General features: G+C 67.5%; 53 protein-coding genes, 1 rRNA gene and 3 pseudogenes (1 of these 57 only partly in view). 30 read left to right on the top strand and 27 right to left on the bottom strand.

Annotated features, from left to right (window positions below; genetic code table 11):
• The 6 genes from AC1D1S_RS03585 to AC1D1S_RS03560 form a co-directional block, all read right to left on the bottom strand.
• Positions 1 to 757 carry the 5' portion of an amino acid permease gene (locus AC1D1S_RS03585; protein ID WP_476993732.1) on the bottom strand. Its footprint begins 827 nt before the window's first position, so only the first 757 of its 1,584 coding nucleotides appear in the window; its start codon is at positions 755 to 757; the stop codon falls past the left edge of the window.
• A 27-nt stretch (positions 758 to 784) separates the two neighbouring features.
• Positions 785 to 2,200 carry an aspartate ammonia-lyase gene (locus AC1D1S_RS03580; protein ID WP_476993731.1) on the bottom strand — a complete coding sequence of 472 codons (1,416 nt, stop codon included), beginning with the start codon at positions 2,198 to 2,200 and terminating at the stop codon, positions 785 to 787.
• A 9-nt stretch (positions 2,201 to 2,209) separates the two neighbouring features.
• On the bottom strand, positions 2,210 to 3,277 hold the full coding sequence (locus AC1D1S_RS03575; RefSeq protein ID WP_476993730.1) for an asparaginase: 1,068 nt from the start codon (positions 3,275 to 3,277) through the stop codon (positions 2,210 to 2,212).
• Positions 3,278 to 3,408: 131 nt separating this feature from the next.
• Positions 3,409 to 4,104 (bottom strand): FadR/GntR family transcriptional regulator, encoded by a 696-nt coding sequence (locus AC1D1S_RS03570; RefSeq protein ID WP_476942978.1) that lies wholly within the window; start codon positions 4,102 to 4,104, stop codon positions 3,409 to 3,411.
• Positions 4,105 to 4,241: 137 nt separating this feature from the next.
• Entirely contained in the window at positions 4,242 to 4,985 is a 744-nt protein-coding gene (locus AC1D1S_RS03565) for a YcnI family copper-binding membrane protein (protein ID WP_476942977.1), read from the bottom strand.
• A gap of 119 nt (positions 4,986 to 5,104) precedes the next feature.
• Positions 5,105 to 5,725: a hypothetical protein gene (locus tag AC1D1S_RS03560; RefSeq protein ID WP_476954543.1), complete on the bottom strand. Its 621-nt coding sequence runs from the start codon at positions 5,723 to 5,725 to the stop codon at positions 5,105 to 5,107.
• Between the two features lie 397 nt (positions 5,726 to 6,122).
• Here AC1D1S_RS03560 and AC1D1S_RS03555 point away from each other — a divergent pair, with 397 nt between their 5' ends.
• Positions 6,123 to 6,431: a type II toxin-antitoxin system Y4mF family antitoxin gene (locus AC1D1S_RS03555; RefSeq protein ID WP_243178039.1), complete on the top strand. Its 309-nt coding sequence runs from the start codon at positions 6,123 to 6,125 to the stop codon at positions 6,429 to 6,431.
• The gene (locus AC1D1S_RS03550; protein ID WP_476993729.1) at positions 6,428 to 7,726 is read left to right on the top strand and encodes a type II toxin-antitoxin system HipA family toxin; all 1,299 of its coding nucleotides are present in this window, start codon (positions 6,428 to 6,430) and stop codon (positions 7,724 to 7,726) included. The genes AC1D1S_RS03555 and AC1D1S_RS03550 overlap by 4 nt, the downstream gene beginning before the upstream one ends.
• Positions 7,727 to 7,787: 61 nt before the next feature.
• Here the strand turns inward: AC1D1S_RS03550 and AC1D1S_RS03545 are convergent, their stop codons facing one another.
• The 3 genes from AC1D1S_RS03545 to AC1D1S_RS03535 form a co-directional block, all read right to left on the bottom strand.
• Entirely contained in the window at positions 7,788 to 8,405 is a 618-nt protein-coding gene (locus tag AC1D1S_RS03545; RefSeq protein WP_028276890.1) for a uracil-DNA glycosylase family protein, read from the bottom strand.
• 453 nt (positions 8,406 to 8,858) lie between these two features.
• A complete protein-coding gene (locus tag AC1D1S_RS03540; protein WP_476993728.1) occupies positions 8,859 to 10,460 on the bottom strand; it encodes an HNH endonuclease in 1,602 nt (533 codons plus the stop codon).
• A 3-nt stretch (positions 10,461 to 10,463) separates the two neighbouring features.
• Complete coding sequence (locus AC1D1S_RS03535; RefSeq protein ID WP_476993727.1) at positions 10,464 to 10,808, bottom strand: hypothetical protein; 345 nt, start codon at positions 10,806 to 10,808, stop codon at positions 10,464 to 10,466.
• Between the two features lie 229 nt (positions 10,809 to 11,037).
• Here AC1D1S_RS03535 and AC1D1S_RS03530 point away from each other — a divergent pair, with 229 nt between their 5' ends.
• Together AC1D1S_RS03530 and AC1D1S_RS03525 are read left to right on the top strand one after the other, a co-directional pair.
• Positions 11,038 to 12,744: a serine hydrolase gene (locus AC1D1S_RS03530; protein WP_476993726.1), complete on the top strand. Its 1,707-nt coding sequence runs from the start codon at positions 11,038 to 11,040 to the stop codon at positions 12,742 to 12,744.
• Positions 12,745 to 12,816: 72 nt separating this feature from the next.
• The gene (locus AC1D1S_RS03525) at positions 12,817 to 13,326 is read left to right on the top strand and encodes a hypothetical protein (protein WP_476952098.1); all 510 of its coding nucleotides are present in this window, start codon (positions 12,817 to 12,819) and stop codon (positions 13,324 to 13,326) included.
• On the opposite strand, the gene AC1D1S_RS03520 is transcribed toward AC1D1S_RS03525, so the two are convergent.
• Positions 13,323 to 14,867 (bottom strand): amidohydrolase, encoded by a 1,545-nt coding sequence (locus AC1D1S_RS03520; RefSeq protein ID WP_476993725.1) that lies wholly within the window; start codon positions 14,865 to 14,867, stop codon positions 13,323 to 13,325. The genes AC1D1S_RS03525 and AC1D1S_RS03520 overlap by 4 nt on opposite strands.
• A gap of 245 nt (positions 14,868 to 15,112) precedes the next feature.
• Between AC1D1S_RS03520 and AC1D1S_RS03515 the strand changes: the two genes are divergently transcribed.
• The 4 genes from AC1D1S_RS03515 (at position 15,113) to AC1D1S_RS03500 (ending at position 19,263) form a co-directional block, all read left to right on the top strand.
• Positions 15,113 to 15,448 carry a hypothetical protein gene (locus AC1D1S_RS03515; protein ID WP_028276886.1) on the top strand — a complete coding sequence of 112 codons (336 nt, stop codon included), beginning with the start codon at positions 15,113 to 15,115 and terminating at the stop codon, positions 15,446 to 15,448.
• Entirely contained in the window at positions 15,445 to 16,500 is a 1,056-nt protein-coding gene (locus tag AC1D1S_RS03510) for a zinc-dependent alcohol dehydrogenase family protein (RefSeq protein ID WP_018776072.1), read from the top strand. The genes AC1D1S_RS03515 and AC1D1S_RS03510 overlap by 4 nt, the downstream gene beginning before the upstream one ends.
• Positions 16,501 to 16,655: 155 nt before the next feature.
• Positions 16,656 to 18,392 (top strand): DUF4389 domain-containing protein, encoded by a 1,737-nt coding sequence (locus tag AC1D1S_RS03505; protein WP_476993724.1) that lies wholly within the window; start codon positions 16,656 to 16,658, stop codon positions 18,390 to 18,392.
• 91 nt (positions 18,393 to 18,483) lie between these two features.
• Positions 18,484 to 19,263, top strand: coding sequence for an SDR family NAD(P)-dependent oxidoreductase (locus tag AC1D1S_RS03500; RefSeq protein WP_476993723.1), 780 nt, complete (start codon positions 18,484 to 18,486; stop codon positions 19,261 to 19,263).
• Between the two features lie 6 nt (positions 19,264 to 19,269).
• Here the strand turns inward: AC1D1S_RS03500 and AC1D1S_RS03495 are convergent, their stop codons facing one another.
• From AC1D1S_RS03495 to AC1D1S_RS03480, 4 genes are all read right to left on the bottom strand, one after another.
• On the bottom strand, positions 19,270 to 19,929 hold the full coding sequence (locus AC1D1S_RS03495) for a GntR family transcriptional regulator (protein ID WP_243178030.1): 660 nt from the start codon (positions 19,927 to 19,929) through the stop codon (positions 19,270 to 19,272).
• A gap of 134 nt (positions 19,930 to 20,063) precedes the next feature.
• On the bottom strand, positions 20,064 to 21,056 hold the full coding sequence (locus AC1D1S_RS03490) for a transketolase family protein (RefSeq protein WP_243178029.1): 993 nt from the start codon (positions 21,054 to 21,056) through the stop codon (positions 20,064 to 20,066).
• Positions 21,053 to 21,934, bottom strand: coding sequence for a transketolase (locus tag AC1D1S_RS03485; RefSeq protein ID WP_439954096.1), 882 nt, complete (start codon positions 21,932 to 21,934; stop codon positions 21,053 to 21,055). The genes AC1D1S_RS03490 and AC1D1S_RS03485 overlap by 4 nt, the downstream gene beginning before the upstream one ends.
• An 89-nt stretch (positions 21,935 to 22,023) precedes the next feature.
• Positions 22,024 to 23,361 carry an MFS transporter gene (locus tag AC1D1S_RS03480; protein WP_476993722.1) on the bottom strand — a complete coding sequence of 446 codons (1,338 nt, stop codon included), beginning with the start codon at positions 23,359 to 23,361 and terminating at the stop codon, positions 22,024 to 22,026.
• Between the two features lie 194 nt (positions 23,362 to 23,555).
• On the opposite strand from AC1D1S_RS03480, the gene AC1D1S_RS03475 reads away from it, so the two are divergent.
• From AC1D1S_RS03475 to AC1D1S_RS03450, 6 genes and pseudogenes are all read left to right on the top strand, one after another.
• Positions 23,556 to 24,380, top strand: a complete 825-nt coding sequence (locus tag AC1D1S_RS03475; RefSeq protein ID WP_476946567.1) for a sugar phosphate isomerase/epimerase family protein — start codon at positions 23,556 to 23,558, stop codon at positions 24,378 to 24,380.
• Positions 24,381 to 24,413: 33 nt separating this feature from the next.
• Positions 24,414 to 25,187, top strand: coding sequence for an SDR family NAD(P)-dependent oxidoreductase (locus tag AC1D1S_RS03470; RefSeq protein WP_243178025.1), 774 nt, complete (start codon positions 24,414 to 24,416; stop codon positions 25,185 to 25,187).
• Positions 25,188 to 25,299: 112 nt separating this feature from the next.
• On the top strand, positions 25,300 to 25,464 hold the full coding sequence (locus AC1D1S_RS03465) for a dihydroxyacetone kinase subunit DhaK (protein WP_476993721.1): 165 nt from the start codon (positions 25,300 to 25,302) through the stop codon (positions 25,462 to 25,464).
• A 25-nt stretch (positions 25,465 to 25,489) separates the two neighbouring features.
• Positions 25,490 to 25,630: pseudogene (locus AC1D1S_RS03460) on the top strand (hypothetical protein); the annotation flags it as partial.
• A 147-nt stretch (positions 25,631 to 25,777) separates the two neighbouring features.
• Positions 25,778 to 26,233, top strand: a pseudogene (locus AC1D1S_RS03455) (RpiB/LacA/LacB family sugar-phosphate isomerase); the annotation flags it as partial.
• The gene (locus tag AC1D1S_RS03450) at positions 26,216 to 27,193 is read left to right on the top strand and encodes a cytochrome c oxidase assembly protein (protein WP_476993739.1); all 978 of its coding nucleotides are present in this window, start codon (positions 26,216 to 26,218) and stop codon (positions 27,191 to 27,193) included. The pseudogene AC1D1S_RS03455 and the gene AC1D1S_RS03450, both read left to right, overlap by 18 nt.
• Positions 27,194 to 27,216: 23 nt before the next feature.
• Here AC1D1S_RS03450 and AC1D1S_RS03445 read toward each other — a convergent pair whose 3' ends face one another.
• The 4 genes from AC1D1S_RS03445 to AC1D1S_RS03430 form a co-directional block, all read right to left on the bottom strand.
• The gene (locus tag AC1D1S_RS03445; RefSeq protein ID WP_243178023.1) at positions 27,217 to 28,338 is read right to left on the bottom strand and encodes a sulfite oxidase; all 1,122 of its coding nucleotides are present in this window, start codon (positions 28,336 to 28,338) and stop codon (positions 27,217 to 27,219) included.
• Between the two features lie 162 nt (positions 28,339 to 28,500).
• On the bottom strand, positions 28,501 to 29,355 hold the full coding sequence (locus AC1D1S_RS03440; protein ID WP_476943570.1) for an SDR family oxidoreductase: 855 nt from the start codon (positions 29,353 to 29,355) through the stop codon (positions 28,501 to 28,503).
• A gap of 3 nt (positions 29,356 to 29,358) precedes the next feature.
• Entirely contained in the window at positions 29,359 to 30,363 is a 1,005-nt protein-coding gene (locus AC1D1S_RS03435) for an aldo/keto reductase family protein (protein WP_243178021.1), read from the bottom strand.
• A 40-nt stretch (positions 30,364 to 30,403) separates the two neighbouring features.
• Positions 30,404 to 31,012, bottom strand: coding sequence for a hypothetical protein (locus AC1D1S_RS03430; RefSeq protein WP_476993720.1), 609 nt, complete (start codon positions 31,010 to 31,012; stop codon positions 30,404 to 30,406).
• Positions 31,013 to 31,303: 291 nt separating this feature from the next.
• Between AC1D1S_RS03430 and AC1D1S_RS03425 the strand changes: the two genes are divergently transcribed.
• On the top strand, positions 31,304 to 31,720 hold the full coding sequence (locus AC1D1S_RS03425) for a YchJ family protein (RefSeq protein ID WP_243178380.1): 417 nt from the start codon (positions 31,304 to 31,306) through the stop codon (positions 31,718 to 31,720).
• A gap of 26 nt (positions 31,721 to 31,746) precedes the next feature.
• Here AC1D1S_RS03425 and AC1D1S_RS03420 read toward each other — a convergent pair whose 3' ends face one another.
• The 4 genes from AC1D1S_RS03420 to AC1D1S_RS03405 form a co-directional block, all read right to left on the bottom strand.
• Entirely contained in the window at positions 31,747 to 32,544 is a 798-nt protein-coding gene (locus AC1D1S_RS03420; protein WP_243178019.1) for a hypothetical protein, read from the bottom strand.
• A gap of 116 nt (positions 32,545 to 32,660) precedes the next feature.
• The gene (locus AC1D1S_RS03415) at positions 32,661 to 34,697 is read right to left on the bottom strand and encodes an acyl-CoA dehydrogenase family protein (protein WP_476993719.1); all 2,037 of its coding nucleotides are present in this window, start codon (positions 34,695 to 34,697) and stop codon (positions 32,661 to 32,663) included.
• Between the two features lie 63 nt (positions 34,698 to 34,760).
• On the bottom strand, positions 34,761 to 35,099 hold the full coding sequence (locus AC1D1S_RS03410; protein WP_243178018.1) for a hypothetical protein: 339 nt from the start codon (positions 35,097 to 35,099) through the stop codon (positions 34,761 to 34,763).
• Positions 35,100 to 35,303: 204 nt separating this feature from the next.
• Entirely contained in the window at positions 35,304 to 35,684 is a 381-nt protein-coding gene (locus tag AC1D1S_RS03405) for a PepSY domain-containing protein (protein ID WP_243178017.1), read from the bottom strand.
• A 163-nt stretch (positions 35,685 to 35,847) separates the two neighbouring features.
• Here AC1D1S_RS03405 and AC1D1S_RS03400 point away from each other — a divergent pair, with 163 nt between their 5' ends.
• The 3 genes from AC1D1S_RS03400 to AC1D1S_RS03390 are packed head-to-tail and all read left to right on the top strand — an operon-like array spanning position 35,848 to position 41,875.
• Positions 35,848 to 37,320, top strand: a complete 1,473-nt coding sequence (locus AC1D1S_RS03400; RefSeq protein ID WP_243178016.1) for a DUF3375 family protein — start codon at positions 35,848 to 35,850, stop codon at positions 37,318 to 37,320.
• Between the two features lie 2 nt (positions 37,321 to 37,322).
• The gene (locus AC1D1S_RS03395; RefSeq protein WP_476993718.1) at positions 37,323 to 38,339 is read left to right on the top strand and encodes a DUF4194 domain-containing protein; all 1,017 of its coding nucleotides are present in this window, start codon (positions 37,323 to 37,325) and stop codon (positions 38,337 to 38,339) included.
• Positions 38,336 to 41,875, top strand: a complete 3,540-nt coding sequence (locus tag AC1D1S_RS03390; RefSeq protein ID WP_476993717.1) for an ATP-binding protein — start codon at positions 38,336 to 38,338, stop codon at positions 41,873 to 41,875. Before AC1D1S_RS03395 ends, AC1D1S_RS03390 begins: the two co-directional genes overlap by 4 nt.
• A gap of 27 nt (positions 41,876 to 41,902) precedes the next feature.
• On the opposite strand, the gene AC1D1S_RS03385 is transcribed toward AC1D1S_RS03390, so the two are convergent.
• Positions 41,903 to 42,397, bottom strand: a complete 495-nt coding sequence (locus tag AC1D1S_RS03385) for an FBP domain-containing protein (RefSeq protein ID WP_476993716.1) — start codon at positions 42,395 to 42,397, stop codon at positions 41,903 to 41,905.
• A 535-nt stretch (positions 42,398 to 42,932) separates the two neighbouring features.
• Here AC1D1S_RS03385 and AC1D1S_RS03380 point away from each other — a divergent pair.
• The 6 genes and pseudogenes from AC1D1S_RS03380 to AC1D1S_RS03355 all read left to right on the top strand — a co-directional run bounded on the left by AC1D1S_RS03380 (position 42,933) and on the right by AC1D1S_RS03355 (position 49,430).
• Positions 42,933 to 44,039: an iron-siderophore ABC transporter substrate-binding protein gene (locus AC1D1S_RS03380; RefSeq protein WP_476993715.1), complete on the top strand. Its 1,107-nt coding sequence runs from the start codon at positions 42,933 to 42,935 to the stop codon at positions 44,037 to 44,039.
• 9 nt (positions 44,040 to 44,048) lie between these two features.
• Entirely contained in the window at positions 44,049 to 45,125 is a 1,077-nt protein-coding gene (locus AC1D1S_RS03375) for a FecCD family ABC transporter permease (RefSeq protein WP_243178012.1), read from the top strand.
• Positions 45,126 to 45,259: 134 nt separating this feature from the next.
• Positions 45,260 to 46,282 (top strand): FecCD family ABC transporter permease, encoded by a 1,023-nt coding sequence (locus AC1D1S_RS03370; RefSeq protein WP_476993738.1) that lies wholly within the window; start codon positions 45,260 to 45,262, stop codon positions 46,280 to 46,282.
• Position 46,283: 1 nt separating this feature from the next.
• Positions 46,284 to 47,113, top strand: a pseudogene (locus AC1D1S_RS03365) (ABC transporter ATP-binding protein).
• 119 nt (positions 47,114 to 47,232) lie between these two features.
• Complete coding sequence (locus AC1D1S_RS03360; protein WP_476993737.1) at positions 47,233 to 48,240, top strand: siderophore-interacting protein; 1,008 nt, start codon at positions 47,233 to 47,235, stop codon at positions 48,238 to 48,240.
• A 335-nt stretch (positions 48,241 to 48,575) separates the two neighbouring features.
• Positions 48,576 to 49,430, top strand: coding sequence for an SGNH/GDSL hydrolase family protein (locus AC1D1S_RS03355; protein ID WP_476993714.1), 855 nt, complete (start codon positions 48,576 to 48,578; stop codon positions 49,428 to 49,430).
• A gap of 10 nt (positions 49,431 to 49,440) precedes the next feature.
• Here the strand turns inward: AC1D1S_RS03355 and AC1D1S_RS03350 are convergent, their stop codons facing one another.
• Positions 49,441 to 49,728 carry a YciI family protein gene (locus AC1D1S_RS03350; protein ID WP_018776102.1) on the bottom strand — a complete coding sequence of 96 codons (288 nt, stop codon included), beginning with the start codon at positions 49,726 to 49,728 and terminating at the stop codon, positions 49,441 to 49,443.
• Positions 49,729 to 49,830: 102 nt separating this feature from the next.
• Between AC1D1S_RS03350 and AC1D1S_RS03345 the strand changes: the two genes are divergently transcribed.
• Together AC1D1S_RS03345 and AC1D1S_RS03340 are read left to right on the top strand one after the other, a co-directional pair.
• Complete coding sequence (locus tag AC1D1S_RS03345; RefSeq protein WP_243178008.1) at positions 49,831 to 50,310, top strand: MarR family winged helix-turn-helix transcriptional regulator; 480 nt, start codon at positions 49,831 to 49,833, stop codon at positions 50,308 to 50,310.
• A gap of 82 nt (positions 50,311 to 50,392) precedes the next feature.
• Positions 50,393 to 51,154, top strand: a complete 762-nt coding sequence (locus AC1D1S_RS03340) for an SGNH/GDSL hydrolase family protein (RefSeq protein WP_476851695.1) — start codon at positions 50,393 to 50,395, stop codon at positions 51,152 to 51,154.
• A 9-nt stretch (positions 51,155 to 51,163) separates the two neighbouring features.
• Here AC1D1S_RS03340 and AC1D1S_RS03335 read toward each other — a convergent pair whose 3' ends face one another.
• From AC1D1S_RS03335 to AC1D1S_RS03325, 3 genes are read right to left on the bottom strand one after another with little or no spacing between them, the layout of a single operon-like run.
• Positions 51,164 to 51,934 carry an FAD:protein FMN transferase gene (locus tag AC1D1S_RS03335; protein WP_476993736.1) on the bottom strand — a complete coding sequence of 257 codons (771 nt, stop codon included), beginning with the start codon at positions 51,932 to 51,934 and terminating at the stop codon, positions 51,164 to 51,166.
• Between the two features lie 40 nt (positions 51,935 to 51,974).
• On the bottom strand, positions 51,975 to 52,490 hold the full coding sequence (locus AC1D1S_RS03330; RefSeq protein WP_243178007.1) for an FMN-binding protein: 516 nt from the start codon (positions 52,488 to 52,490) through the stop codon (positions 51,975 to 51,977).
• Positions 52,487 to 53,929: a ferredoxin reductase family protein gene (locus AC1D1S_RS03325; RefSeq protein ID WP_243178006.1), complete on the bottom strand. Its 1,443-nt coding sequence runs from the start codon at positions 53,927 to 53,929 to the stop codon at positions 52,487 to 52,489. The genes AC1D1S_RS03330 and AC1D1S_RS03325 overlap by 4 nt, the downstream gene beginning before the upstream one ends.
• 504 nt (positions 53,930 to 54,433) lie before the next feature.
• Here AC1D1S_RS03325 and rpmB point away from each other — a divergent pair.
• From rpmB to AC1D1S_RS03305, 4 genes are all read left to right on the top strand, one after another.
• Complete coding sequence (gene rpmB / locus AC1D1S_RS03320) at positions 54,434 to 54,670, top strand: 50S ribosomal protein L28 (RefSeq protein WP_011693744.1); 237 nt, start codon at positions 54,434 to 54,436, stop codon at positions 54,668 to 54,670.
• Positions 54,670 to 54,837, top strand: coding sequence for a 50S ribosomal protein L33 (gene rpmG / locus AC1D1S_RS03315; RefSeq protein WP_003798558.1), 168 nt, complete (start codon positions 54,670 to 54,672; stop codon positions 54,835 to 54,837). The genes rpmB and rpmG overlap by 1 nt, the downstream gene beginning before the upstream one ends.
• A gap of 4 nt (positions 54,838 to 54,841) precedes the next feature.
• Complete coding sequence (rpsN, locus tag AC1D1S_RS03310) at positions 54,842 to 55,147, top strand: 30S ribosomal protein S14 (RefSeq protein WP_026266887.1); 306 nt, start codon at positions 54,842 to 54,844, stop codon at positions 55,145 to 55,147.
• 669 nt (positions 55,148 to 55,816) lie between these two features.
• Positions 55,817 to 55,977: ribosomal RNA gene (locus AC1D1S_RS03305) — 16S ribosomal RNA — on the top strand; the annotation flags it as partial.

Below are 55,977 nucleotides of genomic sequence, written 5' to 3'. Positions count from 1 at the left end.
CCTGCATCACCACGATGGCCGGCAGCAGGCCGTTGGGGAACATGCCCCCGTTGTCCGCGATGAGGCTGAAGCCGACCTCCTGGCCGGCCACGGGCGTGCCGAAGATGACGAAGTAGATGCCGACGAGCAGGAAGGACACGAGCGCCACGACCTTGATGAGCGCGAACCAGAATTCCAGCTCGCCGAACACCTTGACGCTGATCAGGTTCAGACCCAGGACCAGGATCAGGGCGGCCAGCGCCCAGGCCCACTGCGGCACGTCCGCGATGGGCGCCCAGTACTTCTTGAAGAAGTTCATGTACAGCGCAACGGCGGTGATGTCCACGATCGCGGTCATGGCCCAGTTCAGCCAGTACAGCCAGCCGGTGACGAACGCGGCCTTCTCGCCGAAGAATTCGCGGGCGTAGGACACGAACGAGCCGGACGAGGGCCGGTGCATCACGAGTTCGCCGAGCGCGCGCAGGATCATGAAGGCGAAGAACCCGCAGACGGCGTAGCTGATGATCAGGGCCGGCCCGGCGCTGGCGAGCCGGCCGCCGGCGCCCATGAACAGGCCGGTGCCGATGGCGCCGCCGATCGCGATCATCTGGACCTGCCGGGGTTTCAGGCCCTTGTGGTAGCCCTGGTCCTCGGCGTGGAGCGCGGCCCCCGAGGCGTGGGCATGAGCCGGAATGGTGTGGTCGGTGACGGCGGATTGTTGCTGGGTCTGCTGTTGAGCGGGCAGTTTTTGGGCGCGGGCAGTGTCAGGAGAAGTCATGGGGGTCCTTCGGGGTTCGGAGGTGCGCTACTTGCTCAGGTTGGCCAGGCGGTGCGGGCTGAGGAGCTCGGTGAGCTGCTCGTCGGTGAGCAGGCCGTGTTCGAGTACTAGTTCCGCGACGCCCTTGCCGGTGGCGAGGGCTTCCTGGGCGATGGCCGTGGCCGTGGCGTAGCCCAGTTGCGGGTTCAGGGCGGTGACGAGGCCGATGGATTGTTCGACGGTGAGGCGGAGGTGTTCGGTGTTGGCGGTGATGCCCCGGACGCAGCGGGCCGTGAGGGTGCGGCAGGCGGCTTCSAGGTGGGAGATGCTCTTGTGGAGGCTGTGGACGATGATGGGTTCGAAGGCGTTGAGCTGGAGCTGGCCGGCCTCGGCGGCCATGGTGATGGTGAYGTCGTTGCCGATYACCTCGTAGGCGACCTGGCTGACCACTTCCGGGATGACCGGGTTGATCTTGCCGGGCATGATCGAGGAGCCGGACTGCACCGCGGGGAGGTTGATCTCGCCGAAGCCGGCGCGCGGGCCGGAGGAGAGCAGCCGGAGGTCGTTGCAGATTTTGGARAGTTTCACGGCGACCCGCTTSAGCACGCCGGAGAGGTGGACGAAGGCGCCGACGTCCTGGGTGGCCTCGATCAGGTCCACGGCCGTGATCAGCGGCAGGCCGGTGATTTCGGCCAGGTGCCGGCAGGCGGCYTCGGCGTACCCGGCGGGGGCGTTCAGRCCGGTGCCGATCGCGGTGGCGCCGAGRTTGATTTCGTGGATCAGCAGGTCGGCYTCGGCCAGGCGGAGCCGGTCCTCGCCGATCGTGACGGCGTAGGTGCCGAAYTCCTGGCCGAGGGTCATGGGGACGGCGTCCTGGAGCTGGGTGCGGCCCATCTTSACCACGGTGCGGAACTCGAGGGCCTTYGCGGCGAAGGCGTCTTCGAGCTCGGTGAGGGCCTGGAGCAGTTCCCGGGCYGCGAAGATCGTGCCGAGCTTGACCGCGGTGGGGTAGACGTCGTTGGTGGACTGGCTGAGGTTGACGTGGTCGTTGGGGTGCAGCCGGGCGTAGTCGCCCTTCGGGTGCCCGAGGATTTCCAGGGCCCGGTTGGCGATGACCTCGTTGGCGTTCATGTTCGAGGAGGTCCCGGCGCCGCCCTGGATGACGTCGACGAYGAATTGCTCGCTGAGYTTGCCGTTCATGACCTCGGTGCAGGCTTCCCCGATGGCGGCGGCACGCCCGGCGTCGAGCAGCCCGAGCTCGTGGTTGGTGCGGGCCGCGGCGAGCTTCACGGCGGCCAGCCCGCGGACCAGGTGCATGTTCGAGGACAGCGGCTGGCCCGTGATGGGGAAGTTCTCCACGGCCCGGAGGGTGTGGACGCCCCAGTAGGCGCCGGCGGGAACGTCCCGGTCACCCAGGAGATCGTGTTCGGAGCGGAATTCTGCGCGTTCGTCGTGCGAGGTCATGGCGGTCCCTTACAGGTCTTTGGGGGCGTGGGAGAACTTGGGGTCAGCGAGGAAATCGGTGGCCTGCAGCAGCCCGACGGGCCGGCCGCCGCCCAGCACAGGGGTAGCGGCGAGGCGCGCCAGGGGGGAGGTGTCGACGTCGAGCGCGGCCAGGACCCGGACGGTGACGGGCATCCGGGCGCGGTCTCCGCCGTCGGAAACCTTCACGGCGAGGGCGCGGCCGTCCGGGAGGCCCACCAGCTGGACGCCCTCGAAGCCGTCCTTGGCGAGCAGGCCGGGGACCAGCCGCATCAGCGCGGTGACGTCCCGGTCCTCGCCCGCAACCATCTCGGGGTGGCGGCGCATGGCGCGGCCGACGGCGGCTTCCGCTGCGCCGGCTTCTGTTTCGCCGGATCTGGATCCGGACGCGGCGGCCGCGGCCAAACGGCCGAAGGCGCGGGCCATGCCGCGGAGCGTGAGCGCGAAGAGCGGGGTGCCGCAGCCGTCAGTGGTGGTGCGCTGGGGGTCTTCACCGGTCAGGTCCGCCACGGTCCGGGCCACCAGCTGCTGCAGCGGGTGCGCCGGGTCCAGGTAGCCCTGGACCGGCCAGCCGTTGATAACGCAGGTGGCCGCCATGGCGGCATGCTTTCCGGAACAGTTCTGCGTCAGTTGGGTGGCCTGGCCGCCGCCGCCGAGCCAGTCTTCGCGCTCGCGGGCGCCGTAGGGGAGATCGGTGCTGTTCTCGAGGTCCGCGGGCGTCAGGCCGTGCAGCTCCAGGATGCGCCCGGCGCCGTCACGGTGGCTGGCTGCGCCGGAATGGCTGGCGGCGGCGAGGGCGAGGAGGTCGTCCGGGAGGTCCAGCCCGGCGCGGACCATGGCGACGGCCTGCAGGGGCTTCAGGGCGGACCGCGGGTAGAACGGGGCGAGGGGCTCCCCGGCAGTGAGGAGGATCTGGCCGTCCGCTGCGGTGGCGATGACCGAGCCGTAGTGGACACTCTCGACCAGCCCGTCCCGGGTCTGGACCGCAAGCGGGACGTGCTGCGGCAGCCACTCCGGGGCGAGCGGGGTCGGGGTGTTGGCGAGAGCAGGGGAAGTCATTGCGTCCTTTGGCGGTGGCGGTGGCGGTGGCGGTCGATGCGGTTGTGGTGGCTGGTCACTGTGTTGGTGCTGGTTTTGCCGGGGCTCCCCGGATTGCTTCCGGCATTGTTGACGGCACCAGGCGCCTGACGTCAGGCGTTGAGGATCGAGTCGAGGGCAATGCCAACGGCGTGCAGATGCTGGCTCATGGCGATGCGCGCCGTCGCCGCGTCGCCGGCTTCGATCGCGGCGAGGATGCGCCGGTGCTCCTCGTCGGACGCGTGCTGGCGGTCCGCCACCATGTTCAGGGTCTCGGACTGGTGCGCGAGGGCGTCCCGGATGTCCGCGACGACGTTCTCGAAGACCTTGTTTCGGCTGGCCCGCGCGATCAACGCGTGGAAGCTGGAGTCCAGGCCCACCCACACTTCGGGGTCGTCCTCGCCGCTCATCGCGGCAACGATGTCGCGCAGCATTGACAGCTCCTCGGCCGAACGGCGTTCTGCAGCCAGTCCGGCGGCAGGAACCTCGATATGGGGACGCGCCTCCGTGAGGTCGCGGGCCGAGTATTGGCCCAGGACCAGGTCCTTTGCCACGCGGTTGGCGACGACGAACGTGCCCCGCCCGGTCTTGGTGACCGTCAAACCCAGGGCGGTGCAGGAGCGCAAGGCCTCGCGGACCACGGAGCGGCTCACGCCGTACTGCTGGGCAAGAGTGGCCTCGGAGCTCAGCTTGGCGCCGACGCCGAGCTTGCCGGATTCGATCTCGGTGCGGAGGACGTTGAAAACGGCTTCGGCGGCACTGAGGCGAGCCAAGGGCTGTCCTGCTGTCCGGCTGTCTGACAGGTTCACGCTTTAAAACATGGCAGAGATCACATCGGCGTGTCAAGTATGACGGCGGCCCCGGGGGTCCGGGGCCGCCGTCGCCGCTCGGGCCGGAGTTCCGGCGGCGGCCTACCTGCCTGGGTTTGTGTGGCTGCTGGCCGGGACTACTGGACCTTGGACGGGCGGGTGCGGACCAGCGCGGTGACGCCCGCGGCCAGTCCGATCAGCCCTGCAGCCAGCCCGATCCAGCCGGCGGCGGATCCGCCGTCACTGGACGTGCCCGCTGCCGCTGCCGGGGCCGCCGAGGGTGCGGTCGTCGTGGCTGCGGCGGGGACGGCTGCGCCGTGGGCGTCGGCGTCCTTGGCCGTGGTCACGAAGGAGGGTGCCGGGTGCCCGGGTTCAGCCTGGCCCTCGACCGTCTTCTCGTCCCACTTCACGACGGTTCCATCGGTGTAGGTCTGGGCCGTCGGCAGCGTCACCGTGGTTCCCGCGTCCGGCAGGACGCCGACGGACAGTGAGAAGGCCTGGTACTCGTCCGGTCCGATCTGGTGGGCCTCGTCAGCGGTCCAGACCACGGAACTCGGGGCCTTGGTGACCGTGGCGCCGGCGACCGTGATCGGCTTCGGCAGCTCGCTCGTGGTGATGACGGCCTTCCAGCCCTCGACAGGCTTCACCGACACCGAAGTGAACGGGGTGTCCGTGGGCAGCGTGACTTCGAGTTTGCTGGTCTTGGCCGATTCCGACTCGCTGGGGACGTTGAACGTCAGGTGGCTGTAGCCGCCCGCGGCGGGATCATCGGTGTCGACGTGGACGTGGGCGGAGGCGGCTGCTGCGCCGGCGGCGAGCAGGCCCGCGGTCAACGTGGCGGCAGCGGCGGTTTTGAGGGTACGGCGAAGGGGGGACTTCATGGCAAAGGTGCCTTTCACTAACGGATATCAGGTGGGGAGCCGTCCGGTGCGTTGTCCGTCCGGCGGTAGCAGTGGGGTGGCCGCCTGTTGTCCCCGTCCGTATGTGAAAGGGATTGATGTCAGGCGGCGGGCGACAGCTCCGGAGGTCCGCGTCTGGTCGGCAGGCGGAGGCCAGCCCGGGCCTTGGGGAGGACCAGGTTGACCGCGCAGGGGCCGGGGACGCGCAGGGGCGTGGCGGCGGAGGGCTGGGGCAGCTGCACGAGCGGGCGCAGCCAGGAAACAAGTGCGGACAGGGCCCGCTCGCTGCGTGCGAGCAAAAGTGCCGTGCCGAGCGTCGCCATCGCGTGTGCGGCGAACATGGCTCCGCCCATGTCGGCCGCCGAAACCGCCATGGAAGGGTCGGGCATCGCCGGGGCAATGGCAGCCGCTGAATGGCCCGGATGGCCCGGATGACCCGCAGCCATCCGGGCCTGGAGGGCCGCGGGCGCCCCTGAGGACAAGGCGCCGAAGGACCAGTGCAGCCACAGTTGCCCTACGCCGAGCAGGCCGGCCAGGGCCGGGAAGGACAGTCGGACGCGGGTCAGTACGGCCACGGGGACCATCGCCACGGCACACAACGCCGTCACGATCGCCGGCTCGGGCAGCCGTCCGCCGCCGGCCAGGTGGCCGCCGGCTGCCAGCGCCACGATGATGGATCCGATCAGGCCTGTGCGGAACAGCCGGAAGGAAGCGCGCGTCATCGTGTGCAGTCCTTTCCGGATTCCGTGGGGTCTGGTTGTCGCTTAAGTCCCTTAAATCCTACGGGCCATTGTGAACCGCCACGCCCGCGCGCGGCTGAACCGCCCAATCTGTGGAGGCAGCGCTGCGCCAGCCGGCTATGACGGCGGGTGCCTTCGATCGCCGGCGGTTGCCCCTGCCTGCCCAGTGGGCCGGTACGTACGTGCCGTTATAGCTCTGTGCAGGCATCCTGGCCCGTCCTATACTGGAAATGCCTGCAAAGCGGCACGTTCGTACCGCCAGGGTTCGAACCCACAGAGTTCGATCCCACGGGTTGGTACGCACACAGGGTTCGAACCCACAGGGTTCGTACGCACGAACGCCGGACCTCGGACGTGTGTTGATTAACGGGAGGCTGCCATGGGGAACGCATTTCCGGGCGAACTCGCTGCCGAGGCCCGGGCCCGGCGCGGGTCGCTCCGCCTGAGCCAGCGTGAGCTGGCCGAACTGGCCGGAGTCTCAGAGCGCTTCGTCCGGTTCGTCGAACAGGGAAAACGCACGGTGCAGCTGGACTCCCTGCTGGCGCTCCTGGACACACTGGGGCTGGAACTCCGGGTCCAGACCCGGACCAGCGCCGCAGCCCGTGCCCTCACCGGCCCGGTGGCCAGTCCGGTGGCCGGCCTGCGGGCCGACGGTGAACTGCGGGACGGGCCGGAAGCCCGGCCATGAGGCACCGCATCGCGGATATCTATAAGGCCGGCGTGCTGGCGGCCCGGCTGGAACGGCACGACGGCGGCACCAGGTTCAGCTACCTGCCGGCCTATCTGGCGTCCGGGRGCCCCGCCGTCGCGAGCTCCCTGCCGCTGACTCCGGAACCCGTGCTGTCCGCGGCGGGAGCGGCCCCGCCGTATTTCACGGGGCTTCTGCCGGAGGGCCGGCGGCTGAATGCGTTGCGCCGTTCCATCAAGACCAGTGTGGATGATGAGCTGTCCTTGCTCATCGCGGCCGGTGCCAACCCGGTGGGTGATGTGCAGATCGTTGGCCATGGCGAGAAGCTGGACCCGGACGAGCACGCCGTCGAGCTTGACCCCGCAACGCCCGTGGATTTCGAGGCCCTGCTGGGCGACTCCGGGCTGATCGACCCGGTGGCCCTGGCGGGGGTGCAGGACAAGCTGTCCGCTGGAATGATCTCCATGCCGGTGGCCAGCGCCGGCCGGCGCTACATCCTTAAACTCAACGCGCCCGAGTTCCCGCACGTCGTCGAAAACGAGTACGCGATGTTCCGGTACGCGGCGCGGCTGCGGATCCCTTTGAGCCGGGTCCAGCTGATCCGCGACGTCGCCGGGCGGCCCGGGTTGCTCGTGGAACGCTTCGACCGGGTGCCTGTAGCCAGTGGCACTGTATCCGGTGGGCCTGTATCCGGTGGGCCTGTCGCCGGCGTGTCGGGGCCCAAGGCGGCGGCCAGGTCGCCGCGGGCCGTGCAGCGGCTCGCCGTCGAGGACGGCGCGCAGGTGCTGGGCCTCTACCCTGCGGACAAGTACAACGTGGGATACGGGCAGGTGTGCCATGCGCTTGCGGCTTATTGCGCGGCTCCGCTGCCCGCAGTGCGGAATTTGGCCCTCCAGGCGGCATTTGCATGGCTGACGGGCAACGGCGACCTGCACGCGAAGAACGTTTCCATGGTGCAGCAGCCTGCCGGGGAGTGGTCCATCGCGCCGGTATACGACATCCCGTCCACGGTCGTGTACGGAGACAAGACACTCGCCCTGACCCTGGACGGCAAGCGCACAGGGATTTCCCGGAAGCACTTCCTGGGCTGGGCCGCGGGGATGGGGCTGACTGAACGTGCCGCTGTCCAGGTGCTGGAACTGGCGCTGAAGGCCTCGGAGCCGCTGCTGGCCGACCTTCAGGCGGGCACGGCGTTCCGCTCCATGACCGAAGACGGCGCCTCGCCGTTTTCAGCGATGGTCACCCGCGACTGGGTCAAGGAACTCAAACACCGGCGCAGGCTGCTGGCCGGGTGATGTCGCCGGCGCCGGCTCGGCTTGCGCCGGATGCCGCTGACGGATGCCGTTTCGTGGAGCCTCAGAGGTGCTGGATGCCCGCCCGCTGCATGGCATCTTTGTAGACCTCAACGTTCTTGGCGAGGAGCTCTTCCTGCTTGGCCGGAGATACCGCGAAGGCGCGGCCGCCAAGTGCGGTGGCCTTGTAGATCTTGACACCATGATTCTTCAGCGAGGAATGGTAGGTCTTCTCGAAAAGCGTCAGGAAGGAGTGGGCGTCGGCGCCGTGCGCAATAACGGCCGAGACGCGCTTGTTGATCTTGAGGAACTGGCGGAAGGGCCGGAGGCCGTCCGTCTTCTCCTGGACGTTCAGGGCCGAGGATGCCTCCGGATCGCGGATCCACGGGTAGGCGTTCCACGGCATCACATAGCGGGGGTCCAGCTCTGCGGCCTCGTAGATGGAGGTGGCGCGGCGGGCGGCTTCATCGTCGTTGAAGTGCGAGACAAAGCCCGATTCGGTGCCCTTGCCCGGGCTGATATGCAGGCTGACGATCCGGCATTCGTCCTCGTCATGGATGGGGTCGATGTACGGGACCACGGATCCAGGCTTCTTTTCCATGAGTTCGTCGCACAGCTGCGTCACCGCGGCGATGTTCGGCTCCTGCAGCAGGGTCTTCTTTTCGTCCCAGTCAATCGTCACGATTTCTCCCTCAGCACTTGGCGTCCAGAATCAGGCGGCTTCCTCCACTCTACGCTTTCGCGGCAGGGGGTGTTTCGGCCGGGACCTATTCGGCCGGGGCTGCGCGGGGTTTGCCCCGAGTCAACGGCCCTCTGGTGACGGCAGTGAGGCGGGCGTAGGCTTAAAGCGCCTGCAGGTAACCATCTGATGACTCCGGGTTGTTCGGGACATTGAAGTGTCCGAGCCGTCTCTTAGCGAGATCGCGAAGGTACCTGCAGGCCTGACGTCCGCCGCCGCCCAGGTGGTCGGGCGCTTTTCTTTGCCGCCGGCCTGCCGGATGCGATGAAGCGGGGCGGAGCCGAGGGCAAGAGCCGCGAATCGAGTGCTTCGAATAGCGGCCCGTCGCCCGGCAACTGTGCCCCGAGGCCGAGCCAATGTTAGTTTGGGCCCGCACGGCAGCCAACGAACTGGTCCCTATGCCGCAGCCCCAACTTTGGGCTTTCCACGCCTGAGCGTTTTGGCTTGGTGCCGGAGCTGGCGCCGGTGGCGGGAGCCTGGCTGGGACCCCGGCTGGTCTGTGGCCGATGGGCGAAGCGGAGTTCCCGGCAGGGGTGGCGCCGTGGAGTAGTAGCTGTGGCCTGTCGGTGTCGTCAGCTTGAGCGTGTGGCGGGGACCGGGTGCGGGGCGGGCTTTCCAACCGGGGGTTTCTTTGGTGTGGTTGCAGGCTTCGCAGAGGCCGGCGGCGTTGGTGCTGGTTGTTTCTCCGCCGGTGTGCCAGGGAATGATGTGGTCCAGGTGGCGGATGGGCGCGTCGCAGTAAGGAGTTCGGCAGGTGTCGTCTCTGGTTTGGATGAAGCGGCGGTGCCCGGGCGGGAAGAGCCGGGCCCGGGAGTCCATCCCCACGAGCTCGCCGGTGCCGGGGTGGGTGTAGAGCCGCCGGAGCCAGAGGGTGAACGCGGGGTCATCGCCGCTCCCGGCGGTGCCGCCCGGTCCAGGGCGACCACCGGACTGGCCGTCACCGTTTCTGTCCGTGATCGTGGCCACGGCGCCCGGCCCCGGGGGACCACTGTGTCCCCGGGAACTGCCGCCCTCGCCGCTCTGTGGACCCTTTGTGCCGTTGATGAGGGTGCGGGCCCAGCCGGCGGGGACGGTGCCGTAGCCGGGGAGCCGGGCGGGTTCGGCGCCGGCATGGAAGAGGGTGCGGTCGGTGATGACGAGCTGGATCTCGACCCCGCTGATCCCGCCCGGGGTCCCGGTGGTGCGTTCGACCAGGGCATCGGCCATGAGCTGCCCGCGGCCCCTCGGGTCCCCGGCGGCGCGGAGGGTGTCGGCGTGCCCGTTCAGCGCCTTGTAGACGGCGACGCCGGCGGTCACGGGCAGYAGGGCGGTGAGGTGGCACATGGTGTGGGGGGCCGGGCGCAGGCTGACGTGCCGCTCGGATGCGGCGTGCGCGGCGCGTTCGGTCACCGAGCGGGGGTCACACCGGTACGCGGCGGCCCGGGCCGCGGCCACCAGGGACCGGTCACCGGCCCCGGCGAACATCCCGGCGTCGGGTGCGAGTTCGGCGTCGACGGCGGCCCGGTCCGCGGCGCTCAGGCACGCGGTTTCGCGCACGAGCAGGGTGGCGCGCCATTCGTTCAGCTGTCCGGTCTGCAGGGCGGCGAGCGTGTGCGGCATTTCAGTCACGAGGGCTTTGGCCAGGCCGAGGAGCCGGCCGCCCCTGACGGGTGATTCGCGCCGGGCCAGGGCGATCTGCGCGCCGACACCGGCGCCGAGCTTCTCGGCCGGGACTCCGGCGGCGGCCTGTTCGCGGCGTTGGAGCAGGTCGAAGGTCACGGCGAGCCGGGCCTGTTCCGCGGACGCGGCGGACTTCCTGTCTTCCAGTTCCCGGATCCGGTCAATGATCCCGGCACTGTCCGTGGGCGGACAGCCTAAGCCCAGCGGTCCGGCGGCCAGCCGGCCCGCCAAGGCCGCCTCTGCGGTGCCCGGAATGGCGGCGGCATCGCCCGCGGCATGGCCGAAGCCGGTGTCGCCGTGTCCTGCCGGAGCCACTTCGGGCCCGTGATTGCCGTCCATGAATTAAGTGTCCCTGCTAGCTATGACATTTATGGCCCTCCGCAGCCGTTTCACCGCTTCGGAAGCCATCGGCGACCTTCCAGGTCCCAAAGTCACTCCCGAGACGCTGCCCAGGAAAACGTCGAGCTGAAGACGCGTCCGCAATGCGTCGAGCGCGGAGTGCAACTCGTCAAGCCGTCGGTACTGTTCGATCATTCCGTCGGGATCCTCGGCCCGACGCACGTCCCGGAGCACGCGGGCGCAAAATGCGAGCAAATCCAGGCCGCCGTCGTCACCGCGCCCGGCGCGGCCGAAGCCGCCGTCGCCGTCTCCCGCCGGAACCACTTCGGGCCCCTGATTGCCGTCCATGAATCCAGTCTCCTCCGGGGATCCGACATTAATAGGGGCAACCAGAAGGAGGCCGCGAGGTTGGCGGGGTTGGAGGATTCGTTGTCGGTTGTGGAGGTGCGGCCGCGAGTTCCCTGCGCCGAGGACCCCCACCCGAGCGCACCGCCCCTGTCTCAAACACGGGCACGGGTCCATCATGGGAGGGGGCGTTAGCTCTGCGCCCCAGGCGGAACCGGGCGGAGGATTGTCCATGAACCAGAGGGAATCTATCGCGACGAGGATCAGCTCGCTGCCTTCGGACCGCCGCTCGTTACTTAAAGCGGTCGGCGTCGGCGCCGCGGGTATAGCGGGCATGCCGCTGCTGGCCGCCTGCACGGCCCAAAGTGCCCCCGCCGGTGCCGGAAGCAGTGCCTCTGACACCTCCGGTACGCCGTCGGCGTCTCTGCTTCCGGCGCCGGAACCGCAGGTCAAACCGCTCCTGGACCAACAGAAGGTCAACTCCGCCTTGGCAAGGCTGGACGGGATGGTCCAGGGCGTGATGGAGAGTACCGGTGTTCCCGGAGTCGCCGTGGCCGTGGTCTACCAGGACCAAATGGTCTACGCCAAGGGGTTCGGCGTGCGGGAATCGGGCCGGCCCGAGACAGTGGACGCGGATACCGTTTTTCAATTGGCCTCGGTGTCCAAACCCTTGGCCTCCACGGTGGCGGCCGTGGCCGTGGGCCGCAAGGCCATCTCCTGGACGGAACCGGTGATCAACCACACCCCCGGCTTCGCCCTGAAAGACCCCTACGTCACGCGGAACGCCACGGCGGCGGACCTGTTGTCACATCAAGGCGGCCTCAGTACGGGGGCGGGCGATCTGTTGGAAGACCTCGGATTCGACCAGTCCTATATCCTCAGCCACCTCAACCAGCAGCCGCTGGACTCATTCCGGTCGAGCTACAACTACAGCAACTTCGGCTACACGGCTGGTGCACAGGCTGTCGCCGATGCCATGAACAAGCCCTGGGCAGACCTCGCCGAAGAAGTCTTGTTCAAGCCCCTGGGCATGTCATCCACGAGCTATCGCCACGCGGACTACCAAAAGGCGACGAACAAGGCACTGATCCACGTCCCAGCCGGTAACAAGACCTGGGTGGCCAAATACTCCCGGGATGCCGACGCCGAAGCACCCGCCGGCGGGGCCAGTTCCTCCGCGCGCGACCTGGCCCGCTGGATCCGCCTGCAGCTCGCCAACGGCAGCTTTGAGGGAAGCGAGGTTATCGATCCGGACGCGCTTAGTATCACGCATGTCCCGCACGCTGTCTCGGGCCCACCGTCGACGCCGGGTGCCCGCACCCGCTTCTACGGCTTGGGCTGGAACGTCTCCTACGACGACCACGCCCGGCTGATGCTCGGGCACTCGGGAGCCTTCAACCTTGGTGCCGCGACCGCAGTCTCACTGCTCCCCGGCGAGCAGCTGGGCATTGTTGCCCTGACCAATGGCCGGCCGCAGGGCATCCCCGAAGCCATCTGCGCCGCATTCCTGGACACGGCCCAGAACGGCGCCCCGACAGTGGACTGGATCGGATTCACCTCGGGCGTCTTCCAGAAGATCGATGAGGCGGAGAAACCAAAAGTTGACTATTCCAAGGCGCCGGCCCAGGCCAAACCGGCGCAGGGCAACGATTTCTACACCGGAAGTTATGCGAACTCCTACTACGGCCCGCTCACCGTCGCGGTGGAGAACGGCGTGCTGACCCTTGAGCTGGGCCCGGCCGGCAGGACCACCAAGTTCCCGCTCACTCATTTTGACGGCGACACCTTCAGCTTTGAATCAATCGGCGAGAACGCCAACGGTCTTGCCGGGGCAATCTTCGCCCCCGGCGCGGACGCCGCAGCCGGAGGCGGCACGGCGTCGAGCGTCAGGCTCGATTTCTACGATCAGACCGGGCTGGGCACCTTCACCCGCGGCTGAGCCCGGACTTCAGTGAGTGAGCTTCTTCCGTAAGCTTCAAAGGAACGCCACGAGCCCCGATCCAAGGAACCCATGCCCATCAACACACAATCGCTGAAACAGGACGGCTTCACCGGTTTCCGGCCGCTCCAGGACCTTGACATCAACCGGATCCCGCAGAAGCCCGGGATCTTCGCGGTACTGCGGCCGGAGGGCTTCCGGCCCCAGTTCCTGGCCAGGAGCACCGCCGGCATCTTCAAGAAGAAGAACCCCACCCTCAAGACGGACGCTCTCGACGCCGAATGGGTGGACGGCGCCGATGTCCTTTTCCTGGGCAAAGCCGGCCCCGGAAGCAAGGGCAACCGCGGACTGCGCCGGCAAATTCAGGAATTCGTCGACTTCGGCGAAGGCAAGCCGCCGGGCCACTGGGACGGGCGGCTCATCTGGCAGCTCGCCGTGCCCGGGTCCCTGATCATCGCGTGGAAAGAGTTGCCCGTTGAGCAACTCAACGCGGCCGAAGCCCGGTGCCATGCCGCATTCATCGAAGAATACGGCCGCCTGCCGTACGCCAACTTAGTCCAGGCGCGCGTCAAAGGTGCTTAGCCGCCGTACGTGAACCGTCCCGCCACTAACGTGGCGGCCACCGGCATGGCCGCAAACTCCGCATCCGACACGGTCAGAGGGTCGCCGTCGAGCACTGCAATATCGGCGGGGTCCCCGACCCAGAGACGGCCGCGACCGCGGGTCGAGGCCGTGAGGGCCTCCTGCCGCGTGAGGGCCTGCTCGGCATGCCACGGCCCGCGGCCATCCAGCCGGGCCCGCGCCGTGGCAGCGGACATGGCAATCCACGGATCCAGCGGGGCCACCGGAGCGTCCGAGCCCAGGGCGAGAGTCGCCCCGGCGGCCAGCAATGAACGGAGCGGGAAGGACCGGTCCGTTCGCCCCGGCCAGTTCGCCTCGGCGGCGTCCCGGTCATCGAGGGCATGCGCAGGCTGGACACTCGCGGTCACGCCCAACCGGCCGAAGCGGGCGAAATCCTCGCTCCGGACAAACTGGGCATGCTCGACCCGTCCGGCGATGCCCGCCGCCTCAAACGCATCCAAGGCGACTTGGTTGGCCGCGTCGCCGATTGCGTGGACCGCCGGCACAAAACCCGCCTGCCGCGCCCGGACCAACAGGGCGAGCAGCTCCGACTCGCTCACGGTCAGCAGCCCGTGGCCGCCGTTCGGATACGGGTCAACGCAATACGCTGTGCGGGTATTGAGCGAGCCGTCGATCAGCACCTTCAGGGGGCCCACGCTCAGCAGCCCGCCACTGCCGGCCACTGCCAAACCTGTCCGCAGCCCCTCTGCCACGGCCCGGTCCAGGTCCTGCGGATAGACGCCCGCTTCAACGCGCAGGGCAGCGAAGCCGCTGGAGATCCTCCGCAGCCAGGCGTCGCGGCTCCACGTCATCTCGAAGTCCACAATCCCGACCACGCCCCGCGCGGCCGCAGCCTGCCCTGCCTGCCGCACCCACGGATCCACCACCGCGTCCGGCAGCTGGCCAAGCTCCCGGGTCAGGGCGAACGCCGGTTCTTCCCGGAGCAGCCCGCCCGCATCCACCGGCATTCCGTACTGTTGGGCCGCTGCGGAGTTGAGCCAGACACAGTGGAGGTCGTGGCTGATCAGCGCCGTAGGCCGGCCGCGCGTCACGCCGTCCAGGAGGTCCAGACTGGGCAGGTCATGCCAGATGGCATCGCGGAAACCGACGCCCACCAGCGTCTGGACGGGACCCGGAGCTCCGGCGCCGCTTCCGGCCCCGGCGATATGGGCCTCCGCGATATTGTCCCCGGCGATATGGGCCCCGACGACGGCGGCCGCCTCGCGCGCCGAGCCGGCACCGGAGAGGTCAAGCCGGTTGGAGGCCAGCGCCCACTGCGTCATATGAACGTGCTCATCCCACAGCCCAGGAACGGCGTAGCGGCCCTCCAGATCCACCACCCGGGTTGCAGCGGGGAGCGCACCCGAGCCCGGGCGCGACGGGATGATCGCCGACACGGCCCCGGCGCGAAGATGAACGTCGAAGCATATTTCCTCCCCGGGGTGCCGCACGGAGGCCAGCACGAGATCCGGGGGTCGGCGGGGATCGAGCGGATCAGACATAGGAACAGGCTAGGCGTGCGACGCCGCAGGACCCAACAGGCGCACACGGGACTTTCGCCCCTTACCTCTGCCACGAGCGCCCCCCAAGCTGAATGTGTGGGGAGGTTGCTGCACGGCCAGTTGGGGGACGTGTCGAGTGAAGAACCACTTCACGTAATACGGCACGGGTCTCACCGCGAATTGGGGAAGGAAATGGCGTTTGCACTTTCCGGCTTCAGCAGGAAAAGGCAGGAGACCACGGCCACATGAGTATCCACCACCATTCGGGGGACCCTAAACTCAAGGTGCTCATCCGCCTGAACGCCGACGCCGAAACAGCGCGGATCGACGTGCATGGTGTGGTGACCGTGGCCAACGTGCGGGCGCTGTACGTCGTTTGCCGCCGCGTCACAAGCAAGCTTCCCGGGTTTGAACTCGTGCTCGACCTCGCCCATGCCCGGGTGTCGGCCGCCGCGATCGAAGAACTCCGTGAGCGTGCCCGCGCCTCGTTGCTGTATTCGGGGATCGATGGCACGGAGACACCGTGCCGTCTGCGCCTCGTGGACCCGCTGGTCATCCTCAAAACCAAGGAGCACGTATGAAAGCCCTCGTCTATGGCGGTCCCGGGGAGAAATCGTGGACCGAGGTCCCCGACCCCACCATCCAGAATCCCAGCGATGTGATCGTCAAAGTGGACACCACCACCATCTGTGGGACCGATCTGCACATCCTCAAAGGCGACGTCCCCGCGGTGGCCAAGGGCCGCATCCTGGGCCACGAAGGGGTCGGCACCATCACGGAGATCGGCGCCTCCGTGACCAGCCTCAAGGTCGGGGACCGCGTCATCATTTCATGCATCAAGTCCTGCGGGCACTGCGCCAACTGCAAGACCGGCCTGTACTCCCATTGCCTGGGGGAGGAGGGAACCTCCGGCATCGGCTGGGTTTTCGGACATCTGATCGACGGCACGCAGGCCGAGTTCGTCCGCGTCCCCTACGCAGAGAACTCCCTGCACCTCCTGCCTGAGGGAGTCAGCGACCAGCAGGCCGTCATGCTCTCCGACATCCTCCCCACCGGCTTTGAGATCGGCGTGCAGTACGGCCGGGTCAAGCCCGGCGACACGGTCGCCGTCATCGGCGCGGGCCCCGTGGGACTTGCCGCGATCTCCACCGCCGGCCTCTACGGCGCCGCCACGATCATCGCCGTCGACCTCGACGCGAACCGGCTCGAGAAATCCCGCGAATTCGGAGCCACCGATGTGGTCCTCTCATCCGATGCCGACTGGAAGGAGCAGCTCATGCTCCTGACCGACGGGCAGGGCGTGGACGTGGCGATCGAGGCCGTGGGCGTCCCGGCGACCTTCACGATGTGCACCGACATCGTGCGTCCTGGCGGCACCGTGGCCAACGTGGGCGTGCACGGCAAAGCCGTGGAACTTCACGTCGAAGACCTCTGGATCCGGAACATCAACATCAGCATGGGCCTGGTGAACACCAACACCACCCCCATGCTGCTCAAGCTCGTGGCACAGCAAAAGATCCCCGCGGACAGTTTCGCCACCCACCACTTCACCTTTGACGAGTTCATGGAGGCGTACGACACTTTTGCCCGCGCCGCGGAGACGAAGGCCCTCAAAGTCGTGATCACGGCATGAAAGCGCTCGTCGTCCTCCACTCCGGCAGTGCCGGCGCGATCGACGAAGCCAAGCCGTTCGTGATCTCGCTCGGGCGGTAGCGGCCCGGGCCGCCAGCTTCCGGAAGCCACGCCCGGCCGGGCGTGGCAAACGGACCATCTGAAAGGACGGCGGCCATGAAAGCAGGCCGGATTGTCATGCTGGTGATCGGCTCGCTGTGCGCGCTGGTCGGTTTGGGACTGTTGGCGGGCGCCGGTTTTGCGGGCTGGGTCAACTACCAGCAACGTGACGGCAGGTACTTCATCACGCCGTCGGCGCCTTTCTCAGGCAATTCCTACGCGCTGACGACCCCCCGGCTGGACCTCATGACCGGCGGCGGCGTGGACGACGGCGTTCCGGTGGACATTGCGGGCAGCGTGCTGCTCCGCGGTTCCTCCACCGACCCCGGCAAGGAAATCTTCATCGGAATTGCCCCGCGGGCCGACGTCGCGACGTACCTGGCCGGTGTCCGGCGCACCGAAATCGTCGACGTCAGGTTCAACCCCTTCCGCGCGCGGTACCGCGAAGTGGCCGGCTCCCAAATCCCGTCCAACCCGGCGCAGCAGACCTTCTGGGCCGCGACTGCCACAGGCCCGGGGGAACAGGAACTGACCTGGGACCTCCGCTCCGGATCCTGGGCAGTGGTGGTCATGAATGCCGACGCGACGTCTCCGGTGAGCGTGAATCTGCAGGCAGGGGCACGCACAGACCTGCTCCTGCCGGTGTTCATCGGCCTGCTGATCGGCGGACTCGTGATGCTGCTGATCGGCGTGCCGCTGATAGTGCTGGGCGCTGTTGGACTCGGCCGCGGCGGCCCGGGCCAAGGCGGGACGGGCAGCGGTGTCCCTCCCGGCCGCTTGCCGGCCCACCCCGGCCAGCCGTATCCCGCGGGTCCCTACCCGCCCAGGGTCACCCCCGGCCAGCAGAACAGTGCGGCCCCGCCGGGTGCCGTGGCGGCCTACGCTGCCCCGCCGGGGACTCCGTATCCGGTGGCGCCAGGTGCTACGACCGCATATGTGTACCCCGCCCGTCTCCACGGCTACCTCGACCCGAACCTGTCACGGTGGATGTGGCTCGTGAAGTGGTTCCTGGCCATCCCGCACTTCATCGTCCTGTTTATCCTCTGGTTCGCCTTCGGAGTGGTCACGATTGTGGCGTGGTTCGCGATCCTGTTCACGGCGCGCTACCCGCGCTCGCTGTTCAATTTCAGTGTCGGTGTGATCCGCTGGAACTGGCGTGTGGCCTTCTACGCCTTCAGCGCTATCGGCACGGATGTCTATCCCCCCTTCACCCTGGCCCGCACCGATTACCCGGCGGACTTCGACGTCGACTATCCCGAACGGCTGTCCCGCGGCCTGGTGCTGGTGAAATCCTGGCTGCTGGCCATTCCACATCTGCTGCTTATCAGCCTGCTGACGGGGACCGCGAGGACGTGGGAGTACCGGGACGGCGAGTGGGTGCAGCAAGGTGTGGGCATCTCCCTCCTGGGGCTGCTGGTCCTGATCGCCGGCGTGATCCTGTTGTTCACGGGCCAATACCGGCGGGGGCTCTTCGACCTCCTGCTTGGCCTGAACCGCTGGATCTACCGCGTTATCGCCTACGTTGCCCTCATGCGGGACGAATATCCGCCATTCCACCTTGATATGGGTCCGGTCGATCCGGGCGAGCTGCCGGTGCCTGCATACGCCGGATCCGCGCTCGGACCCGCCGGACCAGGACCCGGGCCCGTCGGTCCTGGACCAGCCACCGGACCCGCGGTCGGACCCGGACCCGGACCCTCCGCCGGACCAGGACCCGGGCCCGCGCCCGAACCCGGGCCCGCGCCCGGAACCGGAGGACCAGCCACCGGACCCGGAGGGCTGCCCAGAAGCTAATGCGGCGCTGCGCCCGGTCCTCTTGCCACCCGCCCTCCGCAAGAACATAGTTGAGGGAATTCACGTACTCCGCGGCACTAGGCAGGCGACCATGGTGAACATCGGGATTCCGGAAAACGGCGTGCTTCACGGCAAGACCGCCCTGATCTACGGCGGCGGCGGGGCGGTCGGCGGGGCGGTGGCAAGGGCTTTCGCGGCCGACGGCGCCACGGTGCACATTGCCGGAAGGACSGAATCGCGGCTGGARAAAGTRGCCMRYGACATYCGYGAGGCMGGCGGYACMGCCGARACCGCCGTCGTCGACGCCCTGGACGARGAGCARGTGGATGCCTTCGTWRRCCGGGTGGCRAAGAAGAGCAARAGGATCGACATCTCCTTCAACGTGATYTCATTCGGCGACGTCCAGCAGCCRCTCATGGAGATTGATGTGGATGACTTCACCCAGCCCATCACCYTGGCCGCGCGGACGCACTTCCTGACCACCCGCGCGGCCGCCGCCCACATGGTCAAGCAACGCTCCGGCGTCGTGCTCATGTTCGGCGGCTCGGGCCCGCAGACGATCCCCGGTCTGGGCGGTTTCAAGGTGGCGCTCGACGCGATGGAAGGACTACGCCGGCAATGGGCCCTGGAACTGGGAAAACACGGCATCAGGGTGGTCACCATGGTCACCGGCGGCATTATCGAAACCATCCCGTGGCAGGCCGAGGGCCGCGATGAGATCGTGGTGGAGATTGCCAGGGCCGCGCATTTGAACCGGACGGCCACGCTGGCGGACGTCGGTAACGTGGCCTCCTTCATCGTCTCGGACAAGGCGGCGGCCATCACGGACGCTACCGTCAACATCTCCGCCGGCGCGATCGTGGACTACTGACGCCGGTCAGGCCACCAGGTTGGCTGCGGCGACGTCCATGTGTTCGAGGACCGTCGTGCGGGCCAGTGTCGCGTTGCCGGTCTCGATCGCGGCGACGATGTCGTGGTGCCGGTCCACGCTCATGTTCTTGACGGCCCTCTCGATCCCGGCAAACATGATGGACATCCGAATGGAGCCCTCAAGCGACTCCCAGGAGTGCAGCAGGGTCTCGTTTCCGGTGAGCCGGCACAGTGTCCGGTGGAACTCCAGATCGGATTCAATCCGTTCCTCCAGGCTGGCCTCGGCGGCCGCGGCCATGGCATCGACGGCCGAGCACAGGGATGTAATCACGGAGGCCCGGTCCGGCAGCTCACACAGTGTCCGGACCGCAAGCGATTCGAGCGCGGCCCGGACAGCGAAGATGTCCCGGATTTCCTTGCCGTCCAGGTGCCGCACGGACAGCCTGCCGCGCGGTCCGGCCGACAGCAGTCCTTCTTGCTCCAGCTGGCGCAGGGCCTCGCGCAGTGTTCCGCGGCTGATCTGGAGCATGTCGGAGAGTTCGGTCTCCACCAGATGCCGTCCTGGCTCCAGCTCTCCGCTCGTGATGGCCGTGCGCAGGGCAGATAGCGCCTGCTCGCGGAGGCTCTTCTTTTCCAGTCCGAGAAGCGGGGCTGTTGCTCCGGCCATTGTTAGTCCTCACGCTCAGCGGTCAACTGTTTGTCAGTGGTCAACTGTTTACAGTTCGTGTGTTAACAGTTGATGGTACGGCACGGGCGGGTCCGGCAGCTGCCGGCCCCCGCCCGTAGGCTGTTCCCTCCGGCTCAGCCGAGTTCGGCGAGCACCTTGGCAACGACCCTCTGCACCGAGAGGCCGTAGCGTTCGTGCAGGGTGGGCAGCGCGCCCGCGTCCAGGAATTCGTCCGGCAGCGCTACCGGCACCACCCGTTTACCCAGCCCCGCGGTGACCACGGCCGAGGCCACGGTCTCGAACAACCCGCCCACCACACTGTGGTTCTCCAGCGTGACCGCGAGGCGGTCGGTGTTCAGCTCGGCGAGGACCGTCGCGGCGTCGAACGGCTTGATGGTGGGGGCGTGGACGACGGCGACATCCACGTGGTGGGCAGCCAGCGCCTCGGCCGCCTGGAGTGCCCGCATGGTCATCAGCCCGCTGGAGATGAAGACGACGTCACGGCCGCCACGCAGGACTTTCGCCTTGCCGAGTTCGAACGTGTAGTCGTACTCGTCCAGCACGGTGGGGACGTTGCCGCGCAGCAGTCGTAGGTACGTGGGGCCCTCGCTGGCGGCCAGTTGGGGGACGGCCTGCTCGATGTCCAGCGAGTCGCACGGGTCCACGATGGTCAGATTGGGCATGCCGCGGAAGATCGCCATGTCCTCGGTCGCCTGGTGGCTTGGACCGTAGCCGGTGGTCAGCCCCGGGAGCCCGCCGACGATATTGACGTTGAGGTTTGGCTCGGCGGCATCCAGGCACAGGAAATCGTAGGCGCGYCGGGCAGCGAACACCGAGTACGTCGAGGCGAACGGGACCAGGCCGGTCTCAGCCAGGCCCGCCGCGGCGCCGAAGAGCAGCTGTTCGGCCATGCCCATCTGGAAGAAGCGTTCCGGGAATGCCTGGGCGAAAATGTGCATGTCCGTGTACTTGCCCAGGTCCGCGGTCAGTCCCACGATCTTGTCGTTCACCTGCGCGGCCTTGACCAGGGCGTGCCCGAACGGCGCGGACGCGGTCTTCTGGCCCGGGTCCGCGAAGGAGGCGATCATGGCAGAGGTTTTCAGCTTCGGTGTTGTTGCGGTACTCATCGTGCGGCCTTTCCTTCGAAACCTGCGGTCAGCTGCTCGCGGCAGAGCTGCCATTCGTGTTCTTCGATGCGCATGAAGTGGGCTTTTTCGCGGTCCTCGAGCAGCGGCACGCCGCGGCCCACCTTCGTGTCGCACAGGATCACGGAGGGACGTCCGACGGCGGCCGCCTGGGCTGCCGCGTTGTCGAACGCGGCCAGCAGCGCGCCGACGTCGTTCCCGTTCACGCGCTGGGCGTACCAGCCAAACGCCTGCCACTTTTCGGTGACGGGCTCGGTGCGCAGCACGGTGTCGGTCTTGCCGTCGGCCTGCAGGGCGTTGATGTCCACCATGGCGGTGAGGTTGCCGAGGTGGTGGTGGTGGGCGCCCATCGCGGCCTCCCACGTGGATCCCTCGTCAAGTTCGCCGTCAGAGAGGAAGTTATAGACCCGGGAACCCGAACCCTGGTAGCGCAGGCCCAGGGCGGCGCCGACGGCGATGGAGAGTCCGTGGCCGAGGGAGCCGCCGGAAATCTCCATGCCGGGGGTGTATGTGGACATCCCGGACATCGGCAGCCGGGAGTCGTCCGAGCCGTAGGTCTCCAGTTCCTTGACGGGGATGATTCCGGCCTCGGCGAGGGCCGCGTAGTGGCCGATCGCGTAGTGGCCGGTGGAGAGCAGGAACCGGTCGCGGTCCTCCCACTCAGGGTCGTCGGCGCGGAACCGGAGCTGGTCCGCGTAGACCGCGGCGAGCATGTCGGCCGCGCCGAGGGCCTGGCCAACGTAGCCTTGGCCTTGGACTTCGCCCATGTTCAGGGCATGGTGGCGGATCCGGTAGGCGGCCCCTTCGACCCGTGCCAGGCGTTCTGCCTCGGCGTCGGAGGCGTTGCCTCGGGTGGTTATTTCCTGTGTTGAAACCACGATTCTTCCTTTCAGATATGACGTGGCGAGCTGCTGCGGGAGGCCTTCGACGGCTTCCGGGCGGTGCGTATCTACGCGCTCACGTGGGTGGGGGTGCTTTTGGTAGCCTGATCGGCGAAATCCCGTTCGCGCTTGCCCCAGGTTTCACGGGTGGCGACGGCGGCCCACAGGCCGATGGCGGCGTAGGTGCCGAAGAGCAGTGCCGGTCCCATCCAGCCGAAGCTGACGAAGAGCAATGTGGTGATGAACGGGGTGAACCCTGAGACCATGGCCGAGATCTGGTAGGCCAGCGAGGCGCCGGAGGCGCGGGTCTTGGCCTGGAACAGCTCCGGGAACCACGGGCCCTGGGCGCCGGCCAGGGAGTTCTGGCAGACGGCGTAGGAGATCACGAGGGTGGCGATGATGAAGATGAACAGTCCGGTGTTGACCAGCAGGAACATCGGCACCGCGAAGGCAACGGCGAAGGCGCAGGACCAGATATACAGCGGGCGCCGGCCGATCCTGTCCGTCAGCCGKGCCCAGGCCTGGGTGGCGAAGATGCCGATKGCRGAGGCGATGCASARGGCCACGAGSGTCTGSGWCTTGTCGGCCAGGTGCTGGCTGTTSAKGTAGGAAATCATGTARGTGATGGASACGGCGTAGCCGGCGGTCTCGGCGATGCGCAGGCCGATGCCCTTGACGATGTTGCGCCAGTCGGTCTTCAGGACCTCCTTGATGGGCGACTTGACGATGTCGCCGCTGTCCTTGACCTCGTCGAAGACGGGGGATTCGGGGACCTTGGAGCGGATGATCAGTCCGACGACGACCAGCACGATGCTGGCCAGGAAGGGAATGCGCCAGGCGAGTTCGCCGCCGAGCTGGACGCTGAAGAGGAACACGAGGTTGGCCAGCAGCAGCCCGACCGGGAAGCCGGCCTGGACCATGCCTGTGTACTTTCCCTTCGATTTCCAGGGTGCGTGTTCGTAGCTCATGAGGATGGCGCCGCCCCACTCCGCGCCGAAGGCCAGGCCCTGGACGATGCGGACAAACACCAGCAGAGCCGGAGCCAGCAGACCCACCTGGGCGTAGGTGGGGAGCAGGCCTATGACGAAAGTGGCGATGCCCATGAGGATCAGGGAGGCCACCAGGACCGGCTTGCGGCCGACCTTGTCCCCAAGGTGCCCGCCGATGATGCCGCCGATCGGGCGCGCCGCGAAGCCGACACCCAGGGTGGCGAAGGCAGCCAGGGTTCCGGTCACAGGATCGCCGGTGGGGAAGAAGGCCGTACCGAAGTACAGGGCAGCCGCTGTGCCGAAGCCGATGAAGTCATAGGTTTCGATGACGGCGCCGACGCTGGAGCCGATCGCGACCCGTTTCGCTTCCCTGGTGCCGTGCACCGGGCCCCGCATGGTGAGAGCTTCGTTGCTCATGTCAATCCCTTTCGAAGAGAGCTGCCGACGCTTCCGCACCGACACTGTCGACTGTTAACAGATGATACGCCAGTGTGACCCGCGCCATAAGGCAATGTCAACAGTCAACTTCAAAGGTTGACTGTTGACAGTCGAATTCTATAGTGTGGTCCATATCACCACCGCCCCCGGGCGCAACCAGAGGATTAACGACGATGTTCAATTCCCGACTCGGCTGCTCGTCCATCAGCTTCCGCCACCAGAGCCTGCCAGAGGCCCTGCGCACCATCGAAGGCCTCGGCTTCGAGGAACTAGATCTCGGTGCGCTACCCGGAGTGTGCGACCACGTTCCCTACGACCTCGACGCCGATGCCGTCGCCGCCGTCACGGCCGAGGCCGTTGCCTCCGGGCTGCGGGTCCGGTCGGTCAACGGGGACATCGGGGACCTGAACGCCTTGCTCGACGCCGACGCACACGCAGCACGAAACCGGCACCTTGACGCGCTGCTCAGCTTGGCAGCCGGCACGGGCGCCAAGGCGCTGGTCCTGCCCTGCGGCGCCCTCGGCCGCGACCCGGTCCGCAGCCTCGACGAGGACCTGGACACCATTGCCGCGCAACTCACCGCCGCCAAGCGGCGGGCCGACGTGTTCGGCGTCGAGCTCTGGACCGAGTCCCTGCACTTCCTGCGGTTCTGCTGGAACCTCGAGCGCGCGGAATTGCTGGCCGGGCGGCTGGCCGGTTCCGGGGTCGGGATCGTCATGGACTTCAGCCATATCGTGGCCGCCGGCGAGGATCCGTTGGACTACCTCAGGCGCCATCAGGGCCGCATCGCCCATGTTCACTTGCGCGATGCCGTGCCGGGAAACATCAACCTCAGCATCGGCAACGGCCAGGCCGATTTCGCCGCCGGCCTGGAGGCCCTCGCGGCCGACGGCTACACCGGCCACTTCTCCCTGGAGCTGGAGACCCGGGACGTGACCCACGGGGAGCGCCCCGCGGCGGCCGCCAAGGCCGCGAGCTTCATCACAGACCTCATCTGACTTGCCACACCAACGAACAACCCAAGGAGCATCATGAGCACCATCCAGCGCACCGCCGTCCTCACCGGGGCAACCTCGGACCGGGGCATCGGCATCACCACCGCACGCCGCTACGCCAGCCAGGGTTGGGCCGTGGTGATCCTGGACCTCGATGGCGAGAAGTCCGCCAAGGTCGCAGCGGAGATCGGAAACGAGTTCACCGTTCCCGCCTTTGGCTACGAGGTCGACGTCGCCAGCGAGGACTCCGTGACAGCCGCGTACAACGCCGTGGCCGCCGAAGTCCGCTCCGGCAGCCTTCCCGCCGTCGGGGCCCTCGCCAACATCGCCGGCATCACCTCCCCGGTGCCGTTCCTCGAGACCACCCTGGAGCTCTGGAACAAGGTCATGGCCGTGAACGCGACGGGAACCTACCTTGTCACCCGCGCCTTCCTGCCGGACATGATCGCCAGCGGCTGGGGCCGGATCGTGAACATGTCCTCCGTCTCTGCCCAGCGCGGCGGCGGCGTCTTCGGCAAGGTGCCCTATTCCGCGGCCAAGGCGGCCATCCTGGGCTTCACCAAGGCCCTGGCCCGCGAAATCGGCAGCACCGGCGTGACCGTCAACGCCATCACCCCCGGCGCCGTGGACACGAATATCCGCGTGGGCAGCACCGAAGAGCAGGAAGCGGCCATCAACGCCGGAATTCCGCTGGGGCGCAACGCCAGCACCGAGGAAATCGCGGCCGTCATCACCTTCCTGTCCTCCGAGGAGTCCGCCTACCTCACCGGGACCACCATCGATATCAACGGCGGAAGCCACATCCACTAGCAGTCCCGCCGTTGAGAAGACCGCGAGCAGCGGAAAGAGCCCACGATGACCAGAATGTTTAACAACCCGTCCGATTTCGCCGAAGAAGCCCTCGCCGGCTTCTGCGACGTCCATGCGAGGCGGCGCCGTCCGCCGGTACCGGCCCCGCCAACCGAAGGTGGCCGTGCTGGCCGGCGGCGGCTCGGGGCACTACCCGGCCTTCGCCGGGCTGATCGGCACCGGACTGGCCGACGGCGCCGCCGTCGGAGTCGGAAAAACGACGCGGCATTGCCGGTGATTTTACGGTCTTCGGCGACAAGACCATGGTGGACGCGCTGGTCCCGTTTGCCGGGACCTTCAGCCGGCTCACCAGCGCAGGGGCCGGGGCGGATGCCGGGTGGGCGGAAGCTGCGCGGGAGGCTGCCTCCGCGGCCCAGGCTACCGCGGCCCTGCGCCCGCTGAAGGGCCGGGCGCGGCCCCTGGCGGAAAAGAGCGTGGGCACACCCGACCCCGGAGCCACGTCCCCTGGCGATGGTGTTCACTGTGTTCGGTCCGCACCTTGCCGGTGTGCGGCAGGCTGCAGGGGCGCGCCCGTGAGCCCGGGAGCAGGGATCCGGCTCATTGTGGGTGCGGACGAAGCCGGAGTGGACTACAAGGACCAGATCCTGGCGGACCTCCGGACGGACCCGCGGGTGGCCGAGGTCATCGATATAGGCGTCAACCGCGGCGACGCCCCGGAGGAGTTCGCCAAGCCCTACCCGTACGTGGGCATCGCCGCGGGCGAATTGATCCGGGACGGGCAGGCGGACCGGGCCATCCTGTTCTGCGGCACGGGGATCGGGGTCGCCATTGCCGCCAACAAGGTGGACGGCATCCGGGCCGCGACCGCCCATGACTGCTTCAGCGTGGAGCGGTCCRTACTCTCCAACGACTGCCAGGTCCTCACGATGGGCCAGCGCGTGGTGGGACTGGAACTGGCACGGCGGCACGCGCGGGAGTGGATCGGCTACACCTTCGATCCCTCGTCCGCCTCGGCGGACAAGGTCAAGGTGCTGACCGGCTACGAGGATGCTGAGGCCTGCCCCGGGACGCCCGGCCAGGCACGGGCCCGGCGTCTTCCAAGAAATGGTATCTATCATGAGCCCGTGCCGCCCCTTGATGTAGTCCTCACCGCCTGGCAGATCGACTGGGCCGCCGCCGCCCTGATCGGCGGCTCGGCGTTGCTGTATGCGCTGGGCCTGAGGGCCGCGGCGGCGCGCGCGCACCGCCATCCCGTGTGGCGGACGCTGGCGTTCTATCTTCTGGGCCTTGGGTCCCTGACAGTGCTGACGTGCGGGTTCCCTGGCGTCTACAGCGCGCAGCTCCGGTGGGCCTTCACGCTCAAGATTTCCCTGCTGCTCTTCGTGGTGCCGCTGCTGATCGGCCTGGGAAAACCCATCTCCCTCGCCCGTACGGCCCTGCCGCCGCGCGGCGTCGGCCGGCTGAACAGGGCGCTCGCCCACGGTGCGGTGCGGTTGGCCGGCAACTCCATGGCCGCCCCGCTCCTGGGCCTTGCCCTCTTCTCCACCTTCCTGACTCCGGCGTTCTACACCCTCCGCACAGCCGCTTGGGCCGAGGCGCTCCTGACAGTCGGGGTCCCGCTGCTTGGCATGATGATGGCCCTGCCGATCATCGAGGACGCGGACTTCCGCCGCTCCAGCGCGTTCTTCATCATGGAGTTCGTGTTTGTTTTCATCGAGTTGCTGGTCGATGCCGTGCCCGGGATCCTGCTGCGCCTCAACGGCCAGGTGCTGGATCACGTCGCATCGACGCCGTCTGCGCTGGGCTGGTTCCCCAACGCCCTGCGTGACCAGCAGCTGGCGGGGGACGTCCTGTGGTTCATCTGCGAAATTGTCGACTTGCCCCTGATCATCCTGATGTTCATCCGCTTCTCCCGCAGCGACAAACGCGAGGCCCGCGGCTTTGACGAGCTCACGGATTCCCAGCTCGATGAACTGAATGCGGAGCACCTGCGGCGCGGCCGCTAACTCCCCGCGCCCCGGGTGGGGCGCTATGCCACGCTGACCTTGATCCGCTGCACCACGTTGTTGCCCATGCCCTGGTAGTTCCATTCCGGTTCCAGCGGCTGGACCGCGCCGCTGGCATCCGTGGCACGGCAGGAGAGCTCGTGTTCGCCCGGATCGGCCACCCACGGCATCGACCACGCACACCACGCGAACGGCGCTGCCGGGTGCTCCAGATGGGCCGCGGCCCACTTTCCGTCGATTCCGACGTCGACGCGCTGCACGGCGCCCTGCCCGGACCAGGCCCGGCCGGTGAGCATCACCGGTCCCGGGGGCAGGATCCGGCTCCGGGTGAAGAAATCCGGGACGCCCGGGGGCACCATGAGCGAGCGGACCTTGATCCAGGTGACCGGGGTTCCGGGATCCTCGGCATCATGCTGGTAGCGGTACGCCACCGCCTGCTGGAAACCGTCATAGGGCTTGGTCAGAACCTTGATCGAGGTCAGCCACTTCACGCTCGCCATGCCGTACCAGCCGGGCACCACAAGCCGGAGCGGATAGCCGTGCTGCGGCGGCAGGTCCGCGCCGTTCATCCGGTAGGCGAGCACGACGTCGGGACGCAGGGCCTCCTCGATCGGCAGGCTGCGCGCGTACTGCTGGGCGACGCCGCCCTGGCTGCCGGCGTCGGCCCCGGTGAAGACCACCTCCACGGCGTCGTCCTCCACTCCGGCCCGCGTCAGCAGGTAGGCGAGCGGGACACCGGTCCACACGGCGGTCCCGACTCCCTCGAGTACCCACGGCTGGCTCAGCGGGCGCGGCCGCAGGAGGGACCGGCCGTTGCCGGCGCACTCCAGGGTGACCGGGAGGGTGATGCTCGGTGCCCGGAGCAAGGCCCGCAGGCTCAGTTCGAAGGACCGCTGCACGGCGCCGCCGATCCACAGATGCCAGTGTTCGGCATCGATGAACGGGATGTCGAAGTGCGTGAGCACGTAGTGCAGTCCGGGCGGTGTGGTGTCGCTCCGCAGGGCCTCGAGCGGCATGGAATGGTTCCGCACGGCCAGCTGGAGTTCCTCCGCCGTCAGCGGGCCGTGGCTCGGTTCGCCGGGATGCGCCCGGGGTTGTCCGGCCTGCCGGCGCGGACTCTTCAGGACAGAAGAGTGTCTGGACATTTGCTTTGGCATGGCATGCCGCGATTCTTTCCGGACCAGCCCGGTCCCGGTCCTGTGAAGGACCCGCCGGTTTAGTAGGTATCACCTGGTCTCAGGTCTACGCCGCGGCCCGGAAACCGTCAACACCGGGACGTGCAGGTCCCGCCCCTTCCGGTCCAGGGGCTACAGCGTGTGCGCCTTGGCCAGGAACTGCGCCAGGCTCAGCGGTTCCCGGCCCGTCAGCTCATGCACCGCCGACGTCGGACCGGCGAGTTCGCCGGCGGCGATGGCCGTGTAGGTGCTTACCCAGGCGTCCACCTGCCATGGCGGGGCGCCGTAGGAGGCGCGGGACCCGTAGGCCTCCGCCAGGGTCTCGTTGTGGAAGGTAATGGCCCGGTCGGTTCCGGCGGTCAGGAGTTCGGCGGCGCGGGCCAGCGAGATGTCTTCCGGGCCGGTCAGGTCATAGGTCCGTCCCACATGCAGGGACGGGTCCCGCAGCACGGTGACGGCCGATCGGGCAATGTCTGACCGCGCCACGGCAGCCATGACGCCGTCTCCGGCGGGGCCGCGGATCACGCCGTCCTCGCCGGCCAGCAGCGGCAGGAAGTCCAGGTAGAAGTTGTCCCGCAGGAACGTGTAGTCCATGCCGGAGGCCTTGATGCGCTCCTCCGTCGCGAAGTGGTCCCGGCCCAGCGTGAACGTGGAGTCCGGCGCCGCGCCGAAGAACGAGGTGTACACGATGTGCTGGACGCCCGCTGCGGCCGCGGCATCGACGAAGGCATAGTGCTGCTGCAGCCGGTCCTCGGCCTCGGCTGCGGAGACCATGAACAACGTTTTCGCCCCGGAAAGCGCCGTCTTCGTCCGCTCCGGCTCGGCGTAGGTGGTGACGAAGGGGACGGCGCCTTCGAGCTCAGGTGCCCGGGCGGCGTCCCGCACCAGGAGCCGTTGCTGGCTGCCGGCCTGGGACAGCTGCCTGGCCACCAGGGCGCCCAGCTGGCCGGTGGACCCGGTGACGGCAAGCTCGGGAGCGTTGGTCATGGCCTAGGCCTCGCGGGAGGCGGGCGACTTGGTCTGCGCGGGGTCGCGTTCGGCCAGTGAGCCGATGACGGCGTCGATCTTGTCCATGATCACCGGGTCCAGCTTCACGCCGGCTGCCGCGACGTTCTTCTCGATCTGCTCCGGCCGGGACGCGCCCATGATCGCGGAGGCCACGTTCTTGTTCTGCAGCACCCAGGCGATGCTGAGCTGTGCCATGGTCAGCCCGGCCTCCTCCGCGATCGGCTTGAGCTGCTGGACGCCGGTGAGGACCTCGTCGGACATCCAGCGCTCGATCATCCGCGAGCCGCCCTTGGAGTCCGTGGCGCGGCTGCCCTCAGGGGCAGGCTTGCCGGGGTGGTACTTGCCGCTCAGCACGCCCTGGGCAATCGGGGACCAGACAATCTGGGACAGGCCCAGTTCTACCGACGCCGGAATCACCTCGGCCTCAATCACCCTCCACAGCATGGAGTACTGAGGCTGGTTGGAGATCAGTTGGAAGCCCAGTTCCTTGGCGAGGGCATGGCCGTCGCGGATCTGGTTGGCCGTCCACTCGCTGACCCCGATGTACAGGGCCTTGCCCTGCCGCACGATGTCCGCGAAGGCCTGCATGGTCTCTTCCAGCGGCGTCTCGTAGTCGTAGCGGTGTGCCTGGTAGAGGTCCACGTAGTCGGTCTGCAGCCGGGTGAGGGAGCCGTTGATGGATTCCATGATGTGCTTGCGGGACAGCCCAAGATCGTTGTGGCCCTTGGGCCCGGTGGGGCCGAAGACCTTCGTGAAGATTTCCAGCGATTCGCGGCGCTCGTCCTTCAAGGCTGCTCCGAGGACCGTCTCCGCCGCTGTGTTGGCGTACACGTCGGCCGTGTCGAAGGTGCTGATACCGGCGTCGAGCGCGGCCCGGACGCACTGGGTGGCGACGTCGTTCTCCACTTGGGAGCCATGGGTCAGCCAGTTGCCAAACGTGATTTCTGAAATCTTGAAGCCGCTGTTCCCGAGGTATCTGAATTCCATGGGTTCCAACGTAGCGGACTTGCCTGCCCGGGGTAAGGGCTCAGCCGGCCTTGCGTTCCTGGACCGGCTGTTTGGCCTTCCCGGCCGGCGGAGTGCCACGCAGCGCCACGAGCGATCCGGTGTCCAGCAGGGACTTCGCTGCGGGCATGGGCGGCTTTTTGAACGCCCGCGGGACGGCGCCAAGTGTTCCATTGGTGTCTGTGGCCGACTGCACGAGGGCAGAGACTTCCGTGATGTCCTGTGCCGGCGCCAGGGGGTCGGGCAGGTCCCGGACGGTGACCCGGACGGCGCGTCCGGCCTCGGCCCTGGCCCTCGCGGCGGCGCGGGCATCTGCCCGGGCCACGGCGGCCGCCCACTCCGGGGACAGCGCGGGTTCCTTTTTGGCTGCATTCCGGGCGGGGCGTGCGGGCTTCACGGCCTTGGCCGGCCGGTGCGGCGCCGGCTCTTCCGCAGCCCCATTTTCCCGTGATACCGGGGTTCCGCGAACGAGCCCGGCGACGGCCAGGACAACGACTGCCGCCAGCCGGCCGATCCCTGCGAGCACGAGGGTGGCGGCGAAGACCAGGAAGAGGCCGAGGAACATGAAGAACGCCACGCCGAGGGTCCCGAAAAAAGTCAGGTTCAGCGCAATGGTCGTTGGATCTTCCATGTCACCTCTCCTTGCCGGCCTGCTTCAGCGTGGTCCCTGCCGCAAGCACGCAGCGGGCAGGAGCCCCCTTAACAATACGTACTTTTCGCTGGCCCCGTGCCGCCCGCGGCAGTCGTGGCGAATATGTGTCAAAGCCGTTATCCGCGGGGCGGGGCACGGGCCCCGCCGGCCGGGCGTCTATAGTCGGAGACAGCCTCGCCGGCGTCGTCCGGCCCGCCGGAAGGACATCTTATGACGCACGCCGCAGCAGCCGATTCCGAGCCCGCCGGAGCATCCGGCACGGACCGGTCCGTGAGTATTCCGGAAGCGGCATATTCCGCGTCGTATGAGGGGAACTGCCCGTGCCTGTCGGGCGAGGCGTATGTGCACTGCTGCGGCCGGTTCCATCGCGGGGACGCCGAGGCGCCTACGGCGGAGCAGCTCATGCGCTCCCGGTACAGCGCCTTCGTGGTCCGGGACGCGGGGTACCTGCTCCGGACCTGGCACCCGGACACTCGGCCCGCTGAGCTGGAGTTTGACTCCGGCATGCAGTGGCGACGACTGGACATCCTCTCCACCAGCCGCGGCGGCCCGCTGGACAGCGAAGGCACTGTGGAATTCGTGGCCCACTACCGGCACGAGGGCGAACGGGGCCTGCACCGCGAAAGCAGCCGCTTTGTGCGGGTGGACCGGCGCTGGTACTACGTAGATGGCGTCGTTGCCGGCTGAGGCCTCCGGAGCTGACGCCGTCGCGGCTAGGGGCGCCCGGCTGAGTTGTCCCGTGCTGAGTTCTCTCCGGCTGAGTTGTCCCTGACGGTCTGGTTCTCAACCGTTGCTGCCGGGCTGAAGCCGGCCCGGTCCACCCTGCGGTGGAAACGCATTCCCGCGAGGCCGCCCAGCACTGCGCCCACCAAAGCCACCGCGGCCACGACGATCGCCGCGATGATGCTCAGGGTGTTCAATTCGCCCTCGTTGATCGGGATCCGCGGGAAGCTGTTCAGGTTGGCCAGGATGTTGAAGCGCTGCCCGGCGACCAGGCCCAGCACGGCGACGACGATCGCGGCGATCAGGGCCCAGATCCAGACCATGAAGCCCTGCTTGGCGCCGTTGAAGCGGGCCATCCGCCCGGCGACGTATCCGCCGCAGTAGTAGGCGACCAGGAGGATCACGAGCAGCACGATGATGCCGGTCAGCCCGACCGTCTGGTTGCTGGAGGCCTGGTCGACGGCGTCGTTCACATCGGTGTTGGTGGCCAGTCCGACGGCGGTACCGCCGGCAGCGACCAGCGCGGTGAGCAGCACGGCCGTACCCGTGGCCGTCAGCCAGCCGAAGAATGCCGATCCGACCTTGATGCCGCCGAACTGTTCCTTCTCGCGGGCCACTACCGTCTCGCGCGTGGGGATCTCTTCCACGACAGTGTCGTGGACAGTCTCGCGGACCGGTGCGTCGCGGACGGGGTCGTCGTGGCGGACTGCTGTCACCGGACGGGTTGTGGCGTCGTCCTGCGCGGCGTGGCGTGTTGTCTTGTCGTCGGGGCCTGCGGTGCTGCTCATGAGGGCTGCTCACTTTCGCTGAATGACCGGGCACCCTGGAGGTGCCGGTCTGGCGTCAACCTAACCACGGCGGAATCCGGTTAGCAAGGATGCTTACTATCCGTGGCGGCGGCCCGTCAGCGGTACTTGCGGTGCAGGTCCTCCCGGACGGAGGCACGCAGGCTGGCGTCCGCGATCCACGGACCGGTCCCTTCGGACTGGTCGAGGATCCCGGCCTCCAGCCAGGTGTAGTCCCCGGCCAGTGTCTTGCGGGCCAGGGCATGGTCGGCGTCATCGGTGTTCCGCCACAGCCGGTCGAAATATTCGTCAACGCGAACGCGGGCCTGTTCGCAGTACGCCTCGGCGAGTTCGTACGCGGAGGCGCCGCGTTCCGGCTGCGTCCGCAGCAGCATCTCGGCGCGCGAACAGCAGGCGGCCATGGCAAACAGCTCCGCACCGATGTCCACGATCCGGCCCAGGAACGCCTGCTTGTGCTCAAGTTTGGCCTGCCACCGGCCCATCCCGTAGAAGGTCTGCCGGGCCAGGCGCCGGGAGGAACGCTCCACGTAGCGCAGCTGTTTCGCGAGCCGGCCGAAGTCGCTGTAGGAGCGCGGGTCCATGCCGGCGCCGGCCACGAGTTTGGGCAGCCACTTCGCGTAGAAGCCGGAGGCTCCGACGGCGGCCTTCGCCTTGTCGGAGAGGCGGGCGTCCTCCGAGGCGAGGTCTCCCGCGGCCGCCAGGTGCGCGTCCACGGCTTCACGGGCGATCAGCAGCCTCATGATTTCTGAGGATCCCTCGAAGATCCGGTTGATTCTCATGTCGCGGAGCTGCTGTTCCGCGGCGACGGCGCGCTCGCCGCGGGCTTCGAGGGAGTCCGCCGTTTCAAAGCCCCGGCCGCCGCGGATCTGCACGAGCTCGTCCGCGATGAGGCAGCTGATCTCCGTGGACCACAGCTTGGCCAGGGCCGCCTCGATCCGGATGTCTTTCTGCCCGGCGTCGGCCATTTCCGCGGAGAGTTCAAACACGGCGTCCAGGGCGAAGGCGCTGGCGGCGATGAAGGCGATTTTCTTGCCCACTGCCTCATGCTGGCCGATCGGCCGGCCCCACTGGGTGCGGGCGTCGGACCATTCGCGGGCGATCTTCAGGCTCCACCGGCCGGTGGCGACGCACAGCGCGGGGATGGAGAGCCGGCCCGTGTTCAGCGTGGTGAGGGCGATCTTCAGGCCCTGGCCTTCCCGGCCCAGCCGGTTGGCGGCCGGGACCCTGACCTGGTGGAAGCGGGTGACGCCGTTTTCGATCCCGCGGAGCCCCATGAAGGTGTTGCGGTTTTCCACGGTAATGCCGGGGGTGTCCATTTCGACCACGAACGCGCTGATGCCGCCTTTATTGGCGGTCCCGTCCGCATCGGTGTGCGGCGGCACGAGGGCCATGACCACGACGAGCTCGGCGATAACACCGTTGGTGGTCCAGAGCTTGACGCCGTCCAGGAGGTACGAGTCGCCGTCGTCGGAGAGGACGGCCGTGCTGCCCATCCGGGCGGGGTCGCTGCCGACGTCGGGCTCGGTGAGCAGGAAAGCGGTGACGGCGCCGGCGGCGCAGCGGGGCAGGTATTCACGCTTCTGGGCCGGAGTGCCAAAGACCTTGACGGGCTCCGGGACGCCGATCGACTGGTGCGCGGAGAGCAGGGCGCCGAGGCTTGGGTGCACCGAGCCCAGCAGGGCCAGGGCGCGGCCGTAATACACGAGCGTGAGGCCCAGACCGCCGTATTCGCGGGGAATCTTCATTCCGAATACACCGAGCTCCGCGAGCCCCTTGAGATAGTCGTCCGGGATCCGGTCGTCGCGTTCGATGGTGCGCCCGGACATCGTGCGGCAGTAGGCGGCCAGCCGGGCCATGAACGCCTCGCCGCGTTCGACGTCGTCGGCGGGAGCCTCGGGCCACGGGTGAATCAGCGACAAATCGAAGCTGCCGAGGTAAAGGCCCTTCGCGAAGCTGGGCTGGGTCCAGCTGGTTTCGCGGGCGGCCTCGGCAATGGCGCGGGCGTCGGCGGCCGTCGCGTCGGGGCCGACGTGCTCAGGGGCCCCGGCGGCCGCCGGAATCGGAATGCCTGATGTTGGAGAATCTGACGCTGGAGTACCGGGTGTGGTGGCGGGGTCTTCGATGGCGGAGCTCACGGGGCATCTCCTCTAACCGGGTGACCGGCTTGAGCCCTGGATCCGCCGCGGGTGGAGGACCCTTCAGCTGTCCCGCAATACTACTCGCGGGTAAGTGCCTGTGCTAGGGGAGGCCTGGCCCGGAAAGTCGGACCGGAAGTCCGTGCCGAAGTCGACCTGGAAATCGGCGGGCATCTCCACCGTTGAGGCGTGGTGGACCAGCCGGTCCCAACTGTGGTTGATGCCCTGGACCAGGCCCACCAGCGCGCCGGCCACGAGGTACCAGGCGAGCCGGCCGACACCGACCAATACCATGGCCGCGAACGCGGACACCATCATGAAGGCGCCGATCATCACGGCAAACACGAGGGTTCCAATGACCACCATCGTGCCGGTTTCCACTGCGCTTAGGTCGAACTGCATTCTTCCCCCTGCACCATTGCTCCGGTTGAACCAGTAGCCCGAGCGTAGGGTGCCGTGGGCGTGCTGAACTAGGGTCCTTTGGACATTGGCGGCCTCTTGATACGGGATCGAAATGCTACCGGGGCGTAGGTCACGGCGGTGTTGCGGCACCCTCGCCGATCGCGGGGGTCGCACCGCTTGCCAGTGCCGGGAGGCTGCCCGGTGTCAGTCTTCATCGTGTTCAGGGGCGCTCTGGCTCATGACCTGGAAGTCCGCGCCGAGGGCGACTTCGACCTGGGACCCGTCGTTTAGGCGTACCTCGACCTCGTAGGCCGCGCCGGAGTCGTCATCCCGCTCCACTTCGGTGACGCTGCCCTGGCCCACCTTCGCCAACGCAGCCTGTGTTGCCATGGCACGGTCGGCGTCACTGAGCGCCGGTCCATCGGAATCGTCACCGATCTCAAAGTTCCCGATCCTGGCGGTGAGGGCGCCCGCACTTCCGGACCAGACATCCCTGGCCTGGGTGGCCCCGACCGCAATTGACGCTCCCCCCAGCACCACCGCTGCAGAGGCCGCCCCCGTGATCCAGATCGTTCTCTTGCGCATGACCGTCTCCCTTCGGCTGGTCATTCCAGTGTGCGCCGACATAGGGGAGCAGACAACGATAAATGTGGACGGGCCCTGCGTTAACCTTGTAGCTGGCAGTTTTTCGAATCCGCTGCCCCGCAACGCCACCCCAAACCATCCCCTGGCAGCCGAAGGAGAGCGCGTGTCCCGTTCCGCCGTGTCATCAGCCGACGCCATCAGCACCCGGCTCCGGGACCTTGAGCTCCTTACCAAGGGACCTGCCTGGGCGCTGACGCGTTCGGCGCCTTGGGTGATCGCCGTGCTCCAGGCCTCCTTCACCCGCACGCGCGCGCAGCTGCCGCTGGAACAGTTCCACGCCGACGTCGACGCCTTCCTCGAGCAGCTCCGCCGGCAGGCCCCCGGCACGGGAGAGCAGCACAGTGGCTCGGCCAACGGCACACTTTCCGGAAAGAAATACGCGGACGAATGGACCCGCAAGAACTTCCTGACCCGCCGGAACCAGTCGGGCCAGATCGTTTACGAAGTCACGGAGCCTGCTGCCCGCGTCCTGGCTTTCCTGGACAGCCTCTCCAGTGAGCGGTCCACGCTGAACGGCTCCCGGCTCGGCACACTGCTGGGCGACGTCGAGAAGCTCGCCAACGAGACCAACCCGGACCAGAGCGCTCGCATTGAATCCCTCGAGGAGGAGATCGACGAGCGCCGCCAGCTGATGGAAGACATCAGCTCCGGCGATTTCGACGGGCTGCTCGACGACGACGAGGCCGTGGAGGCCGCAGGCAACATCCTCGATCTCGCGGCCAGCCTGCCCGCAGACTACAAGAAGATGCGTGACCGGATCGAAGAGCTCGTGGGGGAGCTGCGCAACCAGATCATCGAGGAATCGCTCAGCAAGGGCGCCACCATGGCCCAGGTGCTCGAGGCCGACAAGCGGCTGCGGCAGAGCCCCGAAGGCCGGACGTTCCGCTCCTTCACCGCGTTCCTGGAGGACCCGCAACAGCAGCTGCGCTTCCGGTCGGCGATCGGCGAAGTCCTGAGCCGGCAGTTCGCGGACGAGCTCAGCCACGATGAACGCGAGACGCTCAAGAACCTTGTGGCCGAACTCCGCACCCAGCACAGCCAGATCCAGCGGATCTACGGCAAGCTCAGCGAGAGCCTCAACACCTACGTCCAAAGTGACGACTTCCGGCAGTCGGTCCGGCTCCGGAAGGTCCTGCGCGAGGCTGAGCAGGCGATCCGCACCCTGCCGTACGAGCGCGAACGGCCCGGCCTTGTCCGCGGCCCGGTGCTGTTCAGCGCCGGTTTCGAGTCCCTGGCCATGGTCAAGCTCTTCGACCCTGACGAATTCGCGGCTCCACCCAAGCTGGCCGACCCCATCGCGTTCTCCGACTCGGACCGGGCGCGCTCGCCCCGGACCGCCAAGGCCAAGCCGGAGGCCATCCGCGCCGCGCTCGCGGGGGCCTCAACCCTCACCGAGGCCTGGGCGCAGCTGCCGGCAGAGGAACGCCACATCAACTCCATCCGGGCCCTGTTGTCGCAGACCCTCCACGAAGGCGCCGGCTTCGACCGGGGGACCTGGGGACCAATCGAATTCGAACAAATCGACGGCACCACCCGCACCGCCTACCTGCCCGTCGTCACGCTCGCGAAGGATTGACCATGACTGAAGAGACTGTGACCGAGACCCTGACCGAGACCCTGACCGAGACCGCGGCGGCGGACCTGCTGTCCGCGTCCGAGTCTGCGCCCGCGGACAGCGATGGCGCCCACGTCCGGAGCGACCCCTTCACCGTCACCCCCCGGGACACCTTCGTCGACGGCGCCGCGCTCTTCCCGGGCGACACCGGCGTGCTGCCCATGAAGGTGCGGCAGGCGCTCGTGAAGCTGCTCAAAGGCCCCTACATCGACGGCGGCCGCGACGAAAAACTGTGGACCACGCTCCTGGACAACCAGCTGATCCTGCGCAGCCGCCTCTCCGAACTCTTCCTGACGCTGCAACTGGACCACGAGCGCAAGGTCGCCGTCCTGCGCCCGGTTGACCCCGAGGCGATCGGCGGCAGTACGCGGTCCAGTATCCTGCGCCAGCAGCGTGCCCTGAGCCGGGTCGAGACCATCGTCCTGCTCCGCCTGCGCCTGCTCCTGGACCGGCACGTCACCGCACAGACGGACCCGACGATCACGCGCGAGGAAATCGCCGAACTCGTCGCCCACTACCAGCCCACCGGCCAGCAGGACGCCCTGCGCGATGCCGACGTCGTCAATCGCGCTATCACCAAGCTCCTGGCCCGTCAGCTCCTGCTCGCCACGGGCCTGGACGAGGTCTACACCATCTCCAACGCCCTCCCGCTGGCCCTGCCGTTCGAAAACATCGGCGACATCCCGGCCCAAATCGAAGCCCTGGTGGCAGCCAGCACAGACCAGTCGGGAACGGAGCCGCTCCTGGAGCTCGACACAGACACCTCGGCAAACGCGGAGGAAGACCCGGACGACGACGACGACGCCGCCACCGAAAGTGACCCGACCAACGACGACGGCGATGCCGCCCCGGGAGTGGCATCGGGCCTGTCGGAGCCGCGCGCTGAGCTGATCGAAGATCAGCTGCGCGGCGCAGGGGCGGGGGCGGCATCGCCGTCGTCGTCACCCAGCCACACTGAAGAAGCCGAGGAGACCAAGTGAGCATCGCAACCATGCTCCCGATGGGCGAGCTTACCAACCCCGGCCAGATGCGCCTGGCCCTGGTCCAGGTGGTCAACTGGGGCACATTCCATGGCGCCCACACGATGCACGTGGACCGCAACGGCACACTGCTGACCGGCAATTCGGGCGTCGGAAAGTCCACGCTGTTCGATGCCATGCTTCGGGTCTTCGACGCCCGTCCCCGCTCCAACGAAGCTGCGGCACAGCGGGCAGGCGGYGCCGTCGAGGACAAGCGCACCACGTTCACGTACATGCGCGGCAAGGTAGGCGACAAGGCCGTGGGGGAGGGCTCGGCGAGTGCGTTCCAGCGCCCCGGCGCGACCTGGTCCGCCGTCGCGCTGACGTTCGACAACGCCGCCGGCACGCGGGTGACGGTTTCGGCGCTTTTCGACCTGCCCAAGAACGGCACGGAATCCAGCGTCGGCCGGTACTACGTGATCGATAACAAGCCGCTGGACCTCGCGGCGATCGAGGGCATCGCGGAGAAGCGGTTCACCAAGTCGGCGCTGGACGCGATCTTCCCGGACGCCCAGATCTTCGACGTCCACAAGGCCTTCGCCGAACGATTCCGCCGCCTCCTCGGCATCAATTCGGATCAGGCCCTTCCGCTGCTTCGCGTCATCCAGGCCGGCAAGGGACTCGGCGGCAGCGTCAACACCTTCTTCCGCGACCAGGTCCTCGATGCCCCTGCCACGCTGGCCGCGGCGGACGACGTCGTCGAGGAATTCAGCAACCTCATGTCCATCCGGCAGCGCCTCGAGGACGTCCGGCAGCAGCGCGACCAGCTCGCCCCCGTCCCCGGGCTGAACAAGGAATACGCGCAGGCGCTGCTGGACGCGAACCGGCTGCGGGACCTAACAGGTGAGGAATTCGAGGCCTACAAGCAGCAGCTCGCGGTCACAGTGCACGAGAAGACCCTGGCGCGGCTGAAGGAGCTGGCCCAGGCGAAGGCCACGGACCTGGCCGCCGAACGCGCTGTCCGTGACGGCTTCGCCAAGGAACTGCGCCAGCTGGAGGGCGAGTACAACAACCAGGGCGGCAACGCGATATCCGCGATCGAGCAGTCTCTGGAGAACGCCCGGGTGGGGCTCAAGCTCCGGCAGGAAGTCGAGGCATCGACCCGCAAGGCGCTGACCGACGCCGGGCTGGAACTGCAGTGGTCGGCCGCCGGCTGGGATCAGGCCCACGAGCACGCCGCGGCACGCTCGGCTGAGCTCCAGGACGATTCCGAAGCGCTCAAGGAACTGCGCTTCGAGGCCTTTGATGGCCACGCCACCCGGAAGCGCGAACTCGCCGCGGCCCAGCAGGAGCTCGTCTCGCTGAAGACGCGCAAATCGTTGCTGCCGCCGTCGAGCATTGAAAACCGGAGCGCCATTGCCGCTGCCACGGGCGTGCCCGAGGAGCAGATGCCCTTCGGCGGCGAGCTGATCGACCTTGCCGAGGGCCAGGAACAGTGGCGCCCGGCTGCCGAGCGCGCGCTGCGGAGCCTGGCCACCACGCTGCTGGTCCCGGGCGAGCACTTCGCGGCAGTCACCCGTTACCTCAACGACCATTCCGTGCGCGGAGCGCTGCGTGCCGTGGACGTCTCCCGGCCCCTGGCCGGCGGTGCGCTGGCCGTCGAGGACGTGGCCGATCGCGACCTGCTGACCAAGCTCAGTTTCCTCACCGATGCCGGGCTGCCCGCCGGGCCACACGCCCAGGCGCTTGCGCAGTCCAGCGCCTGGCTCCGCGAACGGATTGCCCTCGACTTCGCCTACCCGTGTGTGGAAAACCCGGACGAGCTCGCCGGCCTGGACAAGGGCCTGAGCCTGGGCGGTGTGGTCAAGCGCAACCGCCACACGGTGGAAAAGGATGACCGCTTCACGTCCCGCCAGGACTACGTCCTCGGGTTCGACAATGCCGCCAAGCTCGAACTCGTGGCGGCCCAGGTTGAGGACCTGCAGCAGGAGCTGGCCAAGGCCGCCGAGCTGGCGCAAAGCCGGGAAGAGTCGCACCAGGGCATGACCCGGCAGCTTGAAGCCTTGCGCCGGGTGGCCGAGGACCACCGGCCCTGGGAACAGGTCTCGGCCGCCGTGGCCGGCGAGGAGCTCGCCCGGATCGAGCAGCGCCTCAAGGACGCCCTCGCCGCACAGGCCGACCTCGAACCGCTCCGCGCCAGCATCGAAGCCGCGCGGCACAAGCACCAGTCCAGCACCGAATCCGCGGCCGTGCTGCAAAGCGAGTACAAGGCCCTCGATGCGCGCATGACCGCCGCTGGTGCGCTGCTCGATGCCGCACGCACCCGGCTGGCGCAGGCACCGCCGTCGGACGCCGGCGTCGCCGCGCTGGAACCGTACTTCACCGGCTTCGGTGACGTCCTGGAGATGCACGAACTCGACAACCTCGCCAACCAGGTCCGCACCAGGCTCCTGGCCGAACTGCACGTCGCCGAGTCCCGCGGTCAGGCCACCTCGGAGCGCCTCACCCGCATTTTCGAGGGCTTCGTCCGGGAGTGGGGCACGGCGATTTCCGCGGACCACGGCACCTCGATCGGCGCCGCGGGGGAGTTCGAATCCCGCTACCACGCGATTGTCAGCGACGGGCTGCCCGCCCAGGAGGCCGAGTTCCGGCAGTTCTTCAACCAGCGGACGCACGAATCCTTTTCCACCCTGCTGCACCTGCTCGACGAGGAGCGCCGCGCCATCACGAGCCGCATCCTGCCGCTGAACGGGATCCTGTCCGAGGTCAACTTCCACGAGGGCAGCTTCCTGGAACTCGACATCAAGCAGACGCTGCCGGCGACGGCGAAGCAGTTCAAGGACGCCATCCAGAACGCGCTCAAGGTCCGGCACACCCGGCCCGGCAAGGCGGTTACTGCAGCGTCCGCTGCTGCGTCCGCCGCTGCGTCCAGGGCGGAGGGGGACGACGACGCCGAGCTCACCACCCGCTACAAGTCGCTCGAAACGCTCGTGAAGCGGCTCGGCTCGCAGACCCCAGAGGACCGCCGTTGGCGGGCCGAAGTGCTGGACGTCCGCGGCCACCTGTTCATCCAGTGCAAGGAACACCGCGAAGTCCAGGGTGCCGGTTCCAAGGGCGCCGGTGCCAAGGGGGCGGCGAAGGGCGCGAAGAAGACCGAGGTCTACATGCACGCGGACACCGGCTCCATGTCCGGTGGCGAGCGGCAGCGCTTCACGGCGTTCATCATGGCGGCGGCGCTGAGCTACCAGTTGGGCATCGCCGAGCAGGGCTTCACCACGTACGGCACGGTCATGATGGACGAGGCGTTCGTGCTCGCCTCGGAGGAATTCGCCGGCGCGGGCATCAAGGCGCTGCATGAGTTCGGCTTCCAGCTCCTGCTGGCCGCGCCGGAGAACGTCATCGACCTCTCCCGGCACCTCGGCTCGGTGACGGAGATCCTCCGGGACAAGCGCACCAACCGTTCCGGCGTCCTGACGGCTCCGGTGATTGCCGCACGTCCGGGCACGGAGGGCACTTGGCGCTCCGAGGCAAACCCCGTGGACATCGTCCTGCGCTGACCCCACCCCGCGTTGCTTGTGCCGGGGCTAGTTGCCTTGGACGCGCTCCACGAACTGGGCTGTGCGGGCCACCAGCCCTTCGATCTGCCGCAGGACGACCGCGGCCGGGTCCGGGTTGATCTCGTTGGCCGCAGGCTCCACCCTGACATTGCGGCAGCACAGGAAATCGGCGCAGATCAGGGTGCCGAGCGTGTTGCCGTTGCGGCCGGACTGCCCGGCGCGCTTGGCCACCCACAGCAGGACGTCGTCCTTGGAGAACACGTCCCGGCACAGCTCGCAGAGCACGGAACGGTTCTTCTTGGCCCCGCCTTCAGGGGCCCGGAGCATGATGCCAGTGGGACCCTTCGGCCCCTGCACCACGAGATAGCCGCGGAGTGGCACCTTCGCGTCCCGCCAGGCCAGGAAGTCCAATGCTTCCCAATCCAGGGTGTCGAAGCTCTTGGGCAGATTGAGTTTGGCGGCTTCTGAGCGGCTCGCGTTGATGAAGGACGAGCGGGTCTGCTGCGCCGTGATTTTTTGCATGACGGACACTTTCGAAAATCGGATGGCTCCGGCCAGACGGGCGCGCGGCCCGCCAGGCGGATTGTGGGCAGAAGACTGCCAGCCTGCGACTCCGGTGTGGGGCAAGGCGTCTCGCGGGACTAGGCCGTGCTGGTTCGGGACTCCGCGGGAAGGGCCTGCGCGGGCGGGGCTGGCAGGAGCGCGGGCGCGTAGCAGGCCACAGCGGCCACCCCGCTAACCGTGGCCACAGTCATCGTCGCGATGTCCATGCTCACTTCCCCCGTCCCAACACATCACCGGTTTCGAATATCCGGCGAGCCCATCCTTGCAAAGCCCGGGATTCGTGTCCAGTTCGCATTCCGCACCCGGCGGCTGAGCATTTAGTGGTGAAACGCCTTGAGTGGTGCAACGTCTTTAAAGGAGCAACGCGGGGCGCATCGATGCTCCGGTGCACTTTAAAGGGCAATTGAGACAATTAAGTTACTCAAACCTTTCTTAATTGCACAAAGGATAGGCTAGCCTTACTTAGGTTTGCATCACTTACCTAAGGAGTTCCGTGGCTTCCGCCCTTTTCACCCGTTCAGGCGGCCGCCCCGCAGGCCGCCGCCGCAAGAGCGCAGTGCGGGCCGCAGCCCTTCTGGCCGCCGTCGCGCTGACCCTGACCGCCTGCTCTACCGGACCTGCCGGCTCGACGGCGGCGGACGCTCCCTCCCAGCCGGTCAGCACAGCCTTCCCGGTGACCATCAAGCACGTCTTCGGCGAGACCACCATCAAGGAACAGCCCAAGCGCGTGGTCACCGTTTCCTGGGTCAACGACGACGTCGCGATCGCCCTCGGCGTGGTTCCCGTGGGCGTGCCCAAGAACGAATGGGGCGGTAATGACAAGGGCTCCACGCCGTGGAAGGACGCCGCACTGGAAGAGCTCGGCGCCGGTTTCGGTTCCGCGAAGGCCCCCGTCCAGTTCTCCGAGGCTGACGGCATCAACTTCACCGAGATCGCCAAGCTGAACCCGGACGTCATCCTCGGCGCCTACTCCGGCCTGACGGAGGAGGACTACAAGAAGCTCAGCGAAATCGCCCCCGTCGTGGCGCACCCGGAGCTGGCCTACGGCACGCCGTGGCAGGACTCCACCACCATCATCGGCAAGGCCCTTGGCAAGGAAGCCGAAGCTGCCAAGCTGGTCTCCGACACCGAGGCCACGATCAAGGACAAGGTCTCCAAGTACCCCCAGATCGCCGGAAAGACCTTCATCTACGGCAACCTGGAACCGGACAAGAGCGACGGCGTCAACGTCTACACCGCCAACGACAACCGTCCCCGCTTCCTCAACGAAATCGGCATGAAGCTGGCATCCGTTGTCGAGGACAACTCCAAGGGCTCCAAGGAATTCTTCATCCCGTGGTCCGCCGAAAAAGCCAACGAACTCACTTCGGACATCTTCGTGACCTGGGTGCCGGATGCCGCCACCACCGACTCCATCAAGGCTGACCCGCTGCTGGGCCAGATCCCGGCCATCAAGACCGGCGCGCTGGTTGCCGACTCGAACAACATGCTGACCCTGTCCATCTCCGCTTCGTCGCCGCTGAGCCTGCCGTGGTCCCTGGACACGTTCCTCCCCCAGCTGGCCGGCGCCGCGGACAAAGTCGCCACTGCAGCGAAATAGCACGCATCCATGACAATCAGGACGGCGACGGCGCCGGCGACGGCGCCCGCCGGCAGTGTGCCCGGCGCACCTGTCGCCCCCGGGAAGAAAGCCCCCGCCAAACAGGCCGTCTGGCTGCTGGCCGCCATCGTCGTACTAGTCCTGGTCTGCGCGGCGTCCCTGGCTGTCGGTGCGCGGGGGGTACCCCTCGGCACCGTCTGGCAGGCCCTGACGCAGTTCGACCCCGCTGACGGCAACCACGCCGTCATCCACGCCCGCATCCCCCGCACCGTGCTGGGCCTGCTCGCCGGCGGCGCCCTCGGACTGGCCGGCGCGGCCATGCAGGGGGTGGCCCGTAACCCGCTCGCCGACCCGGGCATCATCGGTGTCAACGCCGGCGCGGCCCTCGCCGTCGTCACCGGGATCTACGTCTTCGGCGTCTCGTCCCTGACCGGCTACATCTGGTTCGCGTTCATCGGCTCCGCGGCAGCCGCCGTCGTCGTCTACCTGATCGCGTCACTTGGCAGGGAAGGCGCGACGCCGGTCAAACTGGCACTGGCAGGCGCGGCCCTGAGCGCGGGGCTGTATTCGCTGATGAACGTCGTCCTGGTCTCCAGCCAGGACACCCTGGACCGGTTCCGTTTCTGGCAGGTCGGCGGGATCGCCGGCCGGGACTGGTCGGTCGTGCTGCCCGGGCTGCCGTTCCTGGCCGCCGGGGCGCTGATTGTCCTGTTCACCGGACGGATCCTTAACAGCCTGGCCCTCGGGGATGACATCGCCCGCGGCCTGGGTCAGCGCGTCGGACTGGTCCGCGCCGTCACCGCGCTGGGCATTGTGCTGCTCTGCGGCTCGGCCACGGCGCTGACCGGGCCGATCGGTTTCGTCGGCCTGGTGATTCCGCACGCCGTCCGCTTCCTGACCGGCCCGGACTACCGGTGGATCCTGCCGTTCTCGCTGGTCCTGGCACCGGTGCTGCTCCTGCTGTCGGACGTGGTGGGCCGTGTCATCCTGCTGCCCGGCGAAGTCCCGGCGGGCATCATGACGGCGCTGGTGGGTGCGCCTGTCTTTGTGTGGCTGGTCCGCCGCGGGAAGGGGGCAGGGCTGTGAGCAAGGCAGACCTCGCCAACGTCAAGCGCGAGCTGGGGGAGAACGCCCCCGCGGAGTGCGAACTGGCCGATCCCGCCGGCCCGGTCCGCGCCAATGTGGGGCCGCCGCGCAGTGTGTTAATAGGCAGTGCGTTGATGGGCCGGACGGCCCTGCTGGCCTTCGCCGTCATTGTGCTCTTCGCCGTCAGCATCCTGCTGGGCAGCTACACCGTCACCGTCCCGGACTTCGTCAGGATCCTCACGGCCCGCCTCACCGGTGGCGAGCGGATCCCCGGCGCCAGCTTCATCGTGATGGAAACCAAGCTGCCGCGGGCAGTCATCGGCACCATGATCGGCATTGCCTTCGGGCTCTCGGGCACCCTGTTCCAGACGATGCTGCGCAATCCACTGGCCAGTCCCGACGTGATCGGCATCAGCTACGGGGCCAGCGCGGCCGCCGTCACCGCCATCGTCGTTTTCGGCGCCTCCGGAGCGGCGGTGTCCGGCGCGGCACTGTGCGGGGCCATGGCGGTAGCCGTCCTGATTTACACAATCTCGCGGAACGGTTCCCCCGGATCAGGCGGCGGCAATCACGCCAACGCAGCCGGAAGCCGGCTCATCCTGGCCGGCATCGGCATTGCCGCCGCACTGAACGCCGTGGTCAACTTCCTCATGACGCGGGCCGATATCCGCACCGCGGCCGAGGCCCTGATCTGGCTGAACGGATCCCTGAATTCCGCCAGCTGGGACCGTGCCGGAGTGCTGGCCCTGGCGCTGCTGGTCCTGGTGCCCGCCGCCGCCGTCCTCGCCGGCCCGCTGCGCATCCTGGAACTCGGAGACGACGCCGCCGCCGGACTCGGCATCCGGGTGGGCATCACCCGGCTGGGCGTGGTGGCCGTTGCCGTCGCCCTCGCCGCCGTCGCCACTGCAGCTGCCGGGCCCGTGGCCTTCGTCGCCTTCCTGGCCGGCCCCATCGCGCGCCGCTTCACGGGCAAGGCCAGTCTTCCGGCCGGCGCGTTCGTCGGCGCCCTGATTGTCCTGGCCGCCGACTACTTCGCCGCCAACATCGCCCCCCTGCTGCTGGACGGCACCGTCCTTCCCGTCGGTGTGGTCACCGGCGCGCTGGGAGCACCGTTCCTGCTGTGGCTCCTGGTCACGGCCAACCGAAAGGACGCCTGATATGGCAGTTCTCAACGCCAAGGACCTGACGCTGCAGTACGACCAGCGCCGGGTGGTGGAAGGCCTCACGGCGGAGATTCCCGAGGGGAAGGTGACAATGATCGTGGGCGCCAACGCCTGCGGCAAATCCACGCTCCTCCGCGGCCTGTCCAGGCTGCTGAAGCCGGCCGGCGGCACCGCGACCCTGGACGGCAAGGACATCCATTCCCGCCCGGCCAAGGAACTCGCCCGCATCCTCGGCTTGCTCCCGCAGCACCCCACCGCCCCCGACGGCATTCTGGTCCGGGATCTCGTGGGCCGCGGACGCTACCCGCACCAGGGGTTCTTCCGCAGCTGGAGCACGGGTGACGATCTCGCTGTGCAGAGTGCGCTGGAAGCCACCGAAACCCTGGAGCTCGCCGAACGCAATGTCGACGAACTCTCGGGCGGGCAGCGTCAGCGCGTCTGGATCGCGATGGCGCTTGCCCAGGAGACCGACATTCTGCTGCTCGACGAGCCAACCACCTACCTGGACCTGGCCCACCAGGTAGAGGTCCTGGACTGATCACGGACCTGAACCGGCGCCGCGGCACCACCGTGGCAATCGTCCTGCACGACCTGAACCTGGCGGCCCGGTATGCGGACCACATCATCGCCATGAAAGGCGGACGGATCGTGGCCGAGGGCACCTCCGCCGACGTCGTCACCGAGGACCTGGTCCGAGACGTCTTCGGCCTGGACTCGCGGGTGCTGCCCGACCCCATTTCCGGCACGCCGTTGATCATCCCGCTCGGCCGGCACCACGCCGACTTCCCAAAATCAGAAACAGCAACCCTGGAGTTGGTCCCATGAGGGCAGTTAACAGCAGTGCAACAGCCAGCAGTGCAACGGGCGGCACGGCAGCAGACATCAGCCAGTCGCGGGTACGCCATACGCCCTCTGGCGAAAGCAACCAGCCGCCCACCCAACCAATGACCCTGGCGTTCGACGTGACGGTCGCCGCGGTGCAGGAGCTCAGCCCCAACTTCCGCCGGGTCACCTTCGGCGGGTACTCCCTGCGTGGCTTCGGCGTCCACGGCGAAACCCTGGACCTGCGCGTGAAGCTGATGATCCCGTCCCTTGCCGGGGACGGCACCCAGCTGCCACTGCCGGTGTTCCACACGGAGCAGTCCGGCTGGTACCAGGAATGGCTGGCCATGGATCCCGCGATCCGTGGCTCCATGCGCACCTACACCGTGCGGCAGGAACGCCTCGACTCCGTGTATCCGGAGATCGACGTCGACTTTGTCATGCACTTCGACGCCGCCGGAAACGGCGGACCCGCCGCGAACTGGGCCCTGAACGCCAGGCCCGGCGACGCCCTCACCCTCATTGGACCCAACAACCGGGCCGCGCACTGTGTCACGGCGGAGACCTACTCCGGCATCGAATGGCGGCCGGGCCTGGCCCAACGCGTACTGCTTGCCGGTGACGAGACCGCTGTCCCGGCCATCAGCGCCATCCTGGAAAGCCTCCCGTCGTACATCAGCGGACATGCGTTCCTGGAGGTCCCCGAGCCCGGCGACTTCCTGGACCTGAGGTCCGACGCCGACGTCGAAATCACCTGGCTGGCACGCGGCGCCTTGATCGGCCGCTCACGTCCGCACGGCGAACTCCTGCAGGAAGCCGTCCGCACCGCCGTTCCCGAACCCGGCTGGGTGGGCATCAAGGCTGCCGGCGGCGGGGCAGGGCCCGAACCCGATGACGTGAACGTGGACCAGGACATCCTCTGGGAGACCCCCGCCCGGATGGACGCCGCGATGATCGGAGCCGGCAAGAACCCTGATAAGCCCGCCGGGGCACTGCCGTTCTACGCCTGGATCGCCGGCGAAGCGGGCACCGTCAAGGAGTTGCGGCGGTACTTGGTGCGGGACGTGGGGATTGACCGGAAACAGGTCGCGTTCATGGGGTACTGGCGGCAGGGGAAAGCCGAGCTCTAACCGACGCTCCCTCAGGTCCTGCGGTTCTCACCCCGACGCTCCTGCAGGTCCTGCGGTTCCTGCTGCGACGCTTCCGCAAGTTCTTCCGGGCTTCACCCGCCACCGCTGCTTTGCCGTCGCTTAGCGGTTGGACCCTTCCCAAACTTCGCAAGCTCAGTTCGGGGCCCTCGGGTCCGCCCTTCCTCCCGCCGCCTCGTTCGGCCGCGGGCGGCCTCTCTCGGCTCACGTTCGGTGCGCTCCTACGCAAGCCGGCCGCTGCCGCCCGCGGTGCCGTTCTCACCTTGGGTTAACCTCCCCTTTCCCTGCCGGCTTTTTGGGGTGGGTAGGGTGACGGGGTGGATTCAATTCCTTTGCTTCCGGATCGTGGCGGGCGGCGGGTCTTTGTTGCCTTGGGGGATTCCTTCACTGAGGGTGTGGGGGACTACGATTCCCGCTTCCCCAATGGCGTGCGGGGCTGGGCGGACCGGGTTGCGGAGAAGCTGGCCAAGGCGCAGCCGGGGTGGGAGTACGCCAATTTGGCCATCCGCAGCAAACGGCTGCGCCACATCGCCGGCGAACAGCTCGGTCCCGCCGTGGCCATGGAGCCGACCCTCGTCACGCTCTACGCGGGCGGCAACGACATCCTGGATTTCGGCACGGACATCGGGGCCCTCATGCGGGACTACGAGTCCCTGGTGGCTGCGCTCGCCGACACGGGGGCAACGCTGGTGCTGTTCACCGGCTTTGACGTCAAGGTCTCCGCGCTGCTGGAGCCGCTGAAGAAACGCAACGCCTTCTATAACCGGCGCGTCCGCGAGATCGCCGGCCGCTATGGCGCGGTGCTGGTGGACTACTGGTGCTTCGACGCCTTCCATGACCCGCGGATGTGGGATTCGGACCGGCTGCATATGTCCAAGGCAGGCCACAAATACCTCGCCTCACAGGTCCTGGACCACCTCGGCGTGCCGCACAAGATCAAACCCAGGGATTGGGAACCGCCCGTGAAACCGGGCCTGCGGGAGTGGGAACGCCGGCAGCGCCGCTGGGTCCGCGACTGGGTATTGCCGTTGTTCGGGCGGAAGCTCCGCGGCGTAACCCTCGGCGATCAGCTCCGGCCGCGCTGGCCCGAACCCGTGCGGGTCCCCCGCAAGGGCGGCTTGAAGAAACTGCTGCACGACCAGCGTGCCATCGGCCAGCCCGGCGCCAGGTAGCCGCCGGGACTCAGCTGTCCAGCAGGTTTTCGTAGCCCGGAGCCACCCGGTTGGCGTGGAATTCCATGACCTCGAATTCAGCCACACCGTTGACGTAGAAGGGGTCCTTGGCCAGTGCGGCGTCAAGGCTGGCCCGGTCCGCGTTCGAGAGCAACAGACCGCCGGTGCGGGGGATTTTGCGCCCCGCGACCATGAAGACGCCGTCGTCGAAGGCTGCCTGCAGCCACGTAACGTGCGCCGGAAGATGGAACTCCACAATGTCCTCGGGGACTTTGTATGTCAGGGAGACTACGTACATGCGGCCAGCCTACCGGTAGCTGGCCACGGACAGGCGGGAAGTTTTCCGGAAATGCCCGGCTGAAGTTGAATCGTCAAGCTTCCAGTCTCCTAGAATGTAGCCATGACCGAACCCCGCTGGCTCAACGCAGACGAACGCCGGGCCTGGCTGGCCCAGCTCAGCATCAACACCATGCTGCCGGCCGCCCTGGACACCCAGCTCCACGCCGCGGGCAAGCTTTCCCTGTTCGACTACAACGTGCTGGCGATGCTTTCCGAGGCCGAAGGGCGCTTCCTGCCCATGAGTGAGCTCGCCGCGCGCACCAGCGCCTCCCTGTCCCGGCTCTCGCATGTGGTCACCAAGCTGCAGAACCGCGGCTGGCTGGAGCGCAGGCCGCACCCCGGCGACGCCCGCGTGACCACGGCCCACCTGACCGATGCCGGGATGCAGACGATTGTGAAACTCGCCCCGGGCCATGTCGAGGCGGTCCGCTCACTGTTCCTCGACGCTCTGAGCCCCGAGGACGTCGCGGACCTGGCCCGGATCGGCGAAAAGATCGTGGCCCGACTCGACGACGACCACTGGATCCTGCGCGGCATCTAAGCGCGACAGCCGAAGGCGCCGCAGTCCGACGTCGGACACCCCCGTCTTTGTTGCTCGCGGCAACTGCTGGCAGACTGGATCCATGGATTTCACGTCCCGCTATGTAGCCCTTGGAGACTCTTTTACGGAAGGCGTTGGCGACGACGACCCCACCCGGCCCAACGGCGTCCGGGGCTGGGCGGACCGGGTGGCGGAGGGGCTTGGCGCCGCCGATCCCGGCTTCGGGTACGCGAATCTTGCCATCCGCGGACGGAAACTCCGCCAGATCCTGGCCGAACAGGTCGATGCCGCCGTCGCCCTCAATCCCACCCTGGTCAGCATTTACGCTGGCGCCAACGATATCCTCCGGCCCAAGGTCGACATCGATGACCTGTTGGCCGAATACGATGCCGGAATCCGCAAGCTCACGGCCACCGGCGCCACCGTGGTGATGTTCACCGGCTTCGATGCGCGGGGTTCCAAGATTTTCGGCACCATGCGCGGCCGTACGGCCATCTACAACGAACTGGTTCGCGGCATCGCCGGGGACCACGGGGCCCTGCTGGTCGACTACTGGCGTTTCAGCGAGTACTACGACTGGGGCATGTGGGCCACGGACCGGATGCACATGTCTGCCGCCGGCCACGCGAACATGGCCAAGCGCGTCCTCACGGTGCTGGCACACGAGCACTCGATTGACGTCCCGCCCATGACGCCGGTTCCTGAGCTGAGCCGGGTGGACGCCCTCCGCGCGAATGCCCGGTGGGTCCGCGAATTCGCCGGCCCGTGGGTTGTCCGGCGCGTCACCGGCAAGTCGTCYGGCGACGGCCTGGAGCCGAAGTACGGCCAGCTGACCCACCTCTAGAACGGCACCCTAGGCGCGGAACCCCGGCGTCGCGAGCAGTTCCCCGTTGCGGCGGACGGCGAGGACATCGATCTCCCAACCGTCCGTGGCCCGGTGCAGCATCGCGGTCCCGCCGGCCACGATCGCCGTCGCGAGCACATCGGCGGTGACAATGTCCGCCGCGGCCACGGAGACCTGGGCGAACCCGGCGCCGGAGGAGCCCGCGGTCCGGCTTCCGGCTCCCGCTGCCCAGATATGGTCACCCCGCTCCGCTGAGCCCGACGTCGCAAGGGCGCACCGGGTGCCAGGTCCGCCCAGTTCGTAGGCGGCAAGCAGCGCCGAGCGGTCCATCGGGTCAACGACGCCGGCCGCCCACGCGGTTCCGCTGCCCGGCACGGGCGAGCCCATCACCAGTACGTCGCCGCCGGCATTCAGGCACCAGTCGGTGATCCCGCGGCTCCGCAATGCCTCACCGGCCTGCCCGATCGCGTAGCCCTTGATAAGCCCCGAAAGGTCCAGCACGCCGCCGGGCCGTTCCGGGGAGAACGCGCCCTCCGTCCTGAGCCGCCAGCTGAGCGCCTCCGCGTAGCGGTCCCGCATCGCGGCGGATGAGTCCCGCAGGGAAAGCTCCCCGCGCGCCAGCCGGCTCGCCTCAGAGTCGGGACGGTACAGGCTGAACGTTTCGTCCAACCCGGCAAAGACGCGCTCGACGGCGGCGCTTGCGGCGTCGAGCCCGCCCTCCCCGCCCGCAGTTCCCGGGACGGCCCCCGCTGGAACGGTCAGGCTGATAACGGTGCCCATCGAGCCAAACGTCCTGGCCTGCAGGGCAGAGCCGCCCAGCTCAGAGGTTGGCTGCATCGAGGGCCGCCTGCAGGGAGTTCAAGTACGCCTCGGAGGTCACCGTGGCACCACTGATGGTCTGCACGTCCGCGGACTGGGCCTGGAGCACCTCGTCGCGCAGGATCGGGGCCGCCCGGTTGCTGATCTGCACGGACTTGCGTTCAGCATCGGTCAGCTGGAGCGCCGTGACGTCGGTGATCTTCCCGGCCTGCACGGTGATCTGCACCTGGACGGAGCCGAAGCGGGTCTGGACGACCGAGCCAGGGTACGTCCCTACGGCCTTGGCCGAGGCCCCTGTGGTGCCCGCCCCCGACGCGCCGGACGAAGCTGTTGAGTCGGACGTCCCGCTGGAGCTGGACGTTCCGCTTGAGCCGGACGAACCCGTGGCCCCGGTGGTCCCGGCCGCCGCGCTTGCGACGGAGCTGCCGGTATCGGCTACATGGACGCCGGACTGCCAGCCGGCGATGAGGATGCCGGCGGACGCCAGGGCGGCTGAAACTGCTGCGCGGGTTCTCACCAGTCGAACCTTTCGTAGTGGATTTGGTCTTCCCGGACGCCGGCTGCGCGGGCGTCCTCAAGCACGTTGTGTGCCCAGACGGAGGGGCCGCAGACGTACACGTCGGCGTCGGCGATCTTCGGGTCATAACTGGCAAGCCGGTGGCCGGCACGGGCGGCGTGCTCCGGAAGCCAGGTCTGGACGCCGGCCGGGCGGGAGCCGGTCAAGTGGAAGAGCGTGGCGCCGCGGCGCCGGCAGAGATCGAGGATCTCCTCGCCAAGGTAGAGCTCGGATTCGCTGTGGCCGCGGAGGATGACAGTGGCGTTGCCGGGCTGGAACGGCGTGCTCTCCAGCAGGGCACGAACCGGCGTGATGCCAATTCCGGCTCCCACCATGACCACATGGTTGCGGCTCCGCGCGGACGTGCTGAACAGCCCGTACGGTCCCTCCACTGCCACTTTGGTGCCGGGCTTCAGCGACGCCAGCTGGGATGACCCCTTGCCCAGGTTGCGGACAGTGATCCTCAGCGTGCCCTGGCCGGCGGCGTCGAAATGGACGGGTTCGGCGGACAGGCTGAACGGATGCGGATGCCACCACAGGCCGGGAGCCAGGAACCGCCAGATAAAGAACCGGCCGCCACTGCCCGCCAGCTCGTCCAGTCGAAGGCCGGACATTTCAATGCTGACCACTCCGGGGGCCACCCGCACCACACGCTTGACGGTCAACTGGTGCCTGAATGTTGCCACCACAGGCTGGACCACCCGGAAGTAGAGAAGTGCGGCGCCGGTCGCGATGCAGAGGGCCAGCCAGTACCAGCGCTGCCAGGTTCCCTCGGCAAAGAGAGCGCCCACACTGAACTGGTGGGGGAGCGAGGTCAGGACGGCCGCGTACGTCAGGAGGTGGACGGCGTACCAGAATTCGTAAGGGAACCGACGTCGGACGGCTACCAGGGAGGTGACGACGACGGCGATGAACAAGAGCATGGAAATGTAGGCCAGCCACATGTCAGGCACAAGGACCCAGAGGGCAACCGACTCGCTGACGGGGTCCAGTCCTTCCGCCATGCCGTAGCCGATAGCAATGAGGACTCCGTGCGCCAGCAGCAGGTACAGGGCCGGTTTGCCCAGCTTGCGGTGAAACTCAAGGGCGCGGTCGTGGCCGACTGTCTGGTCGATGAGTGGGATTCGGGCCGCCAGCAGCAGCATGAGAAGCACCAGGTCCATGCCGGCGAGGCCGGCCACAATCCCCAGCGCGGTGAAGGAACCGGCTGGAGTCGCGAAGCCGGCCATTCCGCCGTCGGCCAGCCACAAGGCGACCGCGCCGGCCAGCGACGCCCAGAAAAGGACCGTCAGCAGATCCGCTCTTAGCAACCGCCGGCGGTACTGCGCCCTGAAGGGGTTCACAGCGCCGCCGGAGCTGCGGCGAATCCCGGGACGGTTCGTCAGAAGTTGTGTGTTCATGGATCCAGAATTGCCCCGCTGCCTATCATTTCGCTGTGAAAAGCCTTCGTCGGGCATATGACCTGGGACGGCACCGCCCCCACGCCTGCACTGGCTATGGGCCACTGCCCTATACACCATTCAGCGACGGATTGGTCTTTAAATCGCCGAACTCGTAGACTTGGTAGGCGCTAGGTGGCGCGGAGCGTGCGCAATTGCTCCGGTTGGCAGGACCCGTCTGAAAAATCGACAGTCCTGGAGGCCGGTAGTTAGGGGCTCAAGTTGCGCGCATTCCTGTATTCGCCAGCATCCCGGCACTTCGCAATGACGGTCCAACAGATCGCCGGCGCCAGGTGCCCGTGGCCCACAATCTTCGCCGCAGTGAGGAAGCATACGGTTTGTGCCGTCTGCCTGAATCCCGCGGACAACGACGGTTGGGGGAGGGAGCCGGATGCGGACGCCGCCCAACGCACGGTCAACGGGAACTCCGTTAGCCGTTTCATTTATTTTTTGAGGAGAGTCGTCATGGCAGCACACTGCCAGGTGACCGGAGCCGAGCCGGGCTTTGGACACAGCATTTCGCACTCGCACCGTCGCAACAAGCGCCGGTTCGACCCGAACATCCAGAAGAAGCGCTACTGGGTTCCGTCCCTGCGCCGCAATGTCACCCTGCAGGTCTCTGCACGTGGCATCAAGACCATCGACGTACGCGGCATTGACGTAGTCGTCGCCGCCATCCTGGCACGAGGAGTGAAGCTCTAATGGCAAAGGATAAGGACGTACGTCCGATCATCAAGCTGAAGTCGACCGCGGGCACGGGCTACACCTACGTGACGCGCAAGAACCGTCGTAACGACCCGGACCGTCTGGTCCTGAAGAAGTACGACCCCAAAATCCGCCAGCACGTCGAATTCCGAGAGGAGCGCTAAACACATGGCTAAGAAGTCAATGATCGCTAAGAACGAACAGCGTAAAGTCATCGTCGAGCGTTACGCTGCAAAGCGCCTCGAACTGAAGAAGGCCCTGGTTGATCCCAACTCAACCGACGAAGTACGCGAAGCTGCACGCCTCGGCCTGCAGAAGCTGCCCCGCAACGCCTCGCCGGTACGTCTGCGTAACCGCGACATCATCGATGGCCGTCCGCGCGGTACCTTCCAGAAGTTCGGCATCTCCCGTGTTCGCTTCCGCGACATGGCTCACCGCGGTGAGCTCCCGGGCATCACGAAGTCTTCCTGGTAATTCAGTACTCCTGAAGCCAGTGGCTTGAAGAAGGGCCGGCAACCATTTGGTTGCCGGCCCTTCTCGCGTTTAAGGACTTGGCGGTTTCACGCCCCCACTGTTCCCTTCGGCGGTGACGCACCACACACTGCGGGCTTACGACGCCGGCGGGCCTGGTTGGGTGGTTTTGGGTTGTGGTGGCGGGGTTTTTGGGTGGTGGGGTGGGTGTGGGGGGTGGAGTTGCGGTGGGGGCGTGGTGGGTGTATTGTTTTCTAAGTCGCCGCGAGGGAGACCAGCKGAAATGCTGGGAACCGGAGGCGGCCAATCCCCTAAATTTCAAGACCGGATCTGGTCGGCGTTTTGTGCGCTCCGGGTTCGGGTGGGGCGGGTTGGATGGTTTGCGGGTCGYGGAAACGCTGATTTGCAAAGCGGTCCGGACTCGGGTAAGTTTGAAAAGTTGCTCCGGAGCGATCCKYGACYGAAATGTTGGTTGTGGTGGTGCCGGGTGTGTCTGTTGTTTGAGAACTCAATAGTGTGCCAAGTTTGTTGATACCAATTTATTGTATTGAATTGGTTGAATTTGCCGGGCCCGCCACCCCGTGGTGTGGTCTGGTGTTTTTGGCTGGTTTCAAATTTTGTGCAGCGTGTGCATCCCGTTTTCCCGGGGGCGCATGTTGTGTCTGTTTTACTTCAACGGAGAGTTTGATCCTGGCTCAGGATGAACGCTGGCGGCGTGCTTAACACATGCAAGTCGAACGATGATCCGGTGCTTGCACCGGGGATTAGTGGCGAACGGGTGAGTAACACGTGAGTAACCTGCCCTTAACTCTGGGATAAGCCTGGGAAACTGG

The sequence above is a fragment of the Arthrobacter sp. P1_A5 genome (genome assembly GCF_056406825.1).
This window is presented reverse-complemented; position numbering and strand designations above follow the sequence as displayed.

Bases quoted from the DNA above. Each gene is read 5' to 3' on its own strand.
- AC1D1S_RS03575 (WP_476993730.1), bottom strand. From the start codon at position 3,277: ATGACTTCCCCTGCTCTCGCCAACACCCCGACCCCGCTCGCCCCGGAG.
- AC1D1S_RS03565 (WP_476942977.1), bottom strand. From the start codon at position 4,985: ATGAAGTCCCCCCTTCGCCGTACCCTCAAAACCGCCGCTGCCGCCACG.
- AC1D1S_RS03560 (WP_476954543.1), bottom strand. From the start codon at position 5,725: ATGACGCGCGCTTCCTTCCGGCTGTTCCGCACAGGCCTGATCGGATCC.
- AC1D1S_RS03555 (WP_243178039.1), top strand. From the start codon at position 6,123: ATGGGGAACGCATTTCCGGGCGAACTCGCTGCCGAGGCCCGGGCCCGG.
- AC1D1S_RS03535 (WP_476993727.1), bottom strand. From the start codon at position 10,808: ATGGACGGCAATCAGGGGCCCGAAGTGGTTCCGGCGGGAGACGGCGAC.
- AC1D1S_RS03530 (WP_476993726.1), top strand. From the start codon at position 11,038: ATGAACCAGAGGGAATCTATCGCGACGAGGATCAGCTCGCTGCCTTCG.
- AC1D1S_RS03525 (WP_476952098.1), top strand. From the start codon at position 12,817: ATGCCCATCAACACACAATCGCTGAAACAGGACGGCTTCACCGGTTTC.
- AC1D1S_RS03520 (WP_476993725.1), bottom strand. From the start codon at position 14,867: ATGTCTGATCCGCTCGATCCCCGCCGACCCCCGGATCTCGTGCTGGCC.
- AC1D1S_RS03515 (WP_028276886.1), top strand. From the start codon at position 15,113: ATGAGTATCCACCACCATTCGGGGGACCCTAAACTCAAGGTGCTCATC.
- AC1D1S_RS03510 (WP_018776072.1), top strand. From the start codon at position 15,445: ATGAAAGCCCTCGTCTATGGCGGTCCCGGGGAGAAATCGTGGACCGAG.
- AC1D1S_RS03505 (WP_476993724.1), top strand. From the start codon at position 16,656: ATGAAAGCAGGCCGGATTGTCATGCTGGTGATCGGCTCGCTGTGCGCG.
- AC1D1S_RS03495 (WP_243178030.1), bottom strand. From the start codon at position 19,929: ATGGCCGGAGCAACAGCCCCGCTTCTCGGACTGGAAAAGAAGAGCCTC.
- AC1D1S_RS03475 (WP_476946567.1), top strand. From the start codon at position 23,556: ATGTTCAATTCCCGACTCGGCTGCTCGTCCATCAGCTTCCGCCACCAG.
- AC1D1S_RS03470 (WP_243178025.1), top strand. From the start codon at position 24,414: ATGAGCACCATCCAGCGCACCGCCGTCCTCACCGGGGCAACCTCGGAC.
- AC1D1S_RS03465 (WP_476993721.1), top strand. From the start codon at position 25,300: ATGCGAGGCGGCGCCGTCCGCCGGTACCGGCCCCGCCAACCGAAGGTG.
- AC1D1S_RS03445 (WP_243178023.1), bottom strand. From the start codon at position 28,338: ATGTCCAGACACTCTTCTGTCCTGAAGAGTCCGCGCCGGCAGGCCGGA.
- AC1D1S_RS03440 (WP_476943570.1), bottom strand. From the start codon at position 29,355: ATGACCAACGCTCCCGAGCTTGCCGTCACCGGGTCCACCGGCCAGCTG.
- AC1D1S_RS03435 (WP_243178021.1), bottom strand. From the start codon at position 30,363: ATGGAATTCAGATACCTCGGGAACAGCGGCTTCAAGATTTCAGAAATC.
- AC1D1S_RS03430 (WP_476993720.1), bottom strand. From the start codon at position 31,012: ATGGAAGATCCAACGACCATTGCGCTGAACCTGACTTTTTTCGGGACC.
- AC1D1S_RS03420 (WP_243178019.1), bottom strand. From the start codon at position 32,544: ATGAGCAGCACCGCAGGCCCCGACGACAAGACAACACGCCACGCCGCG.
- AC1D1S_RS03410 (WP_243178018.1), bottom strand. From the start codon at position 35,099: ATGCAGTTCGACCTAAGCGCAGTGGAAACCGGCACGATGGTGGTCATT.
- AC1D1S_RS03405 (WP_243178017.1), bottom strand. From the start codon at position 35,684: ATGCGCAAGAGAACGATCTGGATCACGGGGGCGGCCTCTGCAGCGGTG.
- AC1D1S_RS03395 (WP_476993718.1), top strand. From the start codon at position 37,323: ATGACTGAAGAGACTGTGACCGAGACCCTGACCGAGACCCTGACCGAG.
- AC1D1S_RS03385 (WP_476993716.1), bottom strand. From the start codon at position 42,397: ATGCAAAAAATCACGGCGCAGCAGACCCGCTCGTCCTTCATCAACGCG.
- AC1D1S_RS03375 (WP_243178012.1), top strand. From the start codon at position 44,049: ATGACAATCAGGACGGCGACGGCGCCGGCGACGGCGCCCGCCGGCAGT.
- AC1D1S_RS03370 (WP_476993738.1), top strand. From the start codon at position 45,260: ATGGGCCGGACGGCCCTGCTGGCCTTCGCCGTCATTGTGCTCTTCGCC.
- AC1D1S_RS03360 (WP_476993737.1), top strand. From the start codon at position 47,233: ATGACCCTGGCGTTCGACGTGACGGTCGCCGCGGTGCAGGAGCTCAGC.
- AC1D1S_RS03350 (WP_018776102.1), bottom strand. From the start codon at position 49,728: ATGTACGTAGTCTCCCTGACATACAAAGTCCCCGAGGACATTGTGGAG.
- AC1D1S_RS03345 (WP_243178008.1), top strand. From the start codon at position 49,831: ATGACCGAACCCCGCTGGCTCAACGCAGACGAACGCCGGGCCTGGCTG.
- AC1D1S_RS03335 (WP_476993736.1), bottom strand. From the start codon at position 51,934: ATGGGCACCGTTATCAGCCTGACCGTTCCAGCGGGGGCCGTCCCGGGA.
- AC1D1S_RS03325 (WP_243178006.1), bottom strand. From the start codon at position 53,929: ATGAACACACAACTTCTGACGAACCGTCCCGGGATTCGCCGCAGCTCC.
- rpmB (WP_011693744.1), top strand. From the start codon at position 54,434: ATGGCAGCACACTGCCAGGTGACCGGAGCCGAGCCGGGCTTTGGACAC.
- rpmG (WP_003798558.1), top strand. From the start codon at position 54,670: ATGGCAAAGGATAAGGACGTACGTCCGATCATCAAGCTGAAGTCGACC.
- rpsN (WP_026266887.1), top strand. From the start codon at position 54,842: ATGGCTAAGAAGTCAATGATCGCTAAGAACGAACAGCGTAAAGTCATC.